We start from the raw sequence: 55,717 nt of genomic DNA, 5'->3' as shown, positions 1-55,717 counted from the left end.
ACTCGACGTAGGCTGCGTTTCGCCGCCTGGCGGCACGGGTAGGACTGATCCGGCACCGCGCAGAGCTCCGTCTCGGGAGCGTTCCACGAGCCTTGGTCGGGCCTGACCGGTTGACGGCTACTCGATCTCGGGAGACACCTGCATGATTTCGACACCGGAGCGCGAGACGTTCGAGCGCGGTCGGTTGCCGGTGGCGCCGCGCGACCGGCGTCCTGCGCTCGCGGCACTCGCGCTGCTGCTGATCCTCCTCGGCGCGCTCGGCAGCGCCTTGCTCGTGTTCCGCAGCGGCGACCGCGAGAGCGTCCTGGCCGCCAGCCACGACATCGCCTTCGGCCAGGTGATGAGCCGCAGCGACTTCTCCACGGTCCGCGTCGCCGCCGACGGCGCCGCCCTGGTCCCGGCCCGCCTCGTGAGCTCGTACGTCGGCACCCGCGCCACCAGCGCCGTGCCGCAGGGCGCCCTGCTCAGCCCGAAGATGTTCAGCGTCGACACGCTCGTGCCGGACAACGGCGAAGGCGTCGGCATCGTCCTGGACCCGACGCGTCGTCCCAGCCAGGTCCCCCGCACGGGCCAGGTCGTCCGCGTCTACTTCGTCTCCGGCAGCGGCAGCTCGACCGAGGCGGCCCCGGGCAACCCCGTGATCGTCAATGCCGCGCGCGTGATCTCGGTCGGCCACGGCGCCGGCGCCGGCACGACCAGCATCACCGTGCTGGTCCGCAGCGACGTCGCCGGCGACCTCGCGAACTTCGCCTCCTCCGGCAACCTCGCCGTCACGATCCTGCCCGACGACACCCGGCCGTCCATCGACTGGAAGACGCAGTAGGCAGGCCACCGATGGCACTCATCTCGGTGATGTCGGCCAAGGGTGCGCCCGGGGCGACGACGACCAGCATGCTGCTGGCGAACCTCTGGCCGGCCCCGAGCATCCTGGCCGACGCCGACCCGCTCGGCGGCGACGTCGCGCTCAAGCTTCCCGGCGAGCACGGCCCCCTCGACCTCAACCAGGGCCTGATGTCGCTGCTGCCGGCGGCCCGGCGCGGGCTGGAGCCGCAGACCGTCGTCGCGCACGCCCAGACGGCGCTCGGTGGCCAGCAGGTGCTGGCCGGGCTCCCCGGCCCGGAGCAGGCGGTCGCCGCCGCCCCGCTGTGGCCGAGCCTGGCGCAGGCGTTCGCGCGGGTCCCGGGCATCGACGTGTTCGCCGACATCGGCCAGGTCAACGCGCGCTCGACCCACCTGGCCATGGTCGAGCGGTCGGCCGCGCTGCTGTGCGTCTACCGGCCCAGCGCCTGGAGCGTGATCCACACCCGTCGCCGGCTGGAGTCCCTGGAGGACCAGCTCCGCGACCGCCAGGTCCGGGTCGGCATCGTGTGCGTCGCGACGACCGCGCAGTCCCGCGACGTCGCCGCCGCCGCGGCCGGCGTGGCTCAGGGGCTCCCGTGGGTGTCCGACTACGGCGTCGTCGCACGGGACGACGCGACCGTCGCCATGTACGAGGGCGGGGAGGTGTTCCGTCCCGAGCGCAGCCTCCTGGTGCGCAGCGGGCACACCCTCGCCCGGCGCCTGTACGCCGACCTCGGTGGCGCCGTCGCCGCACCCGACCCGGCCGCGGTCGCCGACGACGTCCGTGCCCGCTCCCGCAGGGGCCGCAGGAGGGCGTCGTGACGACCACGGGGCCGGTCACCGGCCTGGGTGCCGACCCGCAGCTCGTGCGCATGCTGCGGGCGCAGGTCGCCGACCGGCTGAACCAGCAGCGGCGCAGCGACGAGGTGCTGGGCCGGGCCGCGATGTCCCCCGAGGACGAGCGCCAGTTCGCCCGGTCGCTGATCGTGCAGGTGCTCGAGGACCACGCCCGTGCCGAGATCACCCTGGGCCGCACCCCGCCGACGGCCGACGAGGAGGAGGTGGTCGCGGCCGCGATCCACGCGGCGCTCTTCGGGGTCGGCCGGCTCCAGCCCCTGCTCCAGGACCCCGAGGTCGAGAACATCGACATCAACGGCTGCGACCGCGTCTTCGTGGGCTACGCCGACGGTCACGAGGAGCTCGCCGACCCGGTCGCCGACAGCGACGAGGAGCTGGTCGAGCTGATCCAGATCCTCGCCGCGAGCGTCGGCCTGGCGTCGCGGCCGTTCGACACCGCCAACCCGCAGCTCGACCTGCGGCTCCCCGACGGCTCGCGACTCTCGGCCGTCATGTCGGTCTGCGCCCGGCCGAGCGTGTCGATCCGGCGCTCCCGGCTCGGCCGGGTCGGCCTCGAGGACCTGGTCGGCAACGGCACGATCACCCCCGAGCTGGCGTCGTTCCTGCGGGCCGCCGTACGCGCGCGCAAGAACGTGATGATCGCCGGGTCGACCAACTCCGGCAAGACCACCCTGCTGCGCGCGCTCGCCAACGAAATCCCCCCGGTCGAGCGCCTGATCACCGTCGAGCGCGCCCTCGAGCTCGGCCTCGACCAGTTCGAGGACCTCCATCCCAACGTGGTGGCCTTCGAGGAGCGGTTGCCGAACTCCGAGGGCCTCGGCGGGGTCAGCATGGCCGAGCTGGTCCGCCGGTCGCTGCGTCAGAACCCCAGCCGCGTCATCGTCGGCGAGGTCCTCGGCGACGAGATCGTGACCATGCTCAACGCGATGAGCCAGGGCAACGACGGCTCGCTGTCGACGATCCATGCGAACTCCTCGATGGAGGTGTTCAACCGGATCGCGACGTACGCGCTGCACAGGCCCAGGAGCACCTGCCGGTCGAGGCCACGCACATGCTGATCGCGGGCTCGATCAACTTCGTGGTGTTCATGCGCAAGCGCAACGACTACGACCACGGCGGCCGGCTGACCCGCATGGTCGAGAGTGTCCGCGAGGTCACCGGCGTCGACGGGCGCGTGCTCTCCAGCGAGGTGTTCGCCCTCGACCGCAGCGGCAACGTCGCCGCGCACGCGCCGATCAGCTGCCTCGACGACCTGCTCACCCAGGGCTACCAGCCCGAGACCATGGCGCGGTGGACCTGATGACCGGGTCCCTGCTGGTCGCGCTCGGGTGCGGTGCCGTCGTCGGGCTCGGCCTGTTCGCGATGGTCGTCGCGTACGTCGGGGTGCCCCACCGGCCGGCCGGCACACCGCGCAAGCAGCGGGCCAGCCTCCAGGAGCGCACCCGCCGCCTCGTCCTCGGCATCGCGGCCGGCCTGCTGGCCCTGCTCGCCACCCGGTGGGTCGTGGCCGGGATCAGCATCGGCCTGCTGGTCGCCTACTGGGACCGCATCGCCGGCAGCTCGGCGGTCGAGAAGCGGGCGATCGCGCGGCTCGACGCGCTGGCCAGCTGGACGGAGTCCCTGCGCGACACGATCGCGGGCGCGATCGGCCTCGAGCAGGCGATCCCGGCGACCGCGGTCAACGCCGGCACCCCGATCCGGCCCTCCTTGAACCTCCTCGTCGACCGGCTGCGCATCCGCGAGCCGCTCCCCGACGCCCTGCGCGCCTTCGCCGAGGACCTCGACGACCCGAGCGCGGACATCATCTGCGCCTCCCTTCTGCTCAACGCCCGGCTGCGCGGGCCGGGCCTGCGTGACGTCCTCACCGCGCTCGCCACGTCCACGCGCGAGGAGCTGGACATGCGGCGGCGGATCGAGGCCAGCCGGAAGAGCATCCGCCGCAGCGTGCGGATCGTGCTGCTGATCGTGCTCGGCATGATGGGCATGCTCAGCCTGCTGAACCGCCCCTACGTCGAGCCCTACGGCTCGATCGCCGGCCAGGTCGTCCTGGTCGTGATCGCCGGGCTGTTCTCCGCGGGCCTGCTGTGGCTGCGCAGCCTCTCGGCGCCCTCGAAGACCGACCGGTTCCTGGTGTTCGGCCCCCAGGGAGAGTCGCGGACGGACCGGGCACCGGTGGAGGCGCAGGCGCAGAGCCAGGGCCCGTCGCAGGGTTCGTCACCGGCGCGGGCGGGCGCCCGATGATCGCGGCGCTGTTCTTCGGAGCCGTCACCGGGCTGGGGGTCTACGCCTTCGTACGGGTGTTCCTGCGGCCCCGCCCGGGTGTGGCGGAGGCGCTCGCCCGGATCAGCCGGGGCCAGCGCTCGATGACGACGCACACCACGACGGCCTACGAGTCGGGCGGTGCGCTCGACCGCCGCGCGCGCTCGGCCTTCGCCTCGCTGTCGGACCGGCTCGAGGTGCTGGCGGCCGACCGGGGCTGGGAGCTCGGCCAGCAGCGCGCCGACCTGGCCCTGATGGGCCGCACCCGCGGCACCCACCTGGCCACGAAGGTCGCCACCGGGTTCGGGCTGTTCCTGCTCGCACCGTTCGTGTGGACCATGACGACCGTCGCCGGCGCCCCCCTGCCGACGGCGATCCCCGCGGTCGCCGCGCTCGCGTTCGCGGCGTTCGGGTTCTTCCTGCCCGACCTGGCCCTGCGCTCGGAGGCGGCCGCGCGACGCCGCGACTTCCGGCGCAGCGTGGGCGTCTTCCTCGACCTGGTCGCGATGAACCTGGCCGGGGGGCGCGGCCTGCCGGAGGCGCTGCTCGCCGCGGCCAGCGTGGGCGACCACTGGTCGATGGTCCGGATCCGGCAGGCGTTGGCGAACGCCCGGCTGTACGGCACCACGCCCTGGGTCGCGCTGGGCGACCTCGGTCGCGAGATCGACGTCGAGGAGCTCAAGGAGCTCTCCGGTGCGCTCGTGCTCGCCGCCGACGACGGCGCCAAGATCCGCTCCTCCCTCTCCGCTCGGGCGGCGACACTGCGGCGCCGCGAGCTCACCCAGGCCGAGGGCGAGGAGGGCGAGAAGTCGCAGTCGATGCTGGTCGCCCAGATGCTGATCAGCACCGCGTTCCTGCTGTTCCTGGCCTACCCGGCCGTGTCCAAGCTCCTCGCCGCCTGAGGATCGGCGGCCCTGACGTGCACGACCCCACCGAGAAGGAGACCCAGACCCATGATCAGCTTGGCAGTGCTGCTGCTGCAGGACGCACACTTCCGCTTCCGCCGGATCCGGCAGAGCGAGGACGGCGCTTCGGTCATCGAGTGGGCCATGATCGCCGCCATCGTGGTGGTCGCGGCCTCCGTGATCGGCGTCGTCGTGATGAAGATCGTGACCAACAAGAGCGCCCAGCTCGACGACTGCGCCTCGAAGCCCGCCGGCAGCGCCTGCGGCCCCTGAGGCGCGACGAGAGCGGCGTCAGCGCGGTCGAGTTCGCGTTCGTCGCGCCGGCCCTGATCTTCCTGATCTTCTTCGCGATCCAGGGGGCGCTCTTCTTCTACGGCCGCAGCGTCGCGATCCAGTCGGCGCGCGAAGGGGTCTCCCAGCTCCGGCTGGCCCAGGATGAGGCCACCTACCTCGACATCCGGGCCGGGGTGAAGGCCAACACCGAGCAGTTCGCCACCTCGGTGGGCCGCGAGGCGCTGATCGACCCGCTCGCGACACCGGCGTACGACGCCGAGCAGGGGCGGGTCCGGATGAAGGTGCACGGCCGGGTGATCTCCCTGATCCCGATGCTCGACCTCACGGTCACCGAGGAGGCCGAAGGGCCGGTCGAGCGGTTCGAGGGCGCCCGATGACCGATCCCGTGAGGGGGCACACCCGCCGGCGCTCGGAGTCCGGCTCGCTGGCGATCGAGCTGGCCATGCTGGCTCCGAGCATCCTGCTGATCTTCGCGCTGATCTTCGTCTACGGACGCGCGGCGCAGGTCAACGGCACCCTCGAGTCCGGCACCCGCGACGCGGCCCGCAGCGTCACCCTGGCCCGCTCCTACGACGAGGCCCGCGACCGGGCCCGGGCCGTGCTCCTCGACGCGATGAAGGACGCGCCCCAGTCCTGCCAGAACTCGCTCCACGTCGCCGTCGGGCTTCCCTACGAGGCCGGCAGGCCGATCACCGTCGACGCCGACTGCACCTACGACATCTCCGACCTCGGGCTCCCCGGGGCGCCGGGCACGCTCACCGCCCGGTCGTCGTTCACCTCGATGCTCGACCCCTACCGGGGGCTGCAGTGACCGGCCGCCGGATCCGCGACGAACGGGGCTCGATCGCACCCGCGATCCCGATCATCGGCCTGGTGCTGCTCCTGCTCGGCGGCCTCGGCATCGACGGCTCCCGCCAGCTGAACGCCCGCGGCGAGGCGGTGGCGTACGCCGAGGAGGCGGCCCGCGCGGGTGCGCAGGCCATCAACATCGACGCGAGCGACCTGCAGCTCGACGACGCCCTCGTGCAGGTTCGCGTGCGCACGTACTGCGACCGCGTCCAGCAGCTCGGCCAGGCCGAGTGCCACTTCGTGCGGATCGAGCCGGTCTCGAAGGACGACCCCAGGATGCTCGTGGTGGTCACGGAGGCGAGCCTGAGCATCAAGCCGTCGCTGCTCGGCATCGTCCACCCGGGCAACCTTCCGGCGAAGGCCACCGCGCGAGCCCGGCCCTACGAGGGCGTCACGAAGGCCGAGAAGTGACCGGGCCCGCACGGACGGTCGCGCGCGACCGACTTGACCGGGCGACGAACCCGCTGGTGGGCTGTTCCCGCACACGGTCGCGCCGTACGCCGTCACGGTCGGCGACCTCGCCCGTTGTCCAGGTGGCGACGGCACGAAATCTCGGGAAGGCATGCAGCGTGTTTCACGATCTCGGTCGACGGGTAGACCTCTCGCGCAGGCGCGCGCGGTCCTCGGGGGGCTCGGCCTCCGCCGCCGCTGCCGGGAATCAGGAGCAGTCGGTGAGGTCGTCGACCCGTGCACGCGCGACGGCCCTGTGCGGCATCCTCGCTGCCCTCGCCCTGCTCGCCTCGGCGTGCGGTGGCAGCGACGCGCAGTCGAGCGACGGGCCCAGCACGACCGTGTCGACCAGCGCGGCCCCGACCCCGACCCCCAGTCCGACGGCCACGCCGAGCGAGGAGCCGCTCTCCGCGTTCGAGGGCCGGCCCCAGGTGCAGGCCCTGCGGGCGTACTTCGCAGCCGTCGGGCAGGCCGTCAACGCGGGTGACCGCACCCTCGGCACGGTCGCTCCGCTCGCGACCGCCGCCGGCCTGGAGTCCACCCGCGGAGCCGTCAAGGGCGATCTCGAGCACGGCTACCACTGGCCCGGTCCCGAGCCGTTCACGCCCACGGCCGTGCGGAGCAGCCGTGGGTCGGCGACGGTCAGCACCTGCATGCTGAGCACGGGGTGGTCGGTGGACGCGAAGACCGGCAAGACCGTCGGTGGCCGCAAGGCGCGGTCGGTGAAGCCGATCCTCGTGGACCTGAAGAAGGTGGCCGGGACGTGGAAGGTCGACGCGATCCTTCTCGGCACCGGCGACTGTGCCTCGGTCACGATCAAGGAGGTCCGGTGGTGAGGTCGTCGACCCGGTTCGCGCTCGTGGCCGCTGCCGGCATGGCAGCAGTCCTGTTCACCCTCGTTCCCGCGCTCCTCCTGCGCGGCGCCGCTCCGCCGTCCATGGCGGACGTCGTGCCGACGGGGACGGCCACGACCACCGCGCCGCCCTCGCAGAACGGGCCCGCCAAGAACCTCACCTGGCACAACTGCTCGATCGTCTCCGGCCCGGAGTACATCGGTGGCGTCTGTGCGGGGTCGAAGTCGGAGGGCCGGAGCGTCAAGGAGATCCTCGGCAAGGATCCGGTCCCGACCTGCTGGGACGACCCGGTGAGCGACGAGGACCTGGCGGCCATGGGCAAGGCGAACACGGCCGGTCCCGAGGGCATCACGTACTACTGGCACAGCTGCCTGAGCGGGATCGACCCGAAGACCAAGACCCGCGAACCGGGCGGGATCCAGATCAAGACTTGGCTGATCCACCTGACCAACGGCACGCCTCCGCAGACGCTGACCGCGAACCAGCAGACCCTGGTCGACGGTGTGAGGCAACAGGGCAACGTGCCCGACCCGGTCGCGGTCGTCTCCCCGTCGGACCATCCCAGGGTCGGGCTGAACGTCGCGTTCCTCAACGGGCACGACGGAGAGCTGGAGGTGCGCCCGCTCGGCGCCGTGATCCACGCGCACGTCGACCACACCTACGTCGAGCCGCTCGGCGCGGGGTCGGCGCCGAGGATCGACTGCCCCGGCAACGGCACTCCCGCCACGCCCGGCCAGACGCCCCGGCCCGGCGACGGCCTGTGCTGGTACAAGTACCTGCACTCCTCGGCAGGCCAGGCCGACGAGAAGTTCCAGGTGCAGATCACCTCGCACTGGGTCGTGGAGATCTCCGCGACCGGGGAGGCCGGGACCTTCGAGCCGCTCGACGACTTCACGAAGTCCGCGGTGACCCCGATGTCGGTCACCGAGATCCAGGCCCTCGTCGTCCAGTAGCACCAGCCTCCAGGGGGAGACACCATGCCCGCGACCAAGACACCGCCCCGACCGACCGTCGTGAAGCTGCCCAGCCGGGGCGCCGCGACGCAGCACCGCGTGGCAAAGGGGTTGGCCGCTCTCCTCGGCGCGCTGGCCCTCCTGATCGGCGTACCGGTCGCCCTCGTGCTGCTGGTCGGCAACCCGCTGCCCACCACCGCGCCCTCGCGCGACTGGCTGACCGCCGAGGTGACCGGCGACCTCGTGATCAACGTGCTCGCCGTGCTGGTCTGGGTCGTCTGGGTGCACTTCGTGGTCTGCTTCCTCACCGAGTGGAGGGCCGTCCGGGCGGGTCGGATGCCCGCCCGGGTGCTCCTCGGCGGCGGCTCCCAGGTGCTCGCTCGTCAGCTCGTGGCCGGCGTGCTGCTGCTCGCCGGCGGTGCCGCGCTCGCCACCGGCCTCTCCCAGGCGTACGCCGCACCCGCACCGGCGCCGACCGTGACCGCCCACGCCCAGGACGCCGCCGCGCAGCAGGCGGAGGAGCGCGCCGCGCGGCACGAGGCCGCCGCCGAGCAGCGGTCGGCTCACCGCCAGCTCAAGCTCACCACCGTGAAGGTGCCCGAGGGCCGGCACCACGACACCCTCTGGGGCATCGCCGAGCGCACGCTCGGCGACCCGTTCCGCTACAGCGAGATCTACGCGCTCAACAAGGACCGGGTCCAGCCCGACGGTGCCCACCTCACCGATGCCGACCTGATCCGGCCGGGCTGGCAGCTGGTCCTGCCGGCCGATGCGCACGGGCCTGACGTCCGGGTGCTCGCCACGACGCCCGGCTCCGCGCCTGGCGCCTCCACGGGCTCGCGCGGCGGAGCCGCCCACGACACCACCGGCGCGGCGGACACCGGCGCGACCGCCCGCACCGCGCAGCCGGCAACCGACCAGGCAGGCAGCGGCCTCGACGCCCTGCTGCTCGGCGGTGGGCTGGTGCTCGCCGGCGTCGTCACCGCGCTCACCGCGCGGCGCGGACCGTTCGGCACGCCGGGCGACGACGAGGGTGCGCTCCGGCTGGCGGCGAACCCTGGCCGCGCGTCGTTCCTCGACCGCTCCCTGCGCGTCCTGGCCGAGTCCCGCGTCGCGCAGGCGCTTCCCATGCCCGACCTCTCCGTCGTGTACGTCGACGACGAGCAGGTGATCGCCCACGTGGTCGGCGACGCCGCCGCTCCTGCGCACCCCTGGGTCGCCGGAGCCGACGGCCGTTCCTGGACCGTTCGGGCGGCCGACCTCGCCGGCCTGGCGGCGACCGCCCCCGCGCCGTACCCCGCCCTGGTCAACGTCGCCACCTCGCACGGCTTCGACGTGCTGATCGACCTCGAGTACGCCTCGGGGCTGATCGCGGTCGGCGGTGACGCGACCGTCGGGCGGGAGATCGTGATGTCCACCGTGGTCGACCTCGTCACCCACCCGTGGTCGGACCACGTCGAGGTGACCATGGTCGGCTTCGGCGACGACCTGTCGGAGATCGCCCCGGATCGGGTGCGCTCGGCGACCGACCTCGACGAGGCACTGGACCGCGTGGAGGCCCGGATGGGCCAGGCGTCCGGCCTGCTCGCCCGGCTCGGGGTCGAGGGCGTCCTCAACGGCCGCGGGACCGCACGCCACCCCGAGCTGACCCCTCGCGTGCTGGTCGCCTCGGCTCCGCCCACGGCCGAGCAGACCCAGCGGATCAGGTCGATCTCGGCCGGCGGCCGCACCGCGTTCGCGGCCCTGTGCGTCGGTGATGCCCCCGGTGCGCGCTGGCGCTTCGCCGCGGACCGCACCGGTCACGTCGACCTCGGCGTGCTCGGGATCAGCGGTGACGCTCGCCGCTACACCGTCGACGCCCACGCCCAGCTCCGCGCGCTGCTCGCGCAGGCGGCTGCCGACGCCGACGAGCGGACGCTGGTCGTCCGCGAAGCCGCGCCTGCGAGCCTCACCACGGAGCAGGTCGACAAGCCGCCGGCGGCCGGGCGCGACGCGGCCGTCGTGGTCTCGCTGCTCGGCCCGGTGTCGGTCGCTGCTCCCGGCCCGATCGCCGACGAGCGCCGCGACCTGCTGACCGAGCTGGTCGTCATGGCCGCGCTGCACCCGGCCGGCCTGCACGAGGCCGTGCTGACCTCGGGCCTCTGGCCCCGCGGAGTGAGCGACGACGTCGTCCGGCGCACGATCGTCGAGACCCAGGCCTGGCTCGGCACGGACGTCGCCGGCACGCCGCGCCTCGTCCGCGCCGAGGACGGCCTGTGGCGCCTGGGCAGCGACGTGTACGTCGACTGGGCCGACCTCCAGGTCGCCGCACTGGTGGACGGTCCCGGCCAGGCGGCCTCCCTGGCCCGAGGCGTCGCGCTCGCGCGCGGCGAGGCGTTCTCCGGGGTCCCCGCCGGTCGCTACACCTGGCTCGCGTTCCACCGCGCCGCCCGGGACACCCGGGCGCTGGTGGCGAGCATGGCGAGCCGCGCCGCCGCCTTGCTCGCGGCGGCCGGCGACCGTGCCGGCGCGGACGCCGTGCTGCGGCACGGCCTCGCCCTCGTGCCGGCCGCCGAGATGCTGTGGCGCGACCTGATCCGGCTGCACGCCGGCAACCAGGCCGTCGTCGCCGAGGTGGTCGCGCAGATGGGGCGGGTCCTCGGCGCCGAGGCCTACGAGGGCGAGACCGAGGCGCTGGTCGCGACGGTCGCGCCGGCGCACCTCGGCGACCGGCGCGCGGACGGGTCCTGAGCCCGGAGCATGCGCCTGCTGATCACCGCCGTCGTCGGCGGCAACCCGGTCGATCTCGCTATCGACGCCGAGGACGACGCCCGGGTCGGTGACCTCGCGGCCGTGCTCGCCGAGGCGTTCCCCATGGCCGCGCTGCAGCCGGCCGCACCCGGTCCGCCGCAGCTCCGCGTGGTCGGCGCCGACCGGCCGGCGGGTTCCTCCGTACCGGTGCTGCACTTCCCGGACGGTCCGCTCCGACCCGAGCAGCCGCTCGCCGCGAGCGCGATCCGCCACGGCGTCGTGCTGGGCGTCGGTGCACCCGTGCCGGCCTCGCTCGCGGAGCCGCACGGCCTCGTCGAGGTGCGGTTCGTCAGCGGCCCGGGTGCGGGCACCGTGATCCGGCTGGACGCCGGGGAGTACTCGCTCGGTTCTGCTCCGACGGCCGACCTCCGGGTCGTCGATCCGGAGGTGCCCGGCCACTGCGCCACCGTGACCGTGCGTGCCGACGGCGACGTCTGGTTCGAGCCGACCGCCGAGGTCGTCGGACGCACCCGGCCCGCGCCGGTGCGCAGCCGCCGGCTCGACGGGCCGATCGTGCTCGGCACGCAGGTGCGACAGCTCGTGCGCAAGCCGCGGCCGGGGGAGTCGCTGCCTGACGGCACCGTGACGGTGGACCCGGCGGCCGACGTACCTCTGGTGCACCTCGAGCGCACCGCCGTCACCGAGGGGGTCGCGTGGGCGCCGGGCGCCTGCCTCGCGGTCGGGCACACCCTGCTCGCGGTCCAGCCGGTGAGCCCGCCGGACGCCTCGCTGTCGCCGAACCCGGCCGGCGCCACGTTGGACTACAACCGGCCCCCACGCCTGCTCCCGCCGGTACGCCGCACGCAGTTCTCGCTCCCGCAGGAGCCCCGTCGCCCGGAGAAGACGCCGGTCCCGCTGCTGATGGTGCTGGCGCCTCTGGTGATGGGCGCGGTGATGTGGCTGTTCACGAAGAACGCGCTCTCTCTGATCTTCATGGGCATGACCCCCGTGATGGCGCTCGGGAACTTCACCACCGGCCGGCGGCAGAGCAAGCAGCGCTACGCCCGGGAGTTCGCCGAGTTCGCCGAGCGCACCAGCCGGATCCAGCAGGAGGCGCTCGACGCGCTCGCCGAGGAGCGGACGTTCCGCCGCCGCGACTTCGCCGACCCCGCCGAGGTGCTGATGACCGCGGTCGGCCCGCGCGCGCGGCTGTGGGAGCGCCGCCAGACCGATCCTGACTTCCTGGTGGCCCGGGTCGGCACGGCCGACCTGCCGTCCGAGGTGCACGTGAACAACCCGCAGCGTGAGGCGCACCAGGGTGCCCTGGTGTGGACGGCGCCCGACGTGCCGGTGACCGTCGACCTGGCCGAGGTCGGGGTGACCGGCATCGCCGGGCCCGCCGAGGAGCGGCTCGGGCTGGCTCGGTGGATCCTCGGGCAGACGGCCGTGCTGCACACGCCGGCGGACGTCGACATGGTGCTGCTCACCGACGCCGAGTCGGGCCCCGACTGGAGCTGGGTCCGCTGGCTGCCGCACGTGCGCTCCGACGCCGGTGACTCCGAGCTCGCCCACGTCGGCGTCGACGAGGAGTCGACCGCACGCCGGATCGCCGAGCTGCACGCGATGATGCAGGAGCGGCGCCAGGTCGCCGACGACGCCGCGTCGCTCGGTGGGGCGGCGGCGGGACCCTTCGCGCCGGTCCTCGTCGTGCTCGACGGTGCCCGGCGGCTGCGGTTGCTGCCCGGCGTACCGGAGCTGCTGCAGGGCGGGCCGCGGGTCCGGATCTACTTCCTCTGCCTCGACGCCGACGAGCGCCTCCTGCCGGAGGAGTGCCGGGCGGTGCTCAACGCGGTCCACGGCGACTACACGGTCCGGGTCACCGGGCAGCCGGTCGTGGAGGGCGTGCGCCCGGACGTCGTGAGCACGGCGTGGGCCGAGCTCGCCGCCCGGGCGCTCGCGCCGGTCCGCGACGTCAGTGACGTGGCTGCAGCCGGGTCGGTGCCCACCTCATCGCGGCTGCTGGACGTGATCCACCTCGATCCACCGACGCCCCACGGCATGCTCGACCGGTGGCGCTCGATCGGCCGCACCACCGAGGCGGTGATCGGCGAGGGCGCCGACGGCGCCTTCGCCGTCGACCTCCGCCGCGACGGTCCGCACGGGCTGGTCGCGGGTACGACGGGCTCCGGCAAGTCCGAGCTGCTGCAGACGATCATCGCGTCGCTGGCCGTGAGCAACCGCCCGGACGAGATGAACTTCGTGCTGGTCGACTACAAGGGCGGCGCCGCGTTCAAGGACTGCAACCACCTCCCGCACACGGTCGGGATGGTCACCGACCTCGACGGGCACCTCACGACGCGTGCGCTGGCGAGCCTGGGGGCCGAGCTCCACCGGCGCGAGCGCCAGCTGGCCGCGGCCGACGCCAAGGACATCGAGGACTACCTGGCGGCGAAGGGTCCCGACGACCCGCCGATGCCGCGCCTGCTGATCGTGATCGACGAGTTCGCCGCGCTGGTCGCCGAGCTGCCGGACTTCGTCACCGGCCTGGTCGACATCGCCCGCCGGGGCCGGTCCCTGGGCGTGCACCTGATCCTCGCGACCCAGCGACCGGCCGGCGTCGTCAGTGCCGAGATCAAGTCGAACACCAACCTCCGGATCGCGCTCCGGGTCACCGATGCGGGCGACTCCCAGGACGTGCTCGAGGCCGCCGACGCCGCGCAGATCGCGAAGTCGACGCCGGGGCGCGGCTTCGCGCGACTCGGCCACTCGAGCCTGATCGCCTTCCAGTCCTCGCGGGTGGGCGGCAGGCCTCGCGGCGAGGACGCCGGCGCCGAGGTCACCCTCCGGGCCGTGGAGTTCCGTGCCCTCGGCACCCCCGAGGAGCGCGCGGTCGCGGCCGAGGAGGACATCTCCGTGCCCACCGACCTGGCCGCGCTCGTCGAGGCGGCCCGCGAGGCCAGCGCGGTGTCCGGCATCCTGGCCCCGCCGAGTCCCTGGCTGCCACCCCTGGCCGACGGGCTCACCCTCGACGACCTCGTCGAGCAGTTCCCGGCGTGCGCGCCCACCGTCGACGCGCCGGTGATCCCGTTCGGCCTGGTCGACGTGCCGTCCGAGCAGCGCCGCGACGTGGCCACCTTCGACATCGCGGGCGGTGGCCACCTGGCCGTCGTCTCGGCACCGCGCGCGGGGCGGTCGACCACGCTGCGGGCCATCGCCGGCGCCGTCGGTCGGTGGTGCAGCCCGGCCGACGTCCATCTCTACGGCGTCGACTGCGGCAACAACGCGCTGCTGCCGCTGGTCGGGCTGCCGCACGTCGGCGCCATCGTCACCCGCGACCAGACCGACCGGATGGACCGGCTCGTCGCGCGCCTGCGCGGCGTGATCTCCGACCGGCAGCAGCAGCTCGCGCTGGGCGGGTTCGCCGACGTCACCGAGCAGCGCGCCCACGTGCCGCCGCCCGAGCGGCTGCCCTACGTCGTCGTGCTGTTCGACCGCTGGGAGGGGTTCTTCCAGGCCTACGACGGCATCGACGGCGGGCGCCTGGTCACCGCCTGGCAGCAGATCATGCAGGAGGGCGCCGCGGTCGGGATCAAGGTGGTCATGACCGGCGACCGCACCCTCACGATCGGGCGGATGTCGACGCTGTTCGACGACAAGCTGATGCTGCGGATGGTCGACCCGTCGGACTTCGGCACCATCGGCATGACCTCGAAGCAGGTGCCCACGGTGATCCCCGACGGACGCGGCTTCCGCGCCGAGGGCCTGCGCGAGACGCAGGTGGCGCTGCTCGCCGACGACCCCTCCGGCACGGTGCAGGTCGGTGCGCTGCAGGCGATCGGCCGCGAGGCTGCCGCGACGTACGCCGACGTGCCGCGCGACCAGCGGCCGTTCCGGCTCGACGTGCTGCCGATGCGGATCGGCCTCGACCAGGCCGCCGACCTGCTCGCCGAGCCGCTCCCGCCGACCGAGCTGGCCCTCGCGGTCGGAGGCGACACCCTCGCCGTGCGCACCCTGGACGCCCTCCACCACGGGCCCGCCCTGCTCGTCACCGGTCCACGCCGTTCGGGGCGCTCGACGGTGCTGCGGACCATGGCGACGTTCGCCCTCCGCTGTGGCTGGCAGGTGGTCGTGGTGACGCCGCGGATCAGTCCGCTGCGCGACCTCGTCGGGCAGCCGGGCGTGCACGGACCCTTCGACGCCACCAGTGACGAGACGGAGGTGAAGGCCCTCGTCGACGACCTCCTCGCGGCCGACGCCCCGCTGCTCACGCTCGTCGACGACGTCGAGCTGCTGGGCGCCGACGGCTGGCTCCCGACGCTGCTCGGCGACCTCGTCGAGCGCATGCGGGACACCGGCTCGGTGCTGGCCGCGGCCGGCACGCCCGCGGAGATGGGTGGGATCTACCGTGGACCGGTGGTCGCCCTCAAGCGTTCCGGTTCCGGCCTGATGCTGACGCCGCAGAGCTCGGCCGATCCCGACATGTTCGGCGCCTCGATGGCCCGGTCGCTGCTCGGCCAGTCCCTCCCGCCGGGCGGCGGCTACCTGATGCGCTCCGGTCTTCCGCCGGAGCGGGTGCAGGTGATCTGGCCGGAGTGACGCCTCCTGGCGCGCTGAGGGGCGTGCCTACGCCGAGCGCATGCGCGAGTTGAAGGCAGCGAGCGCCTCGCGGGCGATCGCGACCGCCTCCTTCGCGCTGTCGACACCCTTCGTCGGCACCAGGATGTTGGCGGTGACGTAGCGGTTGTCGCCGTCGAAGAGCACGGCCACCGCCTGCTGCGCGTGGGAACCGTCGTGGTCGGTGACGTCCTCGGTGATCACGTAGCCGTCGGCTCCGTCGACCTTCTGGGCCCGGGGGTCGGTCTGCTGGGTCCGGCGCGCGTCGTCGTACCCGCTGTGGGGCAGGTCCTTCTGCCCGATGCCGACCGAGAGGCGGCGGACCCCGGAGGAGTCGGCGTAGTCGCAGGAGCCGTCGATCGGGAGGCCCGGTGGCCCCCACCGGTGCCCACCCGTCGCGGTGTGTGCGTCCTCGTCGGACCGGTCGTCGCTGGAGACGTCGCCGGTGAGCGTGTACGTCCCGGGCCCGAGCGCCGCCCGGAGGCGGTCGGCCGAGACCGGCGAAAGTGCGTACTTGTCGCGGTGCAGGGCGCAGGTGCCCGAGACCGTCGTCTTCACGGTTCCTCCATGGTCGTCGCTGCCGCACGAAGTGAGGGTGAGGGTGAGCAGGAGCGCACCTGCGGTCGTCGCCCAACGCTGCGTCATGAGAAGTGGACTCCGAAGTTCGTCACGTAGATTTCCTTGATCCCCTCGCTGAGCTGGCCTCCCGGCATCGCTCCCCACGTGGGGTGGGTGTCCTTGTCGTAGTGGCCGGTGGCCCACTCGTTGTACGCCGTCGACTGGAAGTCGAAACCCGCCACCTTGCCGTCGGCGTCGAAGCGCAGTGCCTCCTTCGGAGGAGCGCTGTAGCCGCCGTCCCTGGTGCCTTGAGCCAGCAGCAGGTCGATCACGTCTGCATCGTAGAAGCCGTTCTGGAGCATGACGTTCTGGAAGTTGTGGGTGAGCGCCTCGGTCTCCTTGTTCGCCTCGTCGGTCCACAGCTTCGAGGCGGTGGCGTCCGGGCCCTTCTTCAGCTGGTCGAGCACCTGGCCCTTGACCGCGTCGAACGCCCACGAGCCGGCTTTGTTCGTGATGTTCACGACGGGCAGGCTCCCGGCGAGGTCGATGAACTTGTCGAGAGCCTCCTTGTTCGCCTGGTCGATCTTCTCCTGTCGGTCGTCACCGGTGTAGGCGTCGGTGAACAGGTGGGTCAGCACGTTCGGGCCGACCTTCATGCCGTTGGTCAGCGGCGGCCAGTCCTTGCCGTTGAGGATGTCGACCTTGGTCTGCGGGTCGGTGATGCCGGCGAAGAGGTCGTTGAGCTGGTACTGGTTGTAGGCGAGGACCGCCGTGCTGATCTTGGTGATGTTCGCGGAGTCCTCGCCGAGGGTCTGTACGAGCTTGGAGAGGTCGTCGTGGTTCAGCGACATCCCGAACGGGTCGCCGTCCACGCCCTGCGGGTTGGTGGTCTGGTACCAGGGCGGGACGAGGTCGCTCGGCCGGTTGGCCGGGTCGCTGTACTCGCGGAAGAGGTCGGGGACGTAGGACGCCAGGATGTCCGCGACGTCGGAGCGCAACGCCTCCGGCATCTTCCAGCCGGCCGACGACCCGCCGCCGAGCAGGTACCAGTGGCCTCCGTGGGCCCCGTCGCCGGTCTTGTCGCCGAGCAGCGCGATCGTCTGCGACGCGATCGTCGCCGAGGTCTCGCCGGTCGCCAGCCGGTTGCGGTAGACGGTGGTCGCGGCACGCAGCGCGTCACCGAGCGCGTCGCCCTCGTCGGAGGTGTCGCTGGAGGACCACGTGCGGTCCTGGAGGAGGTAGTGCAGGCGGGCGTTGACCTCGACGTCCTGGCCGTTGATCTTCACCTTGTCGTCGCCGCCCTGGCTGAAGAAGTGCTGCGCGGCGTCGGCGTTGTGGCTGAGCCCCCGCATGATGTTCGTCATCACGTCCAGGTCGGCCACGCTCTCGCGGTCCCACCGCGGGTCGACGGGGAAGCCGTAGTCGCCGCCGGTCTTCGGCGCCCACACGGGATCGTCGTCGTGCCTGCGCTCGTAGTCGTAGGCGTCCGTGGCGACCTTGTCGAGGAACGGCGTCGAGTACGTGCCGAACGTGAGCAGGTAGCTGAGCCCCAGCGCGTTGCCCTGGTTGGAGTCGCGCAGCGAGTCGCCGTGCTGCTCGATGTCGGCGGTGAACTGGTCCACCCATCGCTGCGCGTTGTCCGGGGGCAGCGCCAGGTCTGGTGCGGTGTTGCGGGTCGCCGTGCCCAGCGTCGTGCCGATCGCAGCGAGCGCGTCCTTGTAGTGCTTGGTCCACTCGTCGAACCCCGGCGCGCCCTTCGCGGTCGGCCCTGGGAACCCGCCCTGCCAGCTGGCCGACGCGTCCTTGACGATCGTGGCGAGCTGCTCGGGGCTGAGGACCTTGGCGAACGCGGCTGCGTAGTAGGGATCGTTCTGGTTCGCCGTGATCTCGGCGACGAGGGCCGGGTCGGGCATGCCGGCTGCGTCCCGCAGTGCTGCCGCTGCGGCCGCACCCTTGCGCTGTGCCTCGGCGGGCGACAACCGGCTGAGGTCGTCCTCCTCGATGCGCACGGCGCCGCCGTGGAAGCCGGGGCTCGAGGCCGCGATCGCCTGGGCGAGGGCCAGCCGACGGCGCAGGCCGGGGACCTGTCCCTCCACCCAGGACGCGGCCGTCTCGAGCGGGTACGGCGGAGAGGTGTCCAGCGAGACGCCGGAGAGGATGCCGGCCAGGTCGGACCTCGCGCCCCGCAGGTCGGTCGCCGCGGTGTTCATGGTGTCCACCAGCGACTGCATCGCGTCGAGGTCGATCGTGGCCTCACCCATCAGTGGGCGTCCTGCGCGGTGGGATCCGGGATCTCGGCGGGACACCGGTCGTAGGCCGACTGGATCTCCTCGACCGAGCTGGTGCCCCCCTTCTTCGCGGCCGGGGCCTGCTCGGAGAGGCCGGCCTCGAAGTCGTGCGACGAGCCGCCGACCCACGCCTTCGCCGACATGGCCGCTGCCGCCGGCTGCAGGATGCCGGGGATCGTGCCGGCCACCGTCCGGGCCCGGCTCAGGGCGTCGGCCAGCTCCTGCTTGCGGGGGTTCGCCTTCAGCTTCGGCGGCACGACACCTCCTGGGAGCGGGGTCTGGAGTCGCGTCAGCATTCCCCGTCCGGGTGCGGGCCAACCATCGAAACGGCCTTGTTTAGCGGGGTGTGGGCACGGGTAGAACGGCTCCACTGGCTCGTCACGACGTACCCGCGGAGGGTGCCGGGGCCGCACAACGAAACTCAACTCGGAGAGGAAACACCATGGCTGAAGTCGGTGGCGATCTCGAGACCCTGCGCAACCTGCACAAGGGGCTCGACGAGCACGCTCAGAAGGCGCTCGAGTTCAAGACCACGCTCGACGGCCACGTCAACCAGGCCGTCTGGAAGGGCGCCAACGCCGACAAGTTCCGCTCGGCGTGGGAGGAGTTCAAGCCGCACTTCGACAAGCTCCACCAGGCGCTGAACGAGGGCCGGGACGACATCCGGACCCAGCACAACAACATCGCCGCGGCGACGGGTGAGTCTGCCTCCATCTGAGCGCATCGACGTACTCGGAGGGACCAGGCACCACGACCGGTGTCTGGTCCTTCTTCGTCCCGGACCTCCACACCCCTGCCCCTTCAGGAGCCCCATGCCCCGCCTGGACCCGCTGCGTCGCCGGATCAGCCTCACGGAGGCCCAGCTCGAGCTGCTCCGGCTCTGCTCCAACCGTGAGATCAAGCCCGGTCCGGGCGACGACCCTGATCTCGACCGGCTCGCCGCAGCCGGGCTGGTCGACCCCGAGGGCTCGGTGCACCGGCTCGTCGCCGACCTCGCGGTCGCGATGGCCGAGCCGTTGGTGGAGCTGTGGGTCGAGACGATGAGCCAGGCCGGACCGACCGTCAGCCACGTCGTGGTCCGCGGCGACGAGAGCCTCTGGTACACCGAACCGTGGCCCGGGGCCGCGGACGACGAGGTCGTGTTCGTCAAGGACGAGCTGCCCCAGCTGCTCTGGGTCCTCGCTCGGCTGGTCGGCTTCCGGCGCAGCACCCCGCCGGAGGTCGCCCGGCCGGTCACCGCGCCGCTCCGCACGATCGCTGCGCTGCTCGCCGCGTTCTCCGCCGAGTCCGGAGGCGGGTGGGACGACGTCCGCACGGCCGCGATCGCCGGGCTGGACGGCATCCTCGGCGAGATGTCCGCGGAGCAGCGGGAGATGTGGATCGCCGTGCTCGCCACGCTCGAGGGCACGTGGCGGATCACGTGTGCCTGGGGTCCCGAGACGCGGCACTCCCGAGGCCTTGCGGTGTGGGACTGCGGGTCCGGCGGGTTCTGGGCCCGTACGTCGCCCGCGGAGCCGCTCCGGCCCGAGCAGATCACCCCGGACGCCGAGGCGACGTTCGCGCCGATCAGCGGGGGAGACCTCTGGAAGGCGTTCGCCGAGCTGCTCCCGTCGAAGGCCGAGCTCACCGAGGCTGCCGAGCTGATCGGCCGGCCGGCCGCTGGGGGTGACGCCGTGTGACGAAGCCCGTCTTCGTCGACAAGCACGTCCTCGAGGCCACCGCCGACGCGCTGACGAACCTCGCCGCGGACCTGCCGGGCCTGCTCAGCGCCGCCGACGGGCTCGGCGTCGGTGGCGAGGTCGCGCAGCTGCGCGCGGCCCCGACCTGGGCCTCGGAGACCGCCGTCGACCTCCGTGCCCGGATCGGGCTCGTCGAGCGACTCGAGCACGGCGACACGAGCTTCACCTCGTTCAAGGTCTCTCCCGACGAGCTCCGGCAGATGGCGGGAGGCTCGATGCCGGTCGACGAGCAGCTCTACACGCTCGAGGCCGCCGAGCGGGCCCGCGACCAGGGCGAGACCGGCATCCTCGACTGGGACGGCTCGCAGAACTTCTCCGACTGGATCGAGAAGGTCGAGGCCCGGGCGCTCGCGCACCTGCCCCTGCTCGACGACAAGGGCGAGCTGATCCAGAGGGGGATCCACGCCTTCGACGAGTACCAGTCCCTCCTCCAGGCGGGCGGCATGGCCTCCCTGGCGACCGCCAACCTCGGCAGGACCCAGGCCTACAGCCTGCTGTTCAAGATCACCAGCCGCTGGGGCGAGGCCGGAGCGACGGCCCTGGAGGGTCGCGACCTGGCGCTCCAGGCCCAGTGGCTGCGCAAGGGCATCGCCGCCGTCGACGGCTTCTACCTCTCCGGCAAGCGCACCCTGTTCGCCCCGGGCACGACGATGCCCTGGCTGAGGGCGCAGGCGGTCAAGTACGTCCTGAAGTCGCAGACCTTCGAGGAGGCCTTGGCCGCCGCGCGGTCGGCGACCGTGCCGGGTGCCGAGTCCGCCCAGCTCACGCGATGGGCGCAGTTCCTCAACCAGCCGTTCGTCCGCGACAACATGGACCGCCTGGTCGACATCGCGAAGGCCCCGGCGGTGGGACGCATCGCGAACATCACCGGGAACGTCTTCGGGCGACCCTGGCAGACCGAGATCGTCAACGCCGCGGGCCAGACCGAGAAGATCGCGGTGGCGCGCAACGCGACCAACCTGCTGACGGTGGGCCGGGCCGGCGGGCTCCTCGAGATGGGCAGGGTCGCCGGCGGCCTGCGCGTCCTCGGCGTCGCGGGGAGCGCGTTCGCCACCGGGGACAGCACCGTCGGTCTGATCAACTCGTTCCGGTCGCACGAGGAGCAGGACGCCTGGACCCACGGCGGCACCAGCGGCAAGGCCAAGGTGATCGGCGACTTCGCCGAGGTCGGGTTCAACGCCTCGCTCACCGCCGCCATGATCGCGCCCAACCCGGTCACGTGGGGTGCCGTCGCGGTCACCGGGGTCGTGTACGGCGGGGCCCGGCTGGTCGAGCACTGGGACGACGTGACCCACGCGGCCGACGAGGCGGTGGACTGGGCCGGCGACAGGATGGGGGACGCGGCCGACGCGGTCGGCGGCACGATCAGCGACGGCTTCGACGCCGTGAAGGACTCCAAGCTCAACCCGGGCAACTGGTTCTAGGACGGACGGCGATGGCGACTTCCGACGAGCTCTTCGAGAAGGCCCGGCTGATGCGCGCGCTGGCCGACGACCTCGAGGTCTGCTGCGACGCCGCGAACACCGCAGCCCAGGGCTCGACCTGGGACTGCGACAACGCGACGGAGGTGCGCGGGGCGATCCGCGGGTTCAGGGGCGCGGCCGGCCGCGCCGCGCAGGCCATTCGCGAGGAGGCGCAGACGGTGTCGCAGCAGGCCCGGTCGAAGCAGGCCGACGAGGTCGCGGCTGCGAACGCCGCGGCCCGGCACCACGATCCCGAGTACCGCTGACGTGGGCCCGGGAGGTGGCCCTCCGGGCGTGTGGGAGCCGATCGGTGAGGGCGGCCGGGTCGAGGTGGCCGAGCTGCTCGCGGTCGAGGCGCTGCCGCGGTACTTCGCCCAGGACCAGGACGTCGAGCTCGAGCTCGCCGGCACCACGATCGCCGGACGGTCCGTCGAGGTGGCCGCCCGGTGGCAGCGACGACTCGCTCGCTGCGACGGCGCGGTGCTCGCCGAGCTGGACCTCTCGGGTGCTCCCGATCCGACGGGCGGCTACCGGAAGGTCGTCCGACTGGACGGGTCCGTCGGGTCGGTGCTGATGCAGGCCGACGAGTCGAGGAGGTCGCGGCTGCGGGGGACCTTGCGCTTCCTGCGGGTCGAGGCGGCCGGACGGACCTGGGTGTGGCACTTCGAGGGTGGTCGCGCGGCCGGCGAGAGGCTGGTGCTCTCCCGCGGTCGCACGCCGGGAGACGGTGAGCCGCTGGTGACCACCCACCCTGCGGCGCGGGGGCGAGCACTGGGCAACCCCACCGGGGGCGCGACCGTCGACACCCACGTGACCTCCTGGACCCCGGCGGCCGGTCTCGGCGACGTCGTGCTCGCCGAGCTGCTCGCGTGCGCCCGGCTGGACAGCCTGGTCGACTACCGCCCCAGCCGGATCGCGGAGGGGGTCGGCGAGCTGATCGACCTGGTCCCGCGCCCCGAGCCCAACACCGGCTAGCGCGCTCGGGTTCAGGCGCTGCCGGACTCGTCGAGAACGGTGAGCAGGCCGGCCAGCAGGCCGCGGCGGTCACGGGTCGGCACGGTCACCCGCTGGTTGTTGCGGAGCTCGAGGGTCACGAGGTCGTCGCCGAGCGTGGCGCCGTACGCCCCTCCGAGCAGGCGGCCGCGATCACCGTCGGCCTGCCTGCTGCCCGGCACCTGGACGGTGCTCGCCGAGGTCCCGAGGCGCTGCGCCAGCGCCGGGTCGGCCCTGGTGGCCAGCATCCGCACCCACTGCGGCTCGATGTCCGCGACCGGGACGCGGTCGCGCCCGACCCGGAGGGTCTCGCGGGTCAGGGTGACCGCCCCGTAGCGGTCGAGCGACCAGAGCGTGAGCAGCCAGATCAGCAGGACCGGGCTGGACGCCCCCACCGGCGCGAGGACCGTGGTGGCGGTGACGTGCGGGAGGTCGGCCACGACGAAGCCCAGCGTCAGCAGGGCGACCAGCACGAAGGGCACCGCCCAGGCGCGCGCGGACACGGCCTTGCGGGCGTAGACCACCCGTGCGTCGGTGTCGGGCATGGCGGCAGGCTACCCGGGTGGCCGGCCGCGGAAACCCGCGGTCCCGGCGGCGCCGGCGCCTTCTGATCCGGGCCGAATTCCTCTGTCGGATCCGGAATGCCCGGTCGATGATGTGCGTTGGGACGTGTGACAAGACTTGAGTTGAAGCGACTCAACTTGTTTGCCACACTCGGGGACGCCGCGCAGGATGGCGGACGAACCCGAGACCCGCAGTCAGAAGCACGCGCCCGGCGCCGCCGGGCCCAGATGGAGGTAACCCAACATGGCACGAGCGGTCGGCATCGACCTGGGCACGACGAACTCCGTCGTGGCCGTCCTCGAGGGTGGCGAGCCCACCGTCATCGCGAACGCCGAAGGTGCGCGCACGACGCCGTCCGTCGTCGCCTTCGCCAAGTCCGGCGAGGTCCTCGTCGGCGAGGTCGCGAAGCGTCAGGCGGTCACGAACGTCGACCGCACCATCCGGTCGGTCAAGCGTCACATGGGCACCGACTGGAAGACCCGGATCGACGACAAGGACTTCACCGCGCAGCAGATCAGCGCGTTCGTCCTGCAGAAGCTCAAGCGCGACGCGGAGGCCTACCTCGGCGAGCCGGTCACCGACGCGGTGATCACCGTGCCGGCGTACTTCTCCGACGCGCAGCGCCAGGCCACCAAGGAGGCCGGCGAGATCGCCGGCCTGAACGTCAGCCGGATCGTCAACGAGCCGACCGCGGCGGCGCTCGCCTACGGCCTGGACAAGGGCGACCACGAGCAGACCATCCTGGTCTTCGACCTCGGTGGCGGCACGTTCGACGTGTCCCTGCTCGAGATCGGCGAGGGCGTGGTCGAGGTCAAGGCCACCAGCGGTGACAACCACCTCGGTGGTGACGACTGGGACCTCCGGATCGTCGAGTGGATGGTCAAGAAGTTCAAGGACAACAACGGCGTCGACCTCGGCGCCGACAAGATCGCGCTGCAGCGTCTCCAGGAGGCGGCGGAGAAGGCGAAGATCGAGCTGTCCAGCTCGAGCGAGACCACCATCCACCTGCCGTACATCACCCACGGTGAGTCCGGTCCGCTGCACTTCGAGGAGAAGCTGACCCGCGCGGAGTTCCAGAAGCTCACCGCCGACCTGCTCGAGCGCACCAAGGCGCCGTTCCGCCAGGTGATCAAGGACGCCGGCCTCGACGTGGCGAAGATCGACCACGTCGTGCTCGTCGGTGGCTCGACCCGGATGCCGGCCGTCGCCGACGTCGTGCGCGAGCTGACCGGTGGCAAGGAGCCGAACAAGGGCGTGAACCCCGACGAGGTCGTCGCGGTCGGCGCCGCGCTGCAGGCCGGCGTGCTCAAGGGCGAGGTCAAGGACGTGCTGCTCCTCGACGTCACCCCGCTGAGCCTGGGCATCGAGACCAAGGGCGGCGTGATGACCACGCTGATCGAGCGCAACACCACGATCCCCACCAAGCGGTCGGAGATCTTCACCACCGCCGACGACAACCAGCCGTCGGTGGAGATCAAGGTCGCCCAGGGCGAGCGCCAGATGTGGGCGCAGAACCAGCCGCTCGGCAACTTCGAGCTGACCGGTCTGCCCCCGGCTCCCCGGGGCGTGCCGAAGATCGAGGTCACGTTCGACATCGACGCCAACGGCATCGTGCACGTGTCCGCCAAGGACCAGGGCACCGGCAAGGAGCAGTCGATGACGATCTCCGGCGGCAGTGCGCTGTCGAAGGACGACATCGACCGGATGGTCCGCGACGCCGAGCAGTACGCCGAGGAGGACGCCCGTCGCCGCGAGGCGGTCGAGACCCGCAACCAGGCCGACAGCCTCGTCTACACGACCGAGAAGTTCCTCTCCGAGAACGGCGAGAAGCTGCCCGAGGACGTCAAGACCGAGGTGCAGGCCGACGTCGACGCCCTCAAGAAGCTGCTCGAGGACGAGAACGCCGACAAGGACGCCCTGCAGGCCGCGATCGCCAAGGTCGGCGAGTCCAGCCAGAAGATGGGTGCCGCTCTCTACGCGGCGAACGAGTCAGAGGCCGGTGCCACCGCAGGCGCGGAGACCGGTGCCGAGAGCAACGCCGACGACGACGTGGTCGACGCCGAGATCGTCGACGAGCCGGGCGAGGGCGAGGACAAGTGACCCAGGACAACCCTGAGGTGACGCCCGACCTGGACGTCCCGGTCGACGTGCCGAAGGGGCCGCAGGAGACTGCGGCCCCCGAGGCCGAGCTCGGAGACGATCTCGGACCGGTCGACGGGGCCGCGCCGGAGGACGAGCCCTTCGGGGAGCCGGTCGACGAGGTTGGTGCGCTGCGCCAGCAGCTCGCCGAGCGCACCGCCGACCTGCAGCGGCTGCAGGCGGAGTTCCTCAACTACAAGCGGCGGGTCGAGCGTGACCGCGACCTGGTCCGCGAGAACGCCGTCTTCGCCGTGCTGAGCCCGATGCTCGACGTGCTCGACAGCATCGACCGGGCGCGCGCGGCGGGCGAGCTGGAGGGTGGCTTCAAGGGAGTCGCCGACCAGCTCGAGCGGATCGTCAGCGGCCTCGGGCTGACCCGCTTCGGCGAGCCCGGCGACCCGTTCGACCCGACCCACCACGAGGCGCTGTCCCACATCGGCGTCGACCCCGAGGTCGACGTCGTCACCTGCAAGCACATCGCGAAGGCCGGCTACCGGATCGGCGACCGCGTCGTACGCGCGGCGCAGGTGCTGGTGGTCGACCCCGAGCCGATCGACTGACGTGCCGGTCGGCTCGACCACCCGACGAGTCAGCCGCACCTGACCGAGCCGAGAGAGGGGGGAACCCGTGGCCAGCAACGCCGACTGGGCGAACAAGGACTTCTACAAGGTCCTCGGCGTCGCCAAGGACGCCGACGCAGCGACGATCAAGAAGGCCTACCGCAAGCTCGCACGGGAGCACCACCCCGATTCGCGGCCGGGCGACAAGGCGGCCGAGGAGCGCTTCAAGGAGGTCGCCGAGGCCTACGACGTCGTCGGCGATCCGGAGAAGCGCAAGGAGTACGACCAGATGCGCTCGATGTTCGCCGGGGGCTTCCCGGCGGGCGGGGGAGGCGGCGGCTTCGGCTTCCCGGGTGGCTTCGGCGGTCCCTCCGGCGGCGCGGGCACCGCGGGCGGCTTCGACATCTCCGACCTCTTCGGCAACCTGTTCGGAGGGGGCGGTGGTGGCGGCACGCGGGCCGGTGGACGGCGGGCGGCGCGCGGCGCCGACCTCGAGACCGAGGCGACCATCGACTTCGACGAGGCCGTCGACGGCACCACGGTCGCGCTGCGGATGTCCTCGGACTCGCCGTGCGAGACCTGCAAGGGCACCGGCGGCAAGCCCGGCACCCGGCCGCACGTCTGCCCGACGTGCGACGGCGCCGGCATGGTGGTGAGCAACCTCGGCGGCGCGTTCTCGATGAACGAGACCTGCCCCGAGTGCCACGGGCGCCAGCTCGTGTACGACGAGGTCTGCCCCACGTGCCACGGCTCCGGTCGTGGTCGGTCCAGCCGCACCCTCCAGGTCCGTATCCCCGCCGGGGTCAAGGGCGGTCAGCGGATCCGGCTCAAGGGCAAGGGCGCGCCCGGCGAGAACGGCGGCCCGGCCGGCGACCTGTTCGTCACCGTGCACGTGCGGCACCACCCGCTGTTCGGCCGCAAGGGCGACAACCTCACCCTGACCGCGCCGGTGACCTTCGACGAGGCCGCCCTCGGTGCGGAGATCAAGGTGCCGACCCTCGGTGGCACCCCGGTGACCCTGCGGATCCCCGCGGGCACGCCCAACGGGCGGGTCTTCCGCGTGCGGGGGCGGGGAGTGAGCCACAAGGACGGCACCAAGGGAGACCTGCTCGTGACCGTCGAGGTCCAGGTGCCCGCGCAGCTCGACGACGCCGCTCGGGCCGCCGTGACGGCGTACCGCGAGGCCACCGCCGGCCGCGACCCGCGGGCCGCGCTGTTCGAGAGGAGCCGATGATGCCGCGCCCGTCGTCGGGTGAGCCACGCCAGCCCCGGCAGCCGCGCACGCCCGGTCCGTCCACGCCGGTCTACGTCATCAGCGTCGCCGCGGAGCTCACCGGCCTGCACCCCCAGACGCTGCGCCAGTACGACCGCGCCGGACTGGTGTCCCCGGGTCGCACCGGTGGCGGCGGCCGGCGCTACTCGCTCAACGACATCGAGATGCTGCGGGTGGTCGCCGAGCTCACGGCGGCGGGCATCGGGCTCGAGGGCGTGCGCCGGATCCTCGACCTGGAGAACCAGGTCGCGGCACTCCGGGCGCGCAACGCCGAGCTGGCCGCCCAGACCCGCGAGCTCAGGTCCGCCCTCGACGCCGCGCTCTCCGCGCTGGCCGAGCGACGACCCAACCTGCCCGCACTGCGACCCCGCGGGACGCTCCACCCGTTCGGGTGATCCCGCGCACACTCGCCGCGGTGGGCCTGGTGGTGGTGGCTGGACCTCAGTGACCGTGCCGCCGTTCAGCCGTTAGTGTCAGCGACGACCCACGCGGGTCGCGGCAACGGCAGAGGTGGGCATCGGGCGTGCTGGCACTCGAGATCGACTGGTTCTTCCGCGACGTCGACGCGCACGGGTGGATCCACATCGCCACGATCCCCGTGTTCACCGGGGTCATCGGCTGGCTGATCAACTGGACCGGCCTGATCATGCTGTTCTCGCCGGTCCGCTTCCACGGGATCAACGTGCCCGGCCTCCGCCAGCTCTCGCGGGTGCTTCCCCGCAAGGTGCAGGAGGTTCCCGGCTTCCTGCAGGGCGGCATCGGCTGGCAGGGGATCGTGCCGGCCCGCGCGGCCAAGATGGGCAGCATCGCGGTGGACAAGGCGATCGCCAAGCTGGGCACTCCTGCTGAGTTCTACCAGCAGCTCGAGCCGGACCAGATCGCCGAGCACATCGTCTCGGTCTTCCAACCCGACATGCCGAAGATGATCGAGGACATCATGGCCCGGGAGCACCCGAGCCTCTGGCGGGACCTTCCGCGCCCGGCCCGCCAGGCGATCATCGCCCGGGTGCAGGCGCAGCTGCCGACCGTCGTACGCGGGATCACTGACGAGATCGGCGTCCACATCGACCAGCTGCTCGACCCCAAGGTGATGGTGATCAACCACTTCCAGGCCAACCCGGCCCTGGTGGTGCGGATCTTCCGCGACTTCGGGCAGCGGGAGCTGAACCTCATGGTCGCGTTCGGCTTCATCTTCGGGTTCCTGCTCGGCATCCCGGTGGCGATCGTCGACCACTGGTTCGGGCAGTGGTGGCTGCTTCCGGTGCTCGGCGTGCTGGTCGGCTGGACCACGAACGCCCTGGGCATGTGGCTGATCTTCGAGCCGCCGGAGCCGCGGCGGATCCTGGGCATCAAGGTGCACGGCTTGTTCCTGCGCCGCCAGGACGAGGCCGCCGAGGTCTACGCGCAGATCATCGCCGACGACGTGATCACCCTCGAGCGGATCGGTGACTTCCTGCTCGACGGGCCCAGGGGTGACCGCACGCGCCAGATGCTGGCCACCGCGATGCGGCCCGCGATCGACCAGGCCGCCGGACCCGTGCGCGGTGCCGTGCGGATCGCCGTCGGCCGCCAGCGGTTCGACAACATCCGCGACGCGGTCGCGACCGAGGCAGTGGACCGCACGATCACGCCCTTCCGCGACCCCGTGTTCAGCAAGCGACAGGCCGACAAGATCCGCACCCTGGTGGCGGTGCGGACCAAGGAGCTGCCCCCTCGGGACTTCGTCGAGATGATGCGCTCCGCGATCAGGGAGGACGAGTGGATGCTCTACGCCCACGGCGCGATCATGGGATTCGCGGGTGGCCTGATCCACCTGGCGATCTTCGGAGTGGGTGGGCGATGAGCGGGAGCGAGTGGGAGCTGGAGCAGGCCAGGGAGCGCCTGCGCCGCGAGCGCTCCGTGCGCGAGCGCACGCCCGCGGTCTGGGACGGTGCGGCCGAGGCGCTTCCCGGCGTCGCGCGCATCGCCGGCACCGCGGCCCTGCGGTCGGCGACCTGGGCGATCGGCTCGGGTGCCCGGTCGGCGCGCAACCTGGCCCGGGCCATGACCGACCCGATGGCGGCCGGCGAACTGGTGCGCGGCGTGGCCGAGGACGTCGCGGAGGCGTCGCGCGCGATCTCCAGCGTCGCCACGGCCGTCTCCAACGGCGTGCCGCTGCCGAACGCCCTGCTGAGGGCGACCGTGTCGTTGTCGTCGATGATGGTGCCCGCCGAGGAGCCCGAGAACCGGGGCGAGCTGAGCCTGCGTGAGCGTGGCGAGGACCTGCTCCGCCGGTCGCGCGACGTCTGGAGCGAGGACGAGGCGCACCCGGCGTACGGGCGGATCCTCGACGATCTCGCCCCGGACGAAGCGCGGATCCTGCTGCTGCTCCTTCGCGGAGGACCGCAGCCGTCGGTCGACGTCCGCACCGGCGGCCCGGTCGGGATGGTGAGCTCGAGCCTGCTCGCAGGAGGGCTGACGATGATCGGACCGCGGGCGGGCGTGCGCTACCTCGACGAGGTCCCTGCCTACCTCAACAACCTCTTCCGGCTGGGGCTGGTCTGGTTCTCCCGGGAGCAGCTCGAGGACCCGCTGGAGTACCAGGTGGTCGAGGCCCAGCCTGACGTGCTGGAGGCGATGCACTCGGTGCGCTTCCCGAAGGTCGTGCGCCGCTCCATCCACCTGACGCCGTTCGGCGTGGACTTCTGCCGCACGTGCCTGGTCGATCCCGAGGAGCAGGTCGACCTGCCCGAGCAGGGCGTGCCGCAGGACTGAGCCGGTAGCGGCTGCTCCGGAAGCTATTGCTGCTCGCGCAGCCGCGCGACCTCGTCCTCGAGCTCGAGCACGCGGTCGACGCCGGCCAGGTTGAGGCCGGCGTCGAGCAGCTCGCGGATCCGGACCAGGCGCTCGACGTCCTCCTCGCTGTAGCGGCGGGTGCCTCCGTCTGTCCGGTCGGGCGTGAGCAGCCCACGGCGCTCGTAGACGCGGAGGTTCTGGATCGCGGTGCCGGACAGCTCGGCGGCCACCGAGATCGCGTACAGCGCGTGCCGCCGGTCGCGCATCGGCTCACCTCCTGGGTCGTCCGGCCCTTGCATTCTTCTCTCCGGAGAGTTATATGAAAAGTGTATCGGCAGTGTCAGATCCTGCCGACCACGACGACCCAGAAAGGAAGTCCGCGATGTTGCTGCGCACTGCAGATCCGTTCCGTGAGTTCGACCGGCTTGCCCAGCAGCTGCTGGGCACGACCGGCACCATCAACCGCCCCGCGGTCATGCCGATGGACGCGTGGCGCGAGGGCGACGTGTTCGTGCTCGAGTTCGACCTGCCCGGCGTGGCGAAGGAGAGCATCGACCTCGACGTCGAGCGCAACGTCCTGACCATCAAGGCCGAGCGGGTCGCCCGCAACGGCGACTGGGAGATGCTCGCCAGCGAGCGGCCGCGCGGCCTGTTCAGCCGCCAGCTGGTGCTCGGCGACAACCTCGACCTCGAGCACATCCAGGCCGCCTACACCGACGGCGTGCTGACCCTCCGGGTCCCCGTCGCCGAGCAGGCCAAGCCGCGCAAGATCAAGATCGAGATGGGCTCGCCCGAGGACACCAAGGCGATCAACGCCTGACCCACCGGCCGGGCGCCGTACGCCGTGCCGCCCGGTCGTCGCCCGAGAGAGGACGAGGCGCCCGGACCGTGGTCCGGGCGCCTCGGTGTCGTCGGCAGGCGGTCGCTCAGGCGCGTGGCCAGGGCCGGCCCTCGAGCGCCTCGATCGAGGTGTTGAGCTTCTCGAGGAGCCGGCGCAGCTCCACGACGTCCGCGGCCTCCCAGCCCTCGAGCACGCGGCCGACCTGCTCCTGGAGGATCGCGCGGTCGCGGTGCAGCAGGTCCAGCCCGGCCTCGGTCGGCCGGAGCACGCGCGCGACTGCGCCCGCGGGGTCGGCGGCCTTCTCCACGAGGCCGGCCCGCAGCAGCGCGTTGACCTGGCGGTTGACCGTCGAGGGATCGAGGCGAAAGGCCTCGGCCAGCTGCTTGAGGTTCATCGGGCCGAGCTCGAGCCGGCTCAGCAGGTGGTAGCCGGAGCGGTCCAGCAGTCGGTCGGGGCTGTGTTGGCTGGAGTGCAGGTGGTGCCGGGCGAGCAGGCTCAGCTCGACCTCGAGAGCGGCGATCCGCGGATCGGTCACGAACGTCCTCTCCTCTGTGGCGCACGTCTCGTCCTGACCGTGTGCATCGTACACACGCGAATGTGTACGATGCACATTCCGCGGCCGTCGCGGCCGCCTCGATCCGAGAGGTGTCCATGGACAACGTCGTGCGCGAGCCGCACCCCCGGCCCGCGGTGGTCGTCGCGGTGGCCTGCTACTGCGGCATCGTGGTCGCCCTCACCCAGACGATGATCATCCCGCTCGTGCCCGTGCTCCCGCGGATCCTGAGCAGCTCGCCGGCCGACGCATCCTGGGCGATCACCGCCACCCTGCTGGCGGCGGCCGTCACGATGCCGATCGCCGGGCGCCTGGGTGACATGGTCGGCAAGCGGCTGATGCTGCTGGTCAGCCTGAGCGCCCTCGTGGCCGGCTCGGTGCTGTGCGCGGTCTCGAGCGCGCTCGAGGTGGTGGTGGCCGGACGCGCGCTCCAGGGCCTGTCGATGGGGGCGATCGCGCTCGGCATCAGCATCATGCGCGACGAGCTGCCGGCCGACCGGGTCGGCTCCGCGGTCGCGCAGGTGAGCGCGACCCTCGGCGTCGGGGGCGCGGTCGGCCTCCCGGTCGCCGCGGTGATCGCGGAGAAGGGCAGCTGGCACACGCTGTTCTGGGTGGCCGCCGTCCTCGCCCTCCTCGGGGTGGTCGCGGTCGCCGTCCTGGTCCCGGAGTCGCCGGTCAGGACGCCCGCCCGGTTCGACCTCCTCGGCGCCGTCGGCGTGGCGGCCGGCCTGCTCATGCTGCTCGTCGCGATCACGAAGGGCGGTGACTGGGGATGGGGTGACCGGCTGACGCTGGGCCTGGTTGCGGGCTCCCTCGTGGTCTTCCTGGTCTGGGGTGCCTGGGAGCTGCGCACCGCGGCGCCCCTCGTCGACCTCCGGGTCTCCGCCCGGCCCCAGGTGCTGTTCACGAACATCTCCTCGGTCGCGGTCGGGTTCGCGATGTACGGCATGTCGCTGATCCCGATGCAGATCCTGATGGCGCCGGCGCAGACCGGCTACGGCATGGGGCGCTCGATGATCCAGGCCGGCCTGCTGCTCGCCCCGAGCGGCTTCGTGATGTACCTCTTCTCCAGCGTCGGCGCCCGCCTGTCCGCGGCGCGCGGCCCGCGCACGAGCCTCGCGACCGGCATCGTGGTGATCGGCTGCGGCTACGTCTCGGCCCTGTTCCTGCGCGACCAGCCGTGGGAGATCACCCTGGCCACCGTCTTCATCGGCGCCGGCATCGGGATCGCGTACGCCGCGATGCCGGCGCTGATCATGGGCGCCGTGCCGATCACCGAGACGGCCGCCGCCAACGGGCTGAACGCCCTCATGCGCTCGATGGGCACGTCGCTGTCCTCCGCGGTGGTCAGCGTGGTGCTCGCGCACGAGGTGGTGCACCTCGGCCCGGTGACGCTGCCGTCGTCGCACGGGTTCACCGTGGCCCTTCTGGTCTCGATCGGCGCGGCCGGGGTCGCGCTGGCGTTCAGCCTGGCGATCCCGCGTCCCCGGCCCGCCGTCCCGCCCCGGGTCGACTCGGAGGAGCGGACGGTCGTCGGGGCCGAGGCGCGAGCCTGAGCCGGCCTCGGCGTCCTAGGCCGGGCGACGCACGACGGACGTCAGCCGCACGACGCCGAAGCCGATGCCCGCGAGCACGGGCATGAGCACGGCGAGGGCCAGGTGGAAGGGCACGTCCTCGTGGTTCACGACCCCGTCGGTCCAGGCCATGTTCAGCCCGGCACTGCACCAGAGGACCGCGATCCACGGGTAGGAGATCCGGCGGGCGGCGGCGACGGCGCCGGTGATCACCGGTCCGAGGAGCACCAGCGGGAAGAACACGGGGTCGATCCAGCCGAGCAGGCCGACGACCTGTCCGAGGGCTGCGCTGACGACGAGGTTCGAGGTGAAGCGTTCCATCGCACTCTCCTTGGCCGTTCGGTTGTGCGGTCTCGCTCAGGCTCGGCGCACCACGGCCCGCAGCACATCGCTCTGGGGAGTGAGACGCCGATCTCGCTCCCGAGAGCGACCCCGAACGCCTCGCCCGAGGGCTAGGTTCGGCCCATGCGGGCAGGCCGGGAGTGGGCAGCGGTCGACGGCGTCACTGCGGTCGCCCTCGCCGTCGCGAGCCAGCTGGAGGTCTGGTGGCCCCGGGTGGTGCCCGGCGTCGGGGAGGTGGCCGGGAACCGGCCGGTGCTCGCGGCGACTGCGCTCGGGGCGACGCTCCCGCTCGTCGGTCGTCGGCGGTGGCCGCTCGCGGTCCTCGTCGTCGTGGTCGTCGCGCTGGCCGCTCAGCAGGTGCTCACCACGCCGACGCAGGGGCTCGTCCTTCTCGTGGCCGCGATGATTGCGGCCTACTCGTCCAGCGCTCACGCGTCGACAGGTCCTGCCGTCGCGGCGGCCGTGGTGATCGTCGGCGGTGCGGCCCTGATCGGGGAGAACGTCGGCGACTGGTCGTTCCTCGTGGTCATCCTCGGTGGTGCCTGGCTGGTGGGGTTCGTGGTGCGGCGCCGGTCGACCGACCTGAGCCGGGTGCGCGAGGACAACCGAGACCTGTCGGCCCGGCTCGCCGAGGCGGCCGCGCAGCTGATCGAGGCGCAACGCCGCCTCACCGTCTCGGCTCCCGCGCCCGCCGATCTCGCCGCGCTCACCGCGCGCGAGGTCGAGGTCGCCCGCGCGATCGCGCGCGGCATGTCGAACGCGGAGATCGCCGCCGAGCTGTTCCTCAGCGAGTGGACCGTCAAGACGCACGTGGCGAGCATCCTCCGGAAGCTCGGCCTGCGTGATCGCGCGCAGGTCGTGGTCGCGGCGTACGAGTCCGGGCTGGTCGAGCGGGGGTCGTCGCCTCGCTGAGGCATCGCAGGAACGTCGTGAATCCTCCAGAGTTGAGTGGAATGCACTCAACTTTGGCAGCGTTGTACCAGTGACGGATCGGCCGAGATCCGCCACGATCGGATCAGGAAACCCAGGGGGAGAAGGACCGCATGGACGGATCGAAGTTCACCTCGCGCAGCGTCGAGGTGATCAACGCTGCCCACACCGCGGCGGTGACCGCCGGCAACGCCCAGATCGAGCCGGTGCACCTCGCGTTCGCGCTGCTGCGCCAGGAGGGCGGGATCACCGGGTCGCTGCTGGAGAAGTCCGGCGTCGACATCGACAAGCTCGGTGCGGAGATCAACGAGCTCGCCGTCCGGTTGCCCAAGGCCTCCGGCGCGACCGTGTCCACGCCGACCAGCTCACCCGCCCTGACCCGCGTGCTGGCCCAGGCCCTCGAGCTGGCGACCGGCATGGGCGACGAGTTCGTCGCGACCGAGCACTTGCTGCTGGCGCTGGCGATCGTCGACGGTCCGGTCAAGGAGGCGCTCGTCCGCGCGGGTGCCAACGAACCGGCGCTGCGCGAGGCGATCACCGCTGTCCGGGGCAACCGCCGGGTGACCAGCCAGGACGCCGAGGCGTCGTACGAGGCGCTGGAGAAGTACGCCGTCGACCTGACCGAGCGCGCCCAGGAGGGCAAGCTCGACCCGGTGATCGGCCGTGACGCCGAGATCCGCCGCGTCGTGCAGGTGCTGTCGCGCCGCACCAAGAACAACCCCGTCCTGATCGGGGAGCCCGGCGTCGGCAAGACCGCCGTCGTCGAGGGGCTGGCCCAGCGCATCGTCGACGGCGACGTCCCCGACTCGCTCAAGGGCCGCCGGCTGCTCAGCCTCGACCTGGCCGCGATGCTGGCCGGGGCGAAGTACCGCGGCGAGTTCGAGGAGCGGCTCAAGGCCGTGCTCGAGGAGATCAAGGGCGCCGAGGGCCAGGTGATCACGTTCATCGACGAGCTGCACACCGTGGTCGGCGCGGGTGCCGGCGGTGACTCCGCGATGGACGCCGGCAACATGCTCAAGCCGATGCTGGCGCGCGGCGAGCTGCGGCTGATCGGTGCGACCACGCTGGACGAGTTCCGCGAGCGGATCGAGAAGGACCCCGCCCTGGAGCGCCGGTTCCAGCAGGTCTTCGTGGGAGAGCCGAGCGTCGAGGACACCGTCGCGATCCTGCGCGGCCTGCAGGAGAAGTACCAGGCCCACCACGGCGTCGAGATCACCGATGCGGCGCTGGTCGCGGCGGCGATGCTCTCCGACCGCTACATCACCGGCCGGCAGCTGCCCGACAAGGCGATCGACCTCGTCGACGAGGCCGCGTCGCGGCTGCGCATGGAGATCGAGTCGTCCCCGGTGGAGATCGACCAGCTCCGCCGCCAGGTCGACCGGATGAAGATGGAGGAGCTCGCGCTCGACCGCGAGACCGACGAGGCCTCCCGCGACCGCCTCGAGCGGCTGCGCGCCGACCTGGCCGACAAGCAGGAGCAGCTGCGTGAGCTCGAGACCCGCTGGGAGCGCGAGAAGGCCGCCCTCGAGGGCTCCGGTGAGATCCGCAAGCAGATCGACGTCCTGCGGGTCGAGGCCGAGCGGCTGCAGCGCGAGGGCGACCTCGCGAAGGCCTCGGAGATCCTCTACGGCCGCATCCCCGCGCTCGAGAAGCAGATCGAGGCCGCCGACGCCGCCGAGGCCGTCGAGGACCCGATGGTCAACGAGAAGGTCGGCCCGACCGAGATCGCCGAGGTCGTCGAGGCCTGGACCGGCATCCCGACCGGGCGGCTGCTCGAGGGCGAGACCGCCAAGCTGCTCCGGATGGAGGAGATCATCGGCGCGCGGCTGGTCGGCCAGGAGACCGCGGTCGCCGCGGTGTCCGACGCCGTACGCCGCTCGCGGGCCGGCATCTCCGACCCGAACCGGCCGACGGGCAGCTTCCTCTTCCTCGGTCCGACCGGTGTCGGCAAGACAGAGCTGGCCAAGTCGCTGGCCGACTTCCTCTTCGACGACGAGCGCGCGATCGTGCGGATCGACATGAGCGAGTACTCCGAGAAGCACTCGGTCGCCCGCCTGGTCGGTGCCCCTCCGGGCTACGTCGGCTACGAGGAGGGCGGTCAGCTCACCGAGGCGGTCCGTCGCCGGCCCTACTCGATCGTGCTGCTCGACGAGGTGGAGAAGGCGCACCCCGAGGTCTTCGACATCCTGCTGCAGGTGCTCGACGACGGCCGGCTGACCGACGGGCAGGGACGCACCGTGGACTTCCGCAACACGGTGCTGATCCTCACGAGCAACCTCGGCTCGCAGTACCTCGTCGACCCGTTGCTGGACGAGGAGGCGAAGCGCGCGTCGGTGATGACGACGGTGCGGCAGGCGTTCAAGCCGGAGTTCCTGAACCGGCTCGACGAGATCGTGCTGTTCGAGGCGCTCGGCAAGGACGAGCTCGCCCACATCGTCGACCTGCAGCTCAAGGCGTTCGACCAGCGGCTGGCGTCCCGGCGGATCACCGTCGAGGTCACCGCGGGCGCCCGGGCCTGGCTGACCGACCACGGCTACGACCCGGCGTACGGCGCCCGGCCGCTGCGCCGGCTCGTGCAGACCGCGATCGGCGACCCGCTGGCCCGGATGCTGATCGCCGGCCAGGTGCTCGACGGCCAGCACGTGGTGGTCGACACCGAGGGTGAGGGCCTCGCCCTGCGCGTGCAGGACTGACCGGCTGCGCCGACCTCCGTCGCGGGCCCCGGACCCACTGGTCCGGGGCCCGCGTGGTGCGCTTGGTTGAATGAACGCCATGAGCAGCGACGCGCCGGGCCCGCGGCCCCGCCAGGTCACCATCGGTGGCTGGCTGGTGGCGATCGCCTCGGCGATGCTCGTCGTGACCGTCTTCGACACGATGGCCCGGCTGCACACGGTCGACACGCGTGACGAGCTCACCCGGGTGCTCACCACCGGGTCGACACGGGACCTCGGCATCAGCGTGGCCGACGCGCTCGGAGTCTTCCGCGCTGCCCTCTTCGTCGCCGGCGCGGCGGCGGCGGTGACAGGTGTCCTCGGCATCTTCGTGCTCCAGCGGCACACCGCGGCCCGGATCGTGCTCACGATCGCGGCCGTGCCCGTCGTGCTGACCGCACCCTTCTCGGGCGGCTTCCTGGCGATCCTGGTCGGTGGGGGCACCGCCCTGCTCTGGTCGCGGCCCGCGCGGGACTGGTTCGCGGGCCGGCCGCCGACGCGGCCGGAGGTCGGGTCCGTCCCGGTACAGCCCGCGCCCCAGCCTCCCGTACGCCGGCCCGAGTCGGCGTGGCCGCCACCGACGATCGCCCCTCCGAGGCCGAGCGCCTCGCCCGGATCCGCGCCGGCCCCCACTCCGGGGTGGGGTCGTCAATCCGCCCAGCCTGCGTCGTGGCCGCCGGCGTACGTGACCGCGCCGGCGCCCGCACCCGGCACGCGGGACGTCCCGACCCAGGTGCGGGTCGCCTGCATCCTCACCTGGGTCTTCAGCGCGCTCACCGGCGGGCTCTACCTCCTGATCTCGGTGGCGCTGCTCGCCGACCGCGGGGGAATGCTCAAGCTGCTCAAGGACAACCCCACGGTCCGCGACACGAAGCTCACCGACGACCAGCTGGTCGCCGCGATCGTCACCGTCGGCGTGCTCGTCGTGCTCTGGTGCCTGGCCGCCGGCGTGCTCGCCGCGCTGGTGTGGCGGCGACACGCGTGGGCCCGCACCCTGCTGATGGTCTCCATCGCGGTCGCCTTCTCGGTCGAGCTGGTCGGCTTCCCCTACACCCTGCTGCACCTCGCTGCCGCGGTCATCGCGTTCCGGATGCTGCTCAGGCCGGTGTCGCGCGCGTGGTTCCGGGGTGCCGGCCGGCCCGGGCCGCCACCTCCGCCGAGGTGGACGCCGCCGCCGGGATGGGCACCCCCGTCCGGTGCGCCGAAGGACCAGCCCGCAGCGCCCCCGGACCCCGGGGCCCAGCCGCCCCGCGACGAACCCTCCGACCGGCCGGCCGGCAAGCCACCGGTCTGGTAGGGGTCGCGCGGTGCGCGCGAAGGCTCAGGCGTGGCCGGCGTGTTGTCCGCGATGCCATCCGGACAGGTGCCTGCCGCCGCGAGCCGTGCCCTCCGTCCTGTGGGCGAGACGGCGCACGACCACGACGATCAGAACCGTGGTGAGCACGCTCGACAGGAGCACCTCGTCACGGGACAACCCGTCCACGTTGGGCTGGAGGTCCTCCTCGGTCGCCCAGCCGAACAACCACTCGCTGGTGAGCACGCCGGCCCCGACGCACGCGACCGTCGTGATGGCCACCGCCCAGAGACGGTGCGCCAGATCCCTCCCGACGAGCACCCCGGCCACCACGCCGAAGCCGAGCGACATGGCACCGAGCAGGGCCAGTCCCTGAAGTCCCAGATCCCACTGCATGGCAGTGCCTCCTTCTGGAGTCCCCTCTCCCTCCAGTGTCACCGTGCGCCCTCTCCGCGGTCAGGGTCGAAGGGCCCCGGCGTGAGCGCCCCGCTCCTCAGCGGGCGCGCAGGTCGGCGGCGCCGAGTCGCCGCAGGCCCTCGTCGATGACCTCGCGCTGCTTGCAGAACGCCCACCGCACCAGGTGGCGGCCCTCGTCGAGGTCGTCGTAGAAGACCTGCGACGGAATCGCCACGACGCCGGCCAGCTCGGGCAGCGCGGCGCAGAACGCACGTCCGTCGGCGTGGCCGAGGGCGGAGACGTCGGTGGTCACGAAGTAGGTGCCGGCCGGCTCGTAGACCTGCATGCCCAGCGTCGACAGGCCGGCGCAGAGCCGGTCGCGCTTCTCGCGCAGGTCCTTCGCGAGCGCCTGGTGGAAGGCGTCGTGCTCGTTCAGCGCGACCGCCACCGCCGGCTGGAGCGGTGCACCCGAGGCGTAGCTCAGCCAGTTCTTCGCGCCCTCGACCGAGGCGACCAGGTCCGCGGGACCACTCGCCCAGCCCACCTTCCACCCGGTCACCGAGAACGTCTTGCCGGCGCTGGAGATCGTGACCGTGCGCTCGAACATGCCCGGAAGGGTCGCCAACGGCACGTGCTCGTGGTCGTAGGTCAGGTGCTCGTAGACCTCGTCGGTCACGACGACGAGGTCGTGCTCGATCGCCACTGCGGCGACGGCCTCGAGCTCGGAGCGGGTCAGCACGGTGCCGGTCGGGTTGTGCGGGGTGTTCAGCAGGATCAGCCGGGTGCGGTCGGTGACCGCCGCAGCCAGCTCGGCCGCGTCGAGCCGGAAGTCGGGGGCACGCAGGGTCACCGGGCGGCGTACGGCGCCGGCGAACTGGATCATCGCGACGTACGAGTCGTAGTACGGCTCCAGCACCACGACCTCGTCACCGGGGTCGACCAGGCCCAGCAGCGCCGCGGCGATCGCCTCGGTGGCACCCGTGGTCGCGACCACCTGGCTCCGGTCGAGCTCCAGGCCGTAGTGCCGGCGCTGGTGGGCGACGACCGCGTCCAGCAGCTCGGGAGTCCCGTGACCGGGCGGGTACTGGTTGCGGCCTCCCCGCAGGGCGGCGACCGCGGCCTCGATCACCTCCGCGGGTCCGTCCTCGTCGGGGAAGCCCTGGCCCAGGTTGACCGAGCCGGTGCGCACGGCCAGGGCGGACATCTCGGCGAAGATCGTGCTGCCGACGCCGGTGAGGCGCTGTGCCGGTTCACGCATGGATCGAGCCTAGGCCGTGGTCCAGCGCAGCACGGCGAGGCGCGGGCCGACGCAGGCGGTGGTCCACAATGTGCGGGTGACCGACGCCGACGAGCCGGGTTCCCCGGTCGAGGAGCCCCGACCCGCCGGCCGCGGCGGGGCCCACCGTGACGAATCGGCGCGCGGCGTCGTTGAGGACGATGTGGACATCGCGGACGACCCGGTCGAGGACGTCGCCGACCCGGAGGCGAAGGGATCGTCGGGCACGGGTCGCCGGATCACCTTCTGGATCGGCATCGGGCTGATCCTGGGCGGCCTCGGCCTGCTCGGCTACGTCGCGTGGCAGTTCTGGGGCACGAACTGGGTCGCGAAGAAGCACCAGCGCGAGCTCACCAGCCAGATCCAGCAGGAGTGGACGACCGGCAAGGGCTGCGACAAGTTCTGCCCGAAGGGCGCCACGATCGCGCTGATCCGGATCCCGAAGTTCGGCCCCCAGTACGTCGTCCCGCTCCTCGAGGGCACCGACAAGGCGACCGTGCTCGACAAGGGCGCGTTCGGTCACTTCACGAACACCGCCCAGGCCGGTCAGGTCGGCAACTTCGCACTCGCCGCGCACCGGGTCACCCACGGTGAGCCGTTGCGGCACATGCCCGACCTCCGACCGGGCGACAAGGTCATCGTCGAGACGCGCAGGGCGACCTTCACCTACGTGCTGGACACGAACCCCAACCAGCTGGTGATCCCCTTCACCGGCGTGTGGGTGCTCGACCCGCTGCCGCACAACCCCAACCCGGGCGGCCCCGAGCCCGCGCAGGAGCCGGGCCAGCGGCTGATCACCTTGACCACCTGCTCGGAGATCTTCCACACCGACAACCGGATGATCGCCTTCGGCCACCTGGTCGGCGTCCAGAAGAAGACGGTGACGACAGCCACTCCCTCGACGACGTAGGCGGACCGCTAGCCTTCCGGTCATGTCTGATCGCGAGATCCTCCTCGAGCAGGTCAACGCCAAGGCGGTCGTCCGCGGCAGGGTGACGCTCGCGTCGGGCCGCGAGGCCGACTACTACGTCGACATGCGCCGGGTCACCCTCGACGCCGAGGCAGCGCCCGCGATCGGCAGGGTCATGCTCGAGCTCACCGCCGACCTGGAGTACGACGCGGTCGGGGGCCTCACGCTCGGAGCCGACCCGGTCGCCGCCGCGATGATGCACCAGGCCGCCGCCGCGGGCCGCCGGCTCGACGCGTTCGTGATCCGCAAGTCCCAGAAGGTGCACGGGCTGCAGAAGCTGATCGAGGGCCCGGAGGTCGAGGGTCGGCGCGTGCTGGCGGTCGAGGACACCTCGACGACCGGTGGGTCCGTGCTCGAGGCGGTCAAGGCGCTGCGCGAGGCAGGCGCCGAGGTGGTCGCCGTCGCGGTCGTCGTCGACCGCGACACGGGCGCCCGGCAGGCCGTCGAGGCCGAGGGCCTGGAGTACCGCTACGCGGTGGGGATCTCAGACCTCGACATCTGAGTCGATGCCGCTGTCCTGGCCGACGGCGACGTGGGGCCCGGCCCGACGCGCCGCCGCGCGGTGGCGGCGGTGCTTCCACCACTCGTAGACGACCGGGATCACCGAGAACGCGAGGATCGCGATCGTGGCCTTGTCGATGTTGCTGCCGAGGCCGGGGAACGCCGAGCCCAGGAAGTAGCCCAGCAGCGTGACGACGAGGACCCACAGTCCCGCGCCGACGCCGCTCCAGATCAGGAACCGGCGTCGCTGCATCTGCCCGATGCCGGCGACCACGGTGACGTAGGTGCGCACGAACGGCACGAAGCGGCCGATCACCAGCGCGGCGTTGCCGTACTTCTCGAAGAACGCGTGCGTCTGGGTGAGGTACTTCTTCTTGAGGATCCGCCCGTCACGCTCGAACAGCGGGGGTCCGAGCTTGCGGCCGATCTCGTAGCCCACGACGTTGCCGAGGAAGGCCGCGATCGACAGGATCACCAGCGCGGCGACCAGGTCGACGCCGTGGCCGCCCGGGACGACGTCGAGCTTGCCGCCCGAGATGAACAGCCCGAGGGCGAAGAGCAGGGTGTCGCCGGGCAGGAACGGGAAGAACAGCCCGCACTCGGCGAAGATGATCCCGGCGCTGACCCAGAAGAACTGCTGGCCGAAGTGGTCCAGCCACCACTGGGGGTCCATCCAGCTGGCGCCCATGAGGTGGATGACGTCGAGGATCACCCGCAGAGACTACCCGGCGAAGCCTGAACTCCGGCTGACGTATCGCCGGATCTAGGGTGAACCGGTGGACGAGGAGCGGGCCCAGGAGCGAGCCCAGGAGCGGGCCCAGGAGCGAGCGCCGTACGACCCGATGCCGCACGGCCCGGCGGAGGTGGGGGTCGGACCCTGGGTCGGTCCGTGGCCGACCGGTCCGCAGTACGACGCGCGGCTGCTGGCCGAGGGCGACCGGCGCAACGTCGTCGACCGCTACCGCTACTGGACGGTCGAGGCGATCGTCGCCGACCTGGACACCCGCCGCCACGACTTCCACGTGGCGATCGAGAACTGGCAGCACGACTTCAACATCGGGACGATCGTGCGCACCGCGAACGCCTTCCTGGCCGCCGAGGTGCACATCGTGGGCAACCGCCGCTGGAACCGCCGCGGGGCGATGGTGACCGACCGCTACCAGCACGTGCGCCACCACGCGACGGTCGCCGACCTGGCCGCCCACCTCCACGACCGGCCCGAGCCGGTGCGATTGCTGGGCATCGACAACCTGCCCGGGTCCGAGCACCTGGAGACGATGACGGTGCCGCGCCGGGTGTGCTTCCTCTTCGGCCAGGAGGGCCCCGGCCTGTCCGAGGGTGCGCGGGAGGCGTGCGACGGCACGTTCTCGATCGCGCAGTTCGGGTCGACCCGCTCGATCAACGCCTCCGCTGCGGCGGCGATCGCCATGCACTCCTGGATCCGCGCGTACGCCGACCTCGGCGGCGACGCGGCCTGGCGGGGCTGACCGGGGACTGACCGGGCTCAGGAGAAGCCGAACACGGGCGGGAAGACCAGCACGACGGTCCAGGTCCACGCGGCGTACACGGCGAGGTAGCCGGTCTGCCAGCGCTCCAGCCGGACCACGGGCGCGCGATGCCGTACGAACGCGGTCAGCAGGTACGCCGAGACGCCGAGGTTCGTGAGCAGCAGCAGGTTCTCGCCGAGGGCCGCCGTCTTGTTGGCGCTGAACCCGAACTCGCCGATCCGGTGGGCCAGCGCGACCAGGACGAGCACGTCGACGAGGAGGGCGGCGACCACCAGCGCCAGCTGGAGGAGGTCGAACCGGTCGGGACCGGCCGCCGGCTCGCGGGCGGAGAGGGCGTAGAGCACCAGGCCCACGACGACGGCGAGCACGAGGTCGAAGAGGATCAGGGCGTCGCGGTCGACGTCGATCCCGGTGCGGGTCCACAGCACGCCGCCGAGGAACGCGGCCAGGGTCGCCACGAAGAGCGGGGTGAAGACCTTCGTCAGCACGGGGGCGATGTTCTCCACGACACTCTGCTTCGCCTCGACCAGCCAGGCCGCCACGACGACGGCACCGGCGGCCCCGCAGGGGAGCAGCCAGGAGCCCACGAACACGTCCGGCCGGACACCGATCGCCTTGAACGCCCCGGCGGTGAGGACGGTGAGCACGCCGCCGCCCAGCGCGATCAGGGCGTAGTAGACGACCCACTCGCCGGTGAACCTGATGAAGTCCATCCGGCGTGACGCCGAGCGCCAGTCGCCGCCGACGTACGCGACGCCGACGGTCAGCCAGAGCGCGAGGGGCAGGTGGAGCGCGGTCAGCACGGTGACCGGCGCGTCGTCGTGCAACGGGTAGGCGTTCGCCGCGGCGACGCCCACGGCGCAGGTCAGGGCGAGGCCGAGGGCCGTGGGCCGCGAGACCGCTCGGCGCCACGCGAAGTACGCCACCAGCGGAACCAGCCCGAAGACGCCTGCGTTGCGCGCGTAGAAGGCGGGGTGGTCGTCGAGCCCGAGCCCGAACAGGGCCGGCACCTTGACGAGCACCGCGGCGGCCACCGCCCACGCCACGACGACCAGGAGGGCGCGCGTCGAGCCTGCCGGCTCGCCCTGACCACCGCCGTCGAGCACGAGCTGACGCCAGAGCCGGTCGGAGTGCTCGCGGGCGAACTCCCGGGTCAGCGCGTCCAGGCTGCCGAGCCGCTTGACCGCGACCAGGAACGCCTCGTCGGGCTCGAGGCCGAACGAGACCAGGTCGTCCATCCGCGCCCGGAGGTGGTCCTCCAGCTCCGCGGCGTCGGCGTCGCTGAGCTCGCGGCGCCGGTGCATGAACGCCAGCCACTCGCCGATCTGGGCCTCGACGGTCTCCCTCGCAGCGTCCACGGCTCAGTCCGCCGGCACCGGTCGAGGGAGGACGGCGACCTGGGCGTCGTCCCAGATGCCGCGCAGCGCCTCGACCACGGTCGACCACTGGCGGTGCTGCTCGGCCAGCTCTGCGCGTCCCTGCCGCGTGATCCGGTAGTACTTCCGGCGTCGGCCGCCGTCGGGGTGTCGCCACACCGACTCGACGTGTCCGAGTCGCTCGAGCCGGTGCAGCAGGGGGTAGAGCAGGCCGTCGGTCCACTCCAGGCGGCCGCCGGAGAGCTCACCGACCTGCTTGAGGATCGCGTAGCCGTAGCTCTCCCCCTCGGCCAGGATGCCCAGCACCAGCGGCGTGGTCGAGGCGGCGACCAGGTCCTTGCCGATCCGCATGAGCGGCCTCCTCACCTAGAAGCTCAATGCATCATACTTCTAGGTATCGCCGTGCGACAGCCTCGGGTCAGGAGCGGGCGAGCCGCTCGATGCCCTCGAGCAGCAGCCGCAACCCGAACTCGAACTCCTCCGAGGGGAAGTCGTCGCCCCCGTCCTCGAACGCCCCCGACTCGAGCACCGCGTGCACCGCCGGGAACCGGGCCGGGTCGAGGAGCGCTCGCAGCTGTGCCGGCCAGGCCTCGGTGGCACCGGGGGCCGCGTACTGCAGGGCGAGCCGCACGTGGCTGCGCGCGTAGCCGTCGACGATCAGGAGCGAGCTCGCGGCCTTGTCCGGGGCCAGCCCTGACTTCATCAGCGCGGCGAAGCCGACCTCCATCCACGCGATCGTGTGCGGCCCGATCGGCGGCGTGGCGGTGCGCACCTCGACGACCCAGGGATGGGTGAGGAGCTGGACGGCCTCGGCGCGGGCCCACTCCTCGACCTGGCCGCGCCAGCCGCGCCGGCGGTTGAGCGCGGGCGGGGGCCCCAGCGCCTCGTCGACCATCGCCATGAGGAGCTCCTGCCGCGACTCGACGTACCGGTAGAGCGACATCGTGGTGAACCCCAGGCGCTTCGCGACCGCCGCCATGGTCACTGCGTCGAGTCCGTCGCTGTCGGCGAGCTCCACGGCTGCGCCGGCGATCGCCTGCACGGACATGGCCGGCTTCGGCCCCCGGCGGCCGTGGTCGGTGAGCCCCCACAGCTCGCGCACCGAGCGGGGGAGCTCGGTCGTCTCCTCGGTCACGGGCGTCCTCCTCGATCAACTCTTTACAAGATACACAGAGACGCTCTATCTTCCGTGTGCAACATAAACAGTATGCATCGCACACAGTTGTAGGAGGACCCCGTCATGACCGCCACCGAACAACTGCCCGGGCTCGGCACCGGCCGGGCCGGCCGCAAGGAGTGGACGGCGTTCGTCGTCCTGGCGCTCCCGCTGCTGCTGGTCTCGATGGACGTCTCGATCCTGTACTTCGCCGTGCCGCAGATCAGCAGGGACCTGCACGCCTCGCCGACCCAGCAGCTCTGGATCTTCGACGTCTACGGCTTCGTGCTGGCCGGCCTGCTGATCACGATGGGCGCGGTCGCCGACCGGATCGGCGCGCGCCGGCTGCTGCTGGTCGGGGCCTTCGCCTTCTCGGCGACGTCCCTGGCCGCCGCGTACGCCGGATCGCCGGGACAGCTGATCGCGGCCCGCGCGCTGCTCGGCGTCGCGGGCGCCACGTTGATGCCCTCGACGCTGTCGATGATCCGCACGCTGTTCCGAGACGAGCGGCAGCGTGGAAAGGCCATCGGCGCGTGGACCGGCGTGATGACCGGAGGGGTCGGGCTCGGCCCCGTCCTGAGCGGCGTCCTGCTCCAGCACTTCTGGTGGGGATCGGTCTTCCTGGTGAACCTCCCTGCGATGGTCCTGCTCCTGGTCCTCGGACCGCTGCTGCTGCCGCGCGGCGAGACCTGGCCGGGGCGCCGGTTCGACCTGACCAGCTCGCTGCTGTCCCTCGGCGCGGTGATCCCCGCGGTCTACGGCATCAAGGAGTGGGCGGCCCACGGTGCCGACTCGCGCTGGATCGCCTGCATCGCCGTCGGAGCGCTGTTCGCCACCGCGTTCGTGCGGCGGCAGCGCCGGCACCCCGACCCGATGGTCGCTCCGTCGCTGGTGGCGAACCGGTCCTACCGCGGCGCCCTCGCCGGCAACGTGGTCTGCGCGTTCGCCCTCATCGGCAACGCCGTCTTCATGACCAGCTACCTCCAGCTGGTCCTCGGGTACGACGCCCTCGAGGCTGCGTTGTGGAGCCTGGTCCCGACGCTCGGGGTGAGCCTCACGGCACCGTTCGCCTCGACCCTGGGCCGGCGGATCGGCCGCGGGCGGGCCGCGGGCGCAGGCATGGTCCTGGGTGCCGCCGGCTTCGTGCTGCTCACCACCGTGGGCACCGACTCGCTGGTCCTGACGCTCGTCGGCGGCGGCGTCCTCGCGGCCGGGCTCGTGCTCACGATGACGATCTGCTCGGAGGTCGTCCTGGCGGCCCTGCGACCGGAGGAAGCCGGTGCGGGTGCCGCCCTGTCGGAGGCCGCGAGCGAGCTCGGTGGCGCGCTGGGCATCGCGCTGCTCGGCAGCATCGGCGCGGCGGCGTACCGGTCGGACGCGGGCCACGGCCTCCCGGCGGCGTACACGCACGGTCCGGCCGCGGAGTCGCTCGCCGGAGCCGTCGCGACGGCCGCCCGGCTGCCGGGCTCGACGGGCGAGGCCGTGCTCGCGGCCGCACGCGCGGCGTATGTGCACGGTCTGCACGTCGCAGCGGTCGCCGGAGCGGTCGTGCTCGTCGGTGCGGCCCTGGCCGCGTGGCGGGCCGGTCGTGCCGCCGCCGCGTGATCAGCCGGCGTACGGGAAGTACGAGCCGGACACGGAGGCGTCGCCGTGCGCGACCGCGCCGATCGTGACGAAGACGGCGATCGCAGTGCCGAGCACGGCGAGCACGACGGCCGCCTGGGACAGGTGCCGCTCCCACCCCGTGGTCTCCTGCTTCGCCACCGCAGTGGTGAACCAGAGCACCACCGCGGCGACGGCGATCGTGAACAGTCCGGCGATCAACGTGCCGCCCCGGCCCGACGGCAGGCCGTTCGCGAAGAGCAGCGTCAGGCCGAAGCTGATCCGGTTCAGGTACCCGGCGACGAGGGCGAACGACACGGCGAATGCGGCGATCGCCCGGGCCTGCGGTGTCAGCGTGATCATGACCGAACGGTAACTTCCAGGTCGTCTAGGGTTGGGCACATCCGGTCCGTTCGTCAGGAGTATTCGCATGCCCATCGCCACCCCCGAGAAGTACGCCGAGATGCTCGACACCGCCAAGGCGAAGTCGTTCGCGTTCCCGGCGATCAACGTCTCGTCGTCGCAGACCCTGAACGCCGCGCTCCAGGGCTTCGCCGACGCGGGCAGCGACGGCATCATCCAGATCTCGACCGGCGGCGCCGAGTACCTCTCCGGGCCGAACGTGAAGAACATGGTCACCGGCTCGCTCGCCTTCGCGGCGTACGCGGCCGAGGTCGCGAAGAGCTACCCCGTGAACATCGCGCTGCACACCGACCACTGCCCGAAGGACAAGCTCGACGGCTTCGTGCGCCCGCTGCTGGAGATCTCCGCCGAGCGCGTGGCGCGGGGCGAGGCGCCGCTGTTCCAGTCGCACATGTGGGACGGCTCCGCGGTGCCGCTGACGGAGAACCTCGAGATCGCGCGCGAGCTGCTGGCCAAGGCCGCTGCGGCACACGTGATCCTCGAGATCGAGGTCGGCGTCGTCGGCGGTGAGGAGGACGGCATCGTCGGCGCGATCGACGAGAAGCTCTACACCACCCCCGAGGACGCCCTCGCGACCGTCGAGGCCCTCGGCACCGGCGAGAACGGCCGCTACATGACGGCGCTGACCTTCGGCAACGTGCACGGCGTCTACAAGCCGGGCAACGTCAAGCTGCGCCCCGAGATCCTCAAGGCGGCCCAGGAGGCCGTGGTCGCGAAGCTCGGCCTCGACGCCGGCTCCAAGCCGTTCGACCTGGTCTTCCACGGTGGCTCCGGCTCGACGGCCGACGAGATCGGCGCGGCGGTCGACTACGGCGTGGTGAAGATGAACGTCGACACCGACACCCAGTACGCCTTCACCCGGCCGGTCGCGGCGCACATGTTCAGCAACTACGACGGCGTGCTCAAGGTCGACGGCGAGGTCGGCAACAAGAAGGCCTACGACCCCCGTGCCTGGGGCAAGGCCGGCGAGGCCGGCATGGCCGCCCGCGTCGTCGAGGCCTGCGAGAACCTTCGCGCGACCGGGCACTCGATCGGCTGAGCTCGGCCTGCGAGACCGCACCGGCCTCCGCTGTAACGCGGGGTTGTCGACGCTGGACAAGCCCCAGGACGGTCACTCAGCGTCAGGAACCCCGCGTCACAGCGCGGCTCGGGGGCGCACGCGAGGGTTGGTCGCTCGGATGCGTGCGGCGGCCACGGCCAAGTGGCCGGGAAGCGCATCCCCGAACCGGCGCGTCGTGACGTCGTACTCGGCGCGCAGTCGCGCCTTGGTGCGCTCTCTCCGTACGCCGAGCAACTCGTCCCAGGTCACCCGCGACATGCCGAGACCCTCGGCACAGATCATGCGCTCCCGGGTCCGCTCGTCCCACAGGATGTCGTTGACGGGGCGGTCCGCGAGGCCGCCCTCGTCCGTGCCGCGGTACTTGATCCGGCCGTCGAACTCGAAGACGTGACAACCGACGCGGAGGTCGGTCCAGGCTGTGCTCTCGCCGACGCGGACCGGGAACTGCGTCTCTGGCTCGCCGATCTCCAGCTCCACGACGAGCAGTCGCAGCAGCGTCTCGCCGGGAGTCTCGGCGCCCGCCCGGGCGTGGGCAACTGCGGCGCGGGCCTGAGTCACCTCGGGCCAGCACCACATCGGCACCAGCTCGGCCTCGAGATCCTCGATGACCAGCCCGCGCTCCAGAGCGGCGTCGCACGCGACCGTGCCACTGGTGAACCCGTGCTCCCGGGCGATGTCGACCGCAGTGCGGGCCAGACCCGTGATGCGCATCCCGTCGATCAGCCGGGTGTTGAGCAGGCCGAGCCGGGTCATGTGGTGCTTCACGCCGTGCTCGGTGCGGGTGCCGCCCACGCCGTACCGAGTGATGTGCACGAGCTCCTCCTTCGGTCGCAGCATGGGGAGCCGGAGGGTGCGTGCCGCTGAGTCGTGGCTCATCAAGTGCTCCGTCGTCATGGTCAGGTGGGCAGCCAGGTCGCGCAGTCGCGCTCGCCCGTCATGCACGTCGAGGCTGTCCCACAGCGTGCGCTCGACGTACGCTCCGCGCCGGACCGTGACCCAAGGGCCCCGGACCGCCGTCAGGGTGCGCAGCTCGCGCTCGGTGTACCCGGCTGCCTTGGCCTGGGCGCGGGTGACGAGGCCGCCTTGGGCACTGGCACGAGCCTGGAGTGCGGGACGCATGCTCCGACTGTGGCCACGATGCCGGCCCCGTGCGATGCGGGGTCGGTCGGCTGTGGACCGGAGTGCCGATCAGGGCGTTGTGGAAACACCTGGGACAACGGCACGAGGAACGTGATGAGCGGACGATCGGCGCTCTGACGCGGAGTTGTGGTCACTGAGTGCGCCTCGCGCGCCTTGTTCAGCGTCTCTAACCCCGCGTTACAGCGCCGCGCGCGCTAACCCTCCACAGGAGCAGCGACCGTCGCGGCAGGGGCGCCGCCGTAGCCGGTGTGCTTCGGACGCTCGTAGAACAGCACCGCCACGAGCCCGACGAGGTAGACCAGGGTCGGCAGCAGCAGGGACTGCTGCATCGCGTTGCTGAACAGGTCGGCGACGTGGGGGTCGGGGATCTTGTTCGCTCCGGCCTCGCCCTGCACGGCAGCACCCGGGAGGAAGTGGGCGATCCGCGAGGACATCAGCACGGCGATCGCGGCCGAGCCGACGACCGAGCCCACCTGACGGGTGGCGTTGTAGACGCCCGCGCCGGCACCCGCCTGGTGCATCGGGAGGTTGCGGGTGGCCGTGGCCGCCGTCGGCGCCCAGATGAACGCGTTGCCGATGCCGACGAGCACCTGGAAGGCGCACAGCCACCACACGCTGGTGCCCGGCTCGAGCCAGCGGGTCATCAGCAGCATGCCGATGGCGCTCATCGCGAAGCCGAAGCCGACGATCAGCCGCGGGTGCACCCGGTCGGTGAGGCCGCCGACGAACTTGGCGAGCAGGATCGACATGATCGCCATCGGGAACAGCAGCAGCGCCGCCTGCGTGGGGTTGTAGCCGCGCACGGCCTGGGCGTAGAGCATCAGCGGGAAGCCGAACGACGCTGCGATGAAGCCCATCGTGGTGATCGCGACGTTGGAGACCGAGAAGTTGCGGTCCTTGAACAGCCCGAGCGGGACCAGCGGCTCCTTCCTGTTCACCGCCTGCCAGCCGACGAACACGCAGAGCACCGCGAGACCGCCCACGATCATCGTGATGATCCAGCCGGCCCAGTGCTTGTCATGGCCCTCCTGGATGCCGAAGGCGAGCAGGAACAGGCCGACGCCGGACAGCGCGACGCCGAGCCAGTCGAACCGGTGCTCGTTGGTCGGCAGCTTGGGGACCCGTCGCACGGCGAGCACGAACCCGACGATGCCGACGGGGATGTTGACGAAGAAGATCCACTCCCAGCCCAGCCAGCCGGTGAGCACGCCGCCGAGGATCGGGCCGACGACCATCGCGACGCCGGCGGTCGCGCCCCACACGGCCATCGCCTTGCCGCGCTCCGCGGCCGGGAAGATGCGCGTGATGATCGCCATCGTCTGGGGGGTGATCATCGAGGCGCCGAGACCCTGGACCACGCGGGCGACGATCAGCATCTCGATCGAGGTCGACAGCCCGCACCACAGCGAGGCGAGGGTGAAGACCGTGAGGCCGGCGAGGTAGAGGTACTTCGAGCCGTAGCGGTCGCCGAGCCTTCCGGTGATCAGCACCGGCACGGCGTACGCGAGCATGTAGGCGCTGCTCACCCAGACGACCTGGTTCACGCTCGCGTCGAGCTTGTCGATGATCGTCGGCGTCGCGACGATCACGATCGTCAGGTCGACCAGGATCATGAAGAACCCGAGGACCAGGGCGAACAGCGCCGGCCACGGGTTCTCGACCTCGGCGGCGGGAGCGGGGACGGGCGTCTCGATCTGGGTCACGAAGCAACTCAACACCCTTGCTGGGACAATTACTCCATGACTTTTCCCGATCTGATCGCCGGCCCCCCGCCCACGCTGCTGCCCGAGGACCCGGCGGCCGAGGCCCTCGCGGCGGGTGAGGAGCCCCGGGCGGTCGTCGTGGCCCACCCGGAGTCGCCTCTGGCCTGGGCGGTGCTGGCAGAAGGCGCTCTGGCGGAGGGCACCGACGACGTGGCGGCGTACGCGTTCGCTCGGGTCGGCTACCACCGCAGCCTCGACCTGCTGCGACGCAACGGCTGGAAGGGTCACGGACCGGTGCCGTGGGACCACGTCCCGAACCGCGGCTTCCTCCGCGCCCTGGCTGCCCTGGCCCGCGGGGCGGAGGCGATCGGCGAGACCGCCGAGGTGCAGCGGTGCCGCGACTTCCTGCGCGACTCCAGCCCGGAGGCGTACGACGCCCTGCTCTGAGGCGACCTGTTCCGCGAGCGAGGTGTGACGGGGGTCACGAACGGGTACGGAACCTGCATGAGCTCTGTCAACTCCCCGAGGGAGCCGGGTCCGGACGTCACCGATCGCACCGACGGTGACCTCGTCGTCCGCATGCCCCCTGCGAACACCGGCCTGCTCGTGGCTGCCGGCGTCTGCCTGCTCGTCCCCGTCGTGGCCCTGATGTGGGTGAGCAGCTACGCCAAGGAGACCCCGCGTCTGTGGGGCATCCCGTTCTTCTTCTGGTACCAGTTCGCCTGGGTCTTCGTGACCTCGGCGCTGACCTACACAGCGCACCGGCTGGTGCTCGCCGCGCGGGGGGAGAGCGAAGCGCCCTTCTCGGGCCACGCCGGCGCGGACGACGACGGCCCGCCCCGCCGGCTCGGGCACGGTGACCCGGGCGACCGGACCGACGGGTACCGGTCATGAGCGCGGCGACGGCACAGGTGGTGCCGCTGACGACCGGCACGGGGGTCAACGGTGTCGCGCTGACGGTGCTGATCGTGCTGTTCGCGATCGTCACCGTGCTGGGGTTCATGGCCTCGCGCTTCAAGCGGGGCGACCACCTCGAGTCCCTCGACGAGTGGGGTCTCGGCGGGCGCCGGTTCGGGACGTGGATCACCTGGTTCCTGCTGGGTGGTGACCTCTACACGGCGTACACCTTCATCGCGGTGCCGGCCGCGATGTTCGCCACCGGCGCGGTGGCCGGCTTCTTCGCGGTGCCCTACACGATCGTGCTCTACCCGATCATCTTCGTCTTCATGGCGCGGCTGTGGTCGGTCAGCCACCGGCACGGTTACGTCACGTCGGCGGACTTCGTCCAGGGCCGGTACGGCGACCGCGGACTCTCGCTGGCCGTCGCGCTCACCGGCTTCCTCGCGACGATGCCCTACATCGCGCTCCAGCTGATCGGTATCCAGGCGGTCCTCGAGGTGGCCGGGCTCGGCGGCAGCGGCAACTGGTTCGCCAAGGACGCGCCGCTGCTGATCGCGTTCGTGCTGCTCGCGGCGTACACGTACACCTCCGGCCTGCGCGCGCCCGCGGTGATCGCGTTCGTCAAGGACGGGCTGATCTACCTGGTGATCATCGTCGCGATCATCTACCTGCCGCACCACTTCGGCGGCTGGGACCACATCTTCGGGGCGGCCCAGGACAAGATGGCGGCGACCAACCCGGTGACCAAGGCGCCCAACGGTGCCTTCATCCCCGGTGACCCCCAGATGTGGGCGTACGCCACGCTGGGCCTCGGCTCGGCACTGGCGCTGTTCATGTACCCGCACTCGATCACCGCGTCGCTGTCCTCGGGCAGTCGCAAGACGATCCGGCGCAACGCCGCGATCCTGCCGGCGTACTCCTTCGTGCTGGGGCTCCTGGCCCTGCTCGGCTGGGTCGCGATCGCGGCCGGCACGAAGCCGATCGGGCTGGACGGCAAGCCCAACCCGCAGCTGGTGATCCCGCAGCTGTTCGAGGACTCCTTCCCGAGCTGGTTCGCCGGGGTGGCGTTCGCGGCCGTGGCGATCGGTGCGCTGGTGCCGGCGGCGATCATGTCGATCGCGGCGGCCAACACCTTCACCCGCAACATCTACAAGGCGTGGGTGAAGCCGGATGCCACGCACGCGCAGGAGGCGCAGGTCTCGAAGCTGATGTCGCTGGTCGTCAAGGCCTTCGCCCTGGCGTTCGTGTTCACGATGGACAAGCAGAACGCGATCAACTTCCAGCTGCTCGGCGGGATCTGGATCCTGCAGACCTTCCCGGCGATCGTGTTCAGCCTCTACACGCGGTGGTTCCACAAGTGGGCCCTGCTGGTCGGCTGGGCGGTCGGCATGGTCTACGGCACCGTGAAGGCCTACCAGGTGATCAACCCCGCCACCGGCAAGCACTTCGGCGGCTCGCTCTCGGCGATGCCGGTGATCGGCGACCTCGGGTACATCGCCCTCACCTCGTTCGTGATCAACGTGCTAGTCGCGGTCGTGCTCACCGTCGCGCTCAGGGCGGCGAAGGTGGCCAACGGTGTCGACGAGACCAGGTCCTACGACTACTTCGCCGACTCCGACGACCCCACCGTCGCCCAGGACCTCGCGGCGCACGGGGGAGTACGGACGGGCGCGATCGAGTACTAGTTGAATTGGCTCGCTCCGCTTCGCCGTGCCCGCGGCGCTCTCAGGTCGCGTCTTCCCTCCTCGCTCGCTCCTTCGTCGCATCGCTCGTCAGTCCAGACACGACCGCGCCGCGGGCTGGCTCGGATCGGCTCGCTCCGCTTCGCCGCGGGCTGGCTCGGATCGGCTCGCTGCGTGTCGGGGGCGGGCTAGCGGGTCGCGGCGTCGCGCGGCACCAGCAGGGAGTACGCCGCGCGCTCCACGTGCCAGGTCCGCCTGCCCTCGGGACCGCTGATCTCGCCGTCGGCGCTGAGCCAGAAGCTCTCGCCGGCGACGGACACCTGCCGACCGCGGAGGTAGACGCTGTCGTCCCGGTCGGCGTGGTTGCGCCGCACCAGGTCCAGGGCGTAGCCGAGACGGGCCCGTGGGGTGGTCGCGAACGACACCAGCACGTCCGCCTCGCCGTCGGTGGGGTCGGCGTCGGGGGTCAGCTCGGTGCCGCCGCCGACGCTGATGCCGTTGCCCACGGCCACCATGAGGACGTGCCGGTCGACGTCGGCGACGACCACGCCGTCGACCTCGACGCGCACGCGCACGAACGGCGGACGCACGGCCGCGATGGCGGCGCCGATGGGGTAGCCGATCAGCCCGAGGCCGAACGGGCCGAGGCGCTCCTTCCAGGTCGCGCCGTGGTGGCTGGCGAGCGCGCTCGCGCCGATGTGCACGCTGTTCACGACGACCTCGCCGAGCTCGTCGACGATGAGGTCCATCTCCCGGGGGACGGCCGAGACCAGGGCCTTGGCCGCCTCGACCGCGTCCAGCGGCATCCCGACGGTGCGGGCGAAGTCGTTGCCGGTGCCGAGGGGGAGCAGGCCGAGCACCTTTCCGGCCAGGTCGTTGCGCCGGTGGAGCGTGGCGATCACGGCGTGGAGGGTGCCGTCACCACCCGCGACCACGATGGGGCGGCTCCCGGCCCGATGGAGGACGCCGTCGAGCTCCCCGGGGTTGCTGGTCTCGGCCACCTCGACGGACGCGTGGCCGTGGAGCACCTCCAGCGCGTCGCCGAGGGCGTCGGAGCCGCCGGCGTCGGAGTGCGTGATCAGCAGGAGTGGTTCCACGTCCTGCACACTAGGTCACCGGGCCGCCGCGACGGCCCGATCGGTCCCACCCGCCGGATTTGGTAGCGTGTGGCCGCAAGAGCCCCGTGCACTTGCACGCCGGGCTCTTGTTGTTCCACCCGTTGCTCGACCAGCGCAGCGGACCGCCCAGCCCGGTGCCGCCTGCAGACAGCCGCCCAGCACAGCCGACCAGAGAAACGGCACGGAAGCGGCACGGAGAGGGGTGCACATGCCCGCGATCGTGGTCCTCGGAGCCCAGTGGGGTGACGAAGGCAAGGGCAAGGCGACCGACCTGCTCGCCACCAGCCAGCCGATCGACTTCGTCGTCCGCACCAGCGGCGGCCACAACGCCGGCCACACGATCGTGGTCAACGGCGAGAAGTACGCCACCCACCTGCTGCCCTCCGGCATCCTCACCCCGGGCGCGACGTCGGTGATCGCCAACGGTGTCGTGGTCTCACCGGAGGCCCTCTTCGCCGAGCTCGACGGCCTGATCGCTCGTGGTGTCGACGTCGCGCAGCTCGTCGTGAGCGCCAACGCCCACGTCATCGCGTCGTACCACGTCGCGATCGACAAGGTCAGCGAGCGCTTCCTCGGCAAGAACCAGATCGGCACGACCGGGCGCGGCATCGGGCCGGCGTACGGCGACAAGGTGAACCGCGTCGGCGTCCGGGTGGCCGACCTGTTCGACGAGGGAATCCTGCGCCAGAAGGTCGAGGCCGCG

At 71.9% G+C, this 55,717-nt stretch carries 56 protein-coding genes and 1 pseudogene (1 of these 57 running past the window's edge); 40 read left to right on the top strand and 17 right to left on the bottom strand.

Annotation, left to right across the window (positions count from 1 at the left end):
- Nucleotides 1–142 precede the first annotated feature (142 nt).
- From EFL26_RS09675 to EFL26_RS09620, 15 genes and pseudogenes are all read left to right on the top strand, one after another.
- Entirely contained in the window at nt 143–823 is a 681-nt protein-coding gene (locus EFL26_RS09675; RefSeq protein WP_123222685.1) for an SAF domain-containing protein, read from the top strand.
- 11 nt (nt 824–834) lie between these two features.
- The gene (locus EFL26_RS09670; RefSeq protein ID WP_123222684.1) at nt 835–1,662 is read left to right on the top strand and encodes a CpaE/TadZ family protein; all 828 of its coding nucleotides are present in this window, start codon (nt 835–837) and stop codon (nt 1,660–1,662) included.
- Nucleotides 1,659–2,756: a TadA family conjugal transfer-associated ATPase gene (locus tag EFL26_RS09665; protein ID WP_246000124.1), complete on the top strand. Its 1,098-nt coding sequence runs from the start codon at nt 1,659–1,661 to the stop codon at nt 2,754–2,756. Before EFL26_RS09670 ends, EFL26_RS09665 begins: the two co-directional genes overlap by 4 nt.
- Nucleotides 2,750–2,998 carry a hypothetical protein gene (locus EFL26_RS24690; RefSeq protein WP_246000123.1) on the top strand — a complete coding sequence of 83 codons (249 nt, stop codon included), beginning with the start codon at nt 2,750–2,752 and terminating at the stop codon, nt 2,996–2,998. The genes EFL26_RS09665 and EFL26_RS24690 overlap by 7 nt, the downstream gene beginning before the upstream one ends.
- The gene (locus EFL26_RS09660) at nt 2,998–3,939 is read left to right on the top strand and encodes a type II secretion system F family protein (RefSeq protein WP_123222711.1); all 942 of its coding nucleotides are present in this window, start codon (nt 2,998–3,000) and stop codon (nt 3,937–3,939) included. Before EFL26_RS24690 ends, EFL26_RS09660 begins: the two co-directional genes overlap by 1 nt.
- Entirely contained in the window at nt 3,936–4,859 is a 924-nt protein-coding gene (locus tag EFL26_RS09655; RefSeq protein ID WP_123222683.1) for a type II secretion system F family protein, read from the top strand. Before EFL26_RS09660 ends, EFL26_RS09655 begins: the two co-directional genes overlap by 4 nt.
- Before the next feature lie 51 nt (nt 4,860–4,910).
- A complete protein-coding gene (locus EFL26_RS24685) occupies nt 4,911–5,135 on the top strand; it encodes a hypothetical protein (protein WP_246000122.1) in 225 nt (74 codons plus the stop codon).
- Nucleotides 5,096–5,263, top strand: a pseudogene (locus EFL26_RS24990) (TadE/TadG family type IV pilus assembly protein); the annotation flags it as partial. The gene EFL26_RS24685 and the pseudogene EFL26_RS24990, both read left to right, overlap by 40 nt.
- A 66-nt stretch (nt 5,264–5,329) precedes the next feature.
- Entirely contained in the window at nt 5,330–5,533 is a 204-nt protein-coding gene (locus EFL26_RS24680; protein WP_246000121.1) for a hypothetical protein, read from the top strand.
- A complete protein-coding gene (locus EFL26_RS09645) occupies nt 5,530–5,967 on the top strand; it encodes a TadE/TadG family type IV pilus assembly protein (RefSeq protein ID WP_123222682.1) in 438 nt (145 codons plus the stop codon). Before EFL26_RS24680 ends, EFL26_RS09645 begins: the two co-directional genes overlap by 4 nt.
- On the top strand, nt 5,964–6,416 hold the full coding sequence (locus EFL26_RS09640; RefSeq protein WP_183408115.1) for a pilus assembly protein TadG-related protein: 453 nt from the start codon (nt 5,964–5,966) through the stop codon (nt 6,414–6,416). The genes EFL26_RS09645 and EFL26_RS09640 overlap by 4 nt, the downstream gene beginning before the upstream one ends.
- A 260-nt stretch (nt 6,417–6,676) precedes the next feature.
- Nucleotides 6,677–7,291 carry a hypothetical protein gene (locus EFL26_RS09635; protein WP_123222680.1) on the top strand — a complete coding sequence of 205 codons (615 nt, stop codon included), beginning with the start codon at nt 6,677–6,679 and terminating at the stop codon, nt 7,289–7,291.
- Nucleotides 7,288–8,262, top strand: a complete 975-nt coding sequence (locus EFL26_RS09630; protein WP_148046671.1) for a hypothetical protein — start codon at nt 7,288–7,290, stop codon at nt 8,260–8,262. Before EFL26_RS09635 ends, EFL26_RS09630 begins: the two co-directional genes overlap by 4 nt.
- A gap of 24 nt (nt 8,263–8,286) precedes the next feature.
- A complete protein-coding gene (locus EFL26_RS09625) occupies nt 8,287–10,992 on the top strand; it encodes a LysM peptidoglycan-binding domain-containing protein (RefSeq protein WP_123222678.1) in 2,706 nt (901 codons plus the stop codon).
- 9 nt (nt 10,993–11,001) lie between these two features.
- Nucleotides 11,002–15,588, top strand: coding sequence for an FtsK/SpoIIIE domain-containing protein (locus EFL26_RS09620; protein WP_123222677.1), 4,587 nt, complete (start codon nt 11,002–11,004; stop codon nt 15,586–15,588).
- A gap of 27 nt (nt 15,589–15,615) precedes the next feature.
- Here EFL26_RS09620 and EFL26_RS09615 read toward each other — a convergent pair whose 3' ends face one another.
- The 3 genes from EFL26_RS09615 to EFL26_RS09605 form a co-directional block, all read right to left on the bottom strand.
- On the bottom strand, nt 15,616–16,164 hold the full coding sequence (locus tag EFL26_RS09615; RefSeq protein WP_148046670.1) for a hypothetical protein: 549 nt from the start codon (nt 16,162–16,164) through the stop codon (nt 15,616–15,618).
- Nucleotides 16,165–16,247: 83 nt separating this feature from the next.
- Nucleotides 16,248–18,425, bottom strand: coding sequence for a DUF6571 family protein (locus tag EFL26_RS09610; protein WP_123222675.1), 2,178 nt, complete (start codon nt 18,423–18,425; stop codon nt 16,248–16,250).
- Entirely contained in the window at nt 18,425–18,709 is a 285-nt protein-coding gene (locus EFL26_RS09605) for a hypothetical protein (RefSeq protein ID WP_123222674.1), read from the bottom strand. Before EFL26_RS09605 ends, EFL26_RS09610 begins: the two co-directional genes overlap by 1 nt.
- A gap of 185 nt (nt 18,710–18,894) precedes the next feature.
- Here EFL26_RS09605 and EFL26_RS09600 point away from each other — a divergent pair, with 185 nt between their 5' ends.
- From EFL26_RS09600 to EFL26_RS09580, 5 genes are all read left to right on the top strand, one after another.
- Nucleotides 18,895–19,170, top strand: coding sequence for a WXG100 family type VII secretion target (locus EFL26_RS09600; protein WP_123222673.1), 276 nt, complete (start codon nt 18,895–18,897; stop codon nt 19,168–19,170).
- Between the two features lie 94 nt (nt 19,171–19,264).
- A complete protein-coding gene (locus EFL26_RS09595) occupies nt 19,265–20,131 on the top strand; it encodes a hypothetical protein (protein ID WP_123222672.1) in 867 nt (288 codons plus the stop codon).
- Nucleotides 20,128–21,615: a hypothetical protein gene (locus EFL26_RS09590; protein WP_123222671.1), complete on the top strand. Its 1,488-nt coding sequence runs from the start codon at nt 20,128–20,130 to the stop codon at nt 21,613–21,615. Before EFL26_RS09595 ends, EFL26_RS09590 begins: the two co-directional genes overlap by 4 nt.
- 11 nt (nt 21,616–21,626) lie before the next feature.
- The gene (locus tag EFL26_RS09585) at nt 21,627–21,920 is read left to right on the top strand and encodes a hypothetical protein (protein WP_123222670.1); all 294 of its coding nucleotides are present in this window, start codon (nt 21,627–21,629) and stop codon (nt 21,918–21,920) included.
- A gap of 28 nt (nt 21,921–21,948) precedes the next feature.
- A complete protein-coding gene (locus tag EFL26_RS09580) occupies nt 21,949–22,629 on the top strand; it encodes a hypothetical protein (RefSeq protein ID WP_123222669.1) in 681 nt (226 codons plus the stop codon).
- A gap of 11 nt (nt 22,630–22,640) precedes the next feature.
- Here EFL26_RS09580 and EFL26_RS09575 read toward each other — a convergent pair whose 3' ends face one another.
- Nucleotides 22,641–23,192, bottom strand: coding sequence for a hypothetical protein (locus tag EFL26_RS09575; RefSeq protein WP_123222668.1), 552 nt, complete (start codon nt 23,190–23,192; stop codon nt 22,641–22,643).
- A gap of 262 nt (nt 23,193–23,454) precedes the next feature.
- Between EFL26_RS09575 and dnaK the strand changes: the two genes are divergently transcribed.
- From dnaK to EFL26_RS24515, 6 genes are all read left to right on the top strand, one after another.
- Nucleotides 23,455–25,311, top strand: coding sequence for a molecular chaperone DnaK (dnaK, locus tag EFL26_RS09570; RefSeq protein ID WP_123222667.1), 1,857 nt, complete (start codon nt 23,455–23,457; stop codon nt 25,309–25,311).
- Entirely contained in the window at nt 25,308–25,910 is a 603-nt protein-coding gene (gene grpE, locus EFL26_RS09565; protein WP_246000120.1) for a nucleotide exchange factor GrpE, read from the top strand. Before dnaK ends, grpE begins: the two co-directional genes overlap by 4 nt.
- 67 nt (nt 25,911–25,977) lie before the next feature.
- Nucleotides 25,978–27,144, top strand: coding sequence for a molecular chaperone DnaJ (gene dnaJ, locus EFL26_RS09560; protein WP_123222666.1), 1,167 nt, complete (start codon nt 25,978–25,980; stop codon nt 27,142–27,144).
- The gene (locus EFL26_RS09555; protein WP_123222665.1) at nt 27,144–27,578 is read left to right on the top strand and encodes a heat shock protein transcriptional repressor HspR; all 435 of its coding nucleotides are present in this window, start codon (nt 27,144–27,146) and stop codon (nt 27,576–27,578) included. Before dnaJ ends, EFL26_RS09555 begins: the two co-directional genes overlap by 1 nt.
- Before the next feature lie 128 nt (nt 27,579–27,706).
- The gene (locus tag EFL26_RS09550; protein WP_123222664.1) at nt 27,707–29,026 is read left to right on the top strand and encodes a DUF445 domain-containing protein; all 1,320 of its coding nucleotides are present in this window, start codon (nt 27,707–27,709) and stop codon (nt 29,024–29,026) included.
- Nucleotides 29,023–29,937 carry an Abi-alpha family protein gene (locus tag EFL26_RS24515; protein ID WP_123222663.1) on the top strand — a complete coding sequence of 305 codons (915 nt, stop codon included), beginning with the start codon at nt 29,023–29,025 and terminating at the stop codon, nt 29,935–29,937. Before EFL26_RS09550 ends, EFL26_RS24515 begins: the two co-directional genes overlap by 4 nt.
- A 23-nt stretch (nt 29,938–29,960) precedes the next feature.
- On the opposite strand, the gene EFL26_RS09540 is transcribed toward EFL26_RS24515, so the two are convergent.
- On the bottom strand, nt 29,961–30,224 hold the full coding sequence (locus EFL26_RS09540; protein WP_123222662.1) for a MerR family transcriptional regulator: 264 nt from the start codon (nt 30,222–30,224) through the stop codon (nt 29,961–29,963).
- A 116-nt stretch (nt 30,225–30,340) separates the two neighbouring features.
- On the opposite strand from EFL26_RS09540, the gene EFL26_RS09535 reads away from it, so the two are divergent.
- The gene (locus tag EFL26_RS09535) at nt 30,341–30,778 is read left to right on the top strand and encodes an Hsp20/alpha crystallin family protein (RefSeq protein ID WP_123222661.1); all 438 of its coding nucleotides are present in this window, start codon (nt 30,341–30,343) and stop codon (nt 30,776–30,778) included.
- 106 nt (nt 30,779–30,884) lie between these two features.
- On the opposite strand, the gene EFL26_RS09530 is transcribed toward EFL26_RS09535, so the two are convergent.
- Entirely contained in the window at nt 30,885–31,334 is a 450-nt protein-coding gene (locus tag EFL26_RS09530; protein WP_123222660.1) for a MarR family winged helix-turn-helix transcriptional regulator, read from the bottom strand.
- 62 nt (nt 31,335–31,396) lie between these two features.
- Here EFL26_RS09530 and EFL26_RS09525 point away from each other — a divergent pair, with 62 nt between their 5' ends.
- On the top strand, nt 31,397–32,908 hold the full coding sequence (locus EFL26_RS09525; protein ID WP_246000119.1) for an MFS transporter: 1,512 nt from the start codon (nt 31,397–31,399) through the stop codon (nt 32,906–32,908).
- A 15-nt stretch (nt 32,909–32,923) separates the two neighbouring features.
- On the opposite strand, the gene EFL26_RS09520 is transcribed toward EFL26_RS09525, so the two are convergent.
- A complete protein-coding gene (locus tag EFL26_RS09520) occupies nt 32,924–33,247 on the bottom strand; it encodes a hypothetical protein (RefSeq protein WP_123222658.1) in 324 nt (107 codons plus the stop codon).
- A 144-nt stretch (nt 33,248–33,391) separates the two neighbouring features.
- Between EFL26_RS09520 and EFL26_RS24675 the strand changes: the two genes are divergently transcribed.
- The 3 genes from EFL26_RS24675 (at nt 33,392) to EFL26_RS09505 (ending at nt 38,206) form a co-directional block, all read left to right on the top strand.
- Entirely contained in the window at nt 33,392–34,180 is a 789-nt protein-coding gene (locus tag EFL26_RS24675) for a LuxR C-terminal-related transcriptional regulator (protein ID WP_246000118.1), read from the top strand.
- Between the two features lie 131 nt (nt 34,181–34,311).
- On the top strand, nt 34,312–36,891 hold the full coding sequence (gene clpB / locus EFL26_RS09510; protein ID WP_123222657.1) for an ATP-dependent chaperone ClpB: 2,580 nt from the start codon (nt 34,312–34,314) through the stop codon (nt 36,889–36,891).
- Between the two features lie 79 nt (nt 36,892–36,970).
- Complete coding sequence (locus EFL26_RS09505) at nt 36,971–38,206, top strand: hypothetical protein (RefSeq protein WP_123222656.1); 1,236 nt, start codon at nt 36,971–36,973, stop codon at nt 38,204–38,206.
- A 24-nt stretch (nt 38,207–38,230) separates the two neighbouring features.
- Here EFL26_RS09505 and EFL26_RS09500 read toward each other — a convergent pair whose 3' ends face one another.
- A complete protein-coding gene (locus EFL26_RS09500) occupies nt 38,231–38,599 on the bottom strand; it encodes a hypothetical protein (RefSeq protein ID WP_183408114.1) in 369 nt (122 codons plus the stop codon).
- A gap of 97 nt (nt 38,600–38,696) precedes the next feature.
- Nucleotides 38,697–39,857 carry a pyridoxal phosphate-dependent aminotransferase gene (locus EFL26_RS09495; RefSeq protein WP_123222655.1) on the bottom strand — a complete coding sequence of 387 codons (1,161 nt, stop codon included), beginning with the start codon at nt 39,855–39,857 and terminating at the stop codon, nt 38,697–38,699.
- A 76-nt stretch (nt 39,858–39,933) separates the two neighbouring features.
- On the opposite strand from EFL26_RS09495, the gene EFL26_RS09490 reads away from it, so the two are divergent.
- Both EFL26_RS09490 and pyrE read left to right on the top strand, forming a co-directional pair.
- A complete protein-coding gene (locus tag EFL26_RS09490; protein ID WP_246000117.1) occupies nt 39,934–40,785 on the top strand; it encodes a class E sortase in 852 nt (283 codons plus the stop codon).
- A gap of 22 nt (nt 40,786–40,807) precedes the next feature.
- Nucleotides 40,808–41,347, top strand: a complete 540-nt coding sequence (pyrE, locus tag EFL26_RS09485; protein WP_123222654.1) for an orotate phosphoribosyltransferase — start codon at nt 40,808–40,810, stop codon at nt 41,345–41,347.
- Here the strand turns inward: pyrE and EFL26_RS09480 are convergent.
- Complete coding sequence (locus EFL26_RS09480; RefSeq protein WP_246000116.1) at nt 41,330–42,058, bottom strand: DedA family protein; 729 nt, start codon at nt 42,056–42,058, stop codon at nt 41,330–41,332. The genes pyrE and EFL26_RS09480 overlap by 18 nt on opposite strands.
- A gap of 130 nt (nt 42,059–42,188) precedes the next feature.
- Here EFL26_RS09480 and EFL26_RS09475 point away from each other — a divergent pair, with 130 nt between their 5' ends.
- Entirely contained in the window at nt 42,189–42,833 is a 645-nt protein-coding gene (locus tag EFL26_RS09475; RefSeq protein ID WP_123222705.1) for a TrmH family RNA methyltransferase, read from the top strand.
- Nucleotides 42,834–42,850: 17 nt separating this feature from the next.
- Here EFL26_RS09475 and EFL26_RS09470 read toward each other — a convergent pair whose 3' ends face one another.
- The 3 genes from EFL26_RS09470 to EFL26_RS09460 form a co-directional block, all read right to left on the bottom strand.
- Nucleotides 42,851–44,212: a permease prefix domain 1-containing protein gene (locus EFL26_RS09470; RefSeq protein ID WP_123222653.1), complete on the bottom strand. Its 1,362-nt coding sequence runs from the start codon at nt 44,210–44,212 to the stop codon at nt 42,851–42,853.
- A gap of 3 nt (nt 44,213–44,215) precedes the next feature.
- Nucleotides 44,216–44,581 (bottom strand): PadR family transcriptional regulator, encoded by a 366-nt coding sequence (locus tag EFL26_RS09465; protein WP_123222652.1) that lies wholly within the window; start codon nt 44,579–44,581, stop codon nt 44,216–44,218.
- A gap of 67 nt (nt 44,582–44,648) precedes the next feature.
- Nucleotides 44,649–45,365, bottom strand: coding sequence for a TetR/AcrR family transcriptional regulator (locus EFL26_RS09460; protein WP_123222651.1), 717 nt, complete (start codon nt 45,363–45,365; stop codon nt 44,649–44,651).
- A gap of 105 nt (nt 45,366–45,470) precedes the next feature.
- Between EFL26_RS09460 and EFL26_RS09455 the strand changes: the two genes are divergently transcribed.
- Nucleotides 45,471–46,991 (top strand): MFS transporter, encoded by a 1,521-nt coding sequence (locus EFL26_RS09455; protein WP_123222650.1) that lies wholly within the window; start codon nt 45,471–45,473, stop codon nt 46,989–46,991.
- On the opposite strand, the gene EFL26_RS09450 is transcribed toward EFL26_RS09455, so the two are convergent.
- Nucleotides 46,992–47,351, bottom strand: coding sequence for a hypothetical protein (locus tag EFL26_RS09450; RefSeq protein WP_123222649.1), 360 nt, complete (start codon nt 47,349–47,351; stop codon nt 46,992–46,994).
- Nucleotides 47,352–47,418: 67 nt separating this feature from the next.
- Here EFL26_RS09450 and fbaA point away from each other — a divergent pair, with 67 nt between their 5' ends.
- Nucleotides 47,419–48,450 (top strand): class II fructose-bisphosphate aldolase, encoded by a 1,032-nt coding sequence (gene fbaA, locus EFL26_RS09445; protein ID WP_123222648.1) that lies wholly within the window; start codon nt 47,419–47,421, stop codon nt 48,448–48,450.
- Between the two features lie 96 nt (nt 48,451–48,546).
- Here fbaA and EFL26_RS09440 read toward each other — a convergent pair whose 3' ends face one another.
- Nucleotides 48,547–49,590: a type IV toxin-antitoxin system AbiEi family antitoxin domain-containing protein gene (locus EFL26_RS09440; protein WP_123222647.1), complete on the bottom strand. Its 1,044-nt coding sequence runs from the start codon at nt 49,588–49,590 to the stop codon at nt 48,547–48,549.
- Nucleotides 49,591–49,805: 215 nt separating this feature from the next.
- Complete coding sequence (locus EFL26_RS09435) at nt 49,806–51,314, bottom strand: DHA2 family efflux MFS transporter permease subunit (protein WP_246000115.1); 1,509 nt, start codon at nt 51,312–51,314, stop codon at nt 49,806–49,808.
- A 36-nt stretch (nt 51,315–51,350) separates the two neighbouring features.
- Here EFL26_RS09435 and EFL26_RS09430 point away from each other — a divergent pair, with 36 nt between their 5' ends.
- From EFL26_RS09430 to mctP, 3 genes are read left to right on the top strand one after another with little or no spacing between them, the layout of a single operon-like run.
- Nucleotides 51,351–51,761: a DUF3151 domain-containing protein gene (locus EFL26_RS09430; RefSeq protein ID WP_123222646.1), complete on the top strand. Its 411-nt coding sequence runs from the start codon at nt 51,351–51,353 to the stop codon at nt 51,759–51,761.
- A gap of 57 nt (nt 51,762–51,818) precedes the next feature.
- Nucleotides 51,819–52,208 carry a DUF3311 domain-containing protein gene (locus EFL26_RS09425; RefSeq protein WP_221176914.1) on the top strand — a complete coding sequence of 130 codons (390 nt, stop codon included), beginning with the start codon at nt 51,819–51,821 and terminating at the stop codon, nt 52,206–52,208.
- A complete protein-coding gene (mctP, locus tag EFL26_RS09420) occupies nt 52,205–53,899 on the top strand; it encodes a monocarboxylate uptake permease MctP (RefSeq protein WP_123222645.1) in 1,695 nt (564 codons plus the stop codon). The genes EFL26_RS09425 and mctP overlap by 4 nt, the downstream gene beginning before the upstream one ends.
- 185 nt (nt 53,900–54,084) lie before the next feature.
- Here the strand turns inward: mctP and EFL26_RS09415 are convergent, their stop codons facing one another.
- Nucleotides 54,085–54,993 carry a diacylglycerol/lipid kinase family protein gene (locus tag EFL26_RS09415; protein WP_246000114.1) on the bottom strand — a complete coding sequence of 303 codons (909 nt, stop codon included), beginning with the start codon at nt 54,991–54,993 and terminating at the stop codon, nt 54,085–54,087.
- Nucleotides 54,994–55,222: 229 nt separating this feature from the next.
- On the opposite strand from EFL26_RS09415, the gene EFL26_RS09410 reads away from it, so the two are divergent.
- Nucleotides 55,223–55,717, top strand: partial view of an adenylosuccinate synthase gene (locus EFL26_RS09410; RefSeq protein WP_123222644.1) — the beginning only. 792 nt of this gene lie beyond the right edge of the window; 495 of the gene's 1,287 nt are visible here — the first part of the coding sequence; the start codon lies at nt 55,223–55,225; its stop codon lies beyond the right edge, outside the window.

Source organism: Nocardioides pocheonensis, assembly GCF_003725535.1.
Classification (GTDB): domain Bacteria; phylum Actinomycetota; class Actinomycetes; order Propionibacteriales; family Nocardioidaceae; genus Marmoricola; species Marmoricola pocheonensis.
Note: the sequence above shows the minus strand (reverse complement) of the source record. Positions and strands in the feature narration are given on the sequence as shown.

Coding starts and splice junctions, on each gene's coding strand:
- EFL26_RS09675 (WP_123222685.1), top strand. CDS start 143: ATGATTTCGACACCGGAGCGCGAGACGTTCGAGCGCGGTCGGTTGCCG.
- EFL26_RS09670 (WP_123222684.1), top strand. CDS start 835: ATGGCACTCATCTCGGTGATGTCGGCCAAGGGTGCGCCCGGGGCGACG.
- EFL26_RS24690 (WP_246000123.1), top strand. CDS start 2,750: ATGCTGATCGCGGGCTCGATCAACTTCGTGGTGTTCATGCGCAAGCGC.
- EFL26_RS09660 (WP_123222711.1), top strand. CDS start 2,998: ATGACCGGGTCCCTGCTGGTCGCGCTCGGGTGCGGTGCCGTCGTCGGG.
- EFL26_RS09655 (WP_123222683.1), top strand. CDS start 3,936: ATGATCGCGGCGCTGTTCTTCGGAGCCGTCACCGGGCTGGGGGTCTAC.
- EFL26_RS24685 (WP_246000122.1), top strand. CDS start 4,911: ATGATCAGCTTGGCAGTGCTGCTGCTGCAGGACGCACACTTCCGCTTC.
- EFL26_RS09645 (WP_123222682.1), top strand. CDS start 5,530: ATGACCGATCCCGTGAGGGGGCACACCCGCCGGCGCTCGGAGTCCGGC.
- EFL26_RS09625 (WP_123222678.1), top strand. CDS start 8,287: ATGCCCGCGACCAAGACACCGCCCCGACCGACCGTCGTGAAGCTGCCC.
- EFL26_RS09620 (WP_123222677.1), top strand. CDS start 11,002: ATGCGCCTGCTGATCACCGCCGTCGTCGGCGGCAACCCGGTCGATCTC.
- EFL26_RS09610 (WP_123222675.1), bottom strand. CDS start 18,425: ATGGGTGAGGCCACGATCGACCTCGACGCGATGCAGTCGCTGGTGGAC.
- EFL26_RS09600 (WP_123222673.1), top strand. CDS start 18,895: ATGGCTGAAGTCGGTGGCGATCTCGAGACCCTGCGCAACCTGCACAAG.
- EFL26_RS09595 (WP_123222672.1), top strand. CDS start 19,265: ATGCCCCGCCTGGACCCGCTGCGTCGCCGGATCAGCCTCACGGAGGCC.
- EFL26_RS09585 (WP_123222670.1), top strand. CDS start 21,627: ATGGCGACTTCCGACGAGCTCTTCGAGAAGGCCCGGCTGATGCGCGCG.
- EFL26_RS09575 (WP_123222668.1), bottom strand. CDS start 23,192: ATGCCCGACACCGACGCACGGGTGGTCTACGCCCGCAAGGCCGTGTCC.
- dnaK (WP_123222667.1), top strand. CDS start 23,455: ATGGCACGAGCGGTCGGCATCGACCTGGGCACGACGAACTCCGTCGTG.
- EFL26_RS09555 (WP_123222665.1), top strand. CDS start 27,144: ATGCCGCGCCCGTCGTCGGGTGAGCCACGCCAGCCCCGGCAGCCGCGC.
- EFL26_RS24515 (WP_123222663.1), top strand. CDS start 29,023: ATGAGCGGGAGCGAGTGGGAGCTGGAGCAGGCCAGGGAGCGCCTGCGC.
- EFL26_RS09540 (WP_123222662.1), bottom strand. CDS start 30,224: ATGCGCGACCGGCGGCACGCGCTGTACGCGATCTCGGTGGCCGCCGAG.
- EFL26_RS09535 (WP_123222661.1), top strand. CDS start 30,341: ATGTTGCTGCGCACTGCAGATCCGTTCCGTGAGTTCGACCGGCTTGCC.
- EFL26_RS09520 (WP_123222658.1), bottom strand. CDS start 33,247: ATGGAACGCTTCACCTCGAACCTCGTCGTCAGCGCAGCCCTCGGACAG.
- EFL26_RS24675 (WP_246000118.1), top strand. CDS start 33,392: ATGCGGGCAGGCCGGGAGTGGGCAGCGGTCGACGGCGTCACTGCGGTC.
- clpB (WP_123222657.1), top strand. CDS start 34,312: ATGGACGGATCGAAGTTCACCTCGCGCAGCGTCGAGGTGATCAACGCT.
- EFL26_RS09505 (WP_123222656.1), top strand. CDS start 36,971: ATGAGCAGCGACGCGCCGGGCCCGCGGCCCCGCCAGGTCACCATCGGT.
- EFL26_RS09500 (WP_183408114.1), bottom strand. CDS start 38,599: ATGCAGTGGGATCTGGGACTTCAGGGACTGGCCCTGCTCGGTGCCATG.
- EFL26_RS09495 (WP_123222655.1), bottom strand. CDS start 39,857: ATGCGTGAACCGGCACAGCGCCTCACCGGCGTCGGCAGCACGATCTTC.
- pyrE (WP_123222654.1), top strand. CDS start 40,808: ATGTCTGATCGCGAGATCCTCCTCGAGCAGGTCAACGCCAAGGCGGTC.
- EFL26_RS09475 (WP_123222705.1), top strand. CDS start 42,189: ATGCCGCACGGCCCGGCGGAGGTGGGGGTCGGACCCTGGGTCGGTCCG.
- EFL26_RS09465 (WP_123222652.1), bottom strand. CDS start 44,581: ATGCGGATCGGCAAGGACCTGGTCGCCGCCTCGACCACGCCGCTGGTG.
- EFL26_RS09455 (WP_123222650.1), top strand. CDS start 45,471: ATGACCGCCACCGAACAACTGCCCGGGCTCGGCACCGGCCGGGCCGGC.
- EFL26_RS09450 (WP_123222649.1), bottom strand. CDS start 47,351: ATGATCACGCTGACACCGCAGGCCCGGGCGATCGCCGCATTCGCCGTG.
- fbaA (WP_123222648.1), top strand. CDS start 47,419: ATGCCCATCGCCACCCCCGAGAAGTACGCCGAGATGCTCGACACCGCC.
- EFL26_RS09440 (WP_123222647.1), bottom strand. CDS start 49,590: ATGCGTCCCGCACTCCAGGCTCGTGCCAGTGCCCAAGGCGGCCTCGTC.
- EFL26_RS09430 (WP_123222646.1), top strand. CDS start 51,351: ATGACTTTTCCCGATCTGATCGCCGGCCCCCCGCCCACGCTGCTGCCC.
- EFL26_RS09425 (WP_221176914.1), top strand. CDS start 51,819: ATGAGCTCTGTCAACTCCCCGAGGGAGCCGGGTCCGGACGTCACCGAT.
- mctP (WP_123222645.1), top strand. CDS start 52,205: ATGAGCGCGGCGACGGCACAGGTGGTGCCGCTGACGACCGGCACGGGG.